This window comes from Pseudomonas reactans (genome assembly GCF_013385825.1).
Taxonomy (GTDB): Bacteria; Pseudomonadota; Gammaproteobacteria; order Pseudomonadales; family Pseudomonadaceae; genus Aquipseudomonas; species Aquipseudomonas reactans.
Genome location: NZ_JACAPG010000003.1, coordinates 1 through 56,318, shown reverse-complemented (window position 1 = coordinate 56,318; position 56,318 = coordinate 1). Strand labels below are relative to the sequence as shown.

General features: G+C 59.5%; 55 protein-coding genes (1 of these 55 running past the window's edge). 28 read left to right on the top strand and 27 right to left on the bottom strand.

The window, feature by feature from the left end:
- The 4 genes from HX868_RS03390 to HX868_RS03375 form a co-directional block, all read left to right on the top strand.
- Positions 1–1,248: the 3' portion of a deoxyguanosinetriphosphate triphosphohydrolase gene (locus tag HX868_RS03390; protein ID WP_016978472.1), read on the top strand. 84 nt of this gene lie to the left of the window's left edge; 1,248 of the gene's 1,332 nt are visible here — the last part of the coding sequence; its start codon lies beyond the left edge, outside the window; it ends in the stop codon at positions 1,246–1,248.
- A 148-nt stretch (positions 1,249–1,396) separates the two neighbouring features.
- The gene (locus tag HX868_RS03385) at positions 1,397–1,786 is read left to right on the top strand and encodes a response regulator (protein WP_177001918.1); all 390 of its coding nucleotides are present in this window, start codon (positions 1,397–1,399) and stop codon (positions 1,784–1,786) included.
- A 241-nt stretch (positions 1,787–2,027) separates the two neighbouring features.
- The gene (locus HX868_RS03380; RefSeq protein ID WP_016978470.1) at positions 2,028–2,651 is read left to right on the top strand and encodes a response regulator transcription factor; all 624 of its coding nucleotides are present in this window, start codon (positions 2,028–2,030) and stop codon (positions 2,649–2,651) included.
- Positions 2,652–2,659: 8 nt separating this feature from the next.
- Complete coding sequence (locus tag HX868_RS03375) at positions 2,660–6,295, top strand: transporter substrate-binding domain-containing protein (protein WP_177001917.1); 3,636 nt, start codon at positions 2,660–2,662, stop codon at positions 6,293–6,295.
- A 38-nt stretch (positions 6,296–6,333) separates the two neighbouring features.
- Here HX868_RS03375 and HX868_RS03370 read toward each other — a convergent pair whose 3' ends face one another.
- Positions 6,334–6,816, bottom strand: coding sequence for a GAF domain-containing protein (locus tag HX868_RS03370; protein ID WP_016978468.1), 483 nt, complete (start codon positions 6,814–6,816; stop codon positions 6,334–6,336).
- Positions 6,813–7,703, bottom strand: coding sequence for an ATP-binding protein (locus tag HX868_RS03365; RefSeq protein ID WP_016978467.1), 891 nt, complete (start codon positions 7,701–7,703; stop codon positions 6,813–6,815). The genes HX868_RS03370 and HX868_RS03365 overlap by 4 nt, the downstream gene beginning before the upstream one ends.
- Before the next feature lie 163 nt (positions 7,704–7,866).
- Between HX868_RS03365 and HX868_RS03360 the strand changes: the two genes are divergently transcribed.
- Complete coding sequence (locus HX868_RS03360) at positions 7,867–10,176, top strand: hybrid sensor histidine kinase/response regulator (protein ID WP_177001916.1); 2,310 nt, start codon at positions 7,867–7,869, stop codon at positions 10,174–10,176.
- On the opposite strand, the gene HX868_RS03355 is transcribed toward HX868_RS03360, so the two are convergent.
- The 3 genes from HX868_RS03355 to msrB form a co-directional block, all read right to left on the bottom strand.
- On the bottom strand, positions 10,130–10,609 hold the full coding sequence (locus HX868_RS03355) for a MarR family winged helix-turn-helix transcriptional regulator (RefSeq protein WP_177001915.1): 480 nt from the start codon (positions 10,607–10,609) through the stop codon (positions 10,130–10,132). The two genes, HX868_RS03360 and HX868_RS03355, sit on opposite strands and share 47 nt — an antisense overlap.
- Complete coding sequence (locus HX868_RS03350) at positions 10,606–11,091, bottom strand: glutathione peroxidase (RefSeq protein WP_016978464.1); 486 nt, start codon at positions 11,089–11,091, stop codon at positions 10,606–10,608. Before HX868_RS03350 ends, HX868_RS03355 begins: the two co-directional genes overlap by 4 nt.
- A 221-nt stretch (positions 11,092–11,312) precedes the next feature.
- Entirely contained in the window at positions 11,313–11,705 is a 393-nt protein-coding gene (msrB, locus tag HX868_RS03345) for a peptide-methionine (R)-S-oxide reductase MsrB (protein ID WP_177001914.1), read from the bottom strand.
- A 202-nt stretch (positions 11,706–11,907) separates the two neighbouring features.
- On the opposite strand from msrB, the gene HX868_RS03340 reads away from it, so the two are divergent.
- Together HX868_RS03340 and htpX are read left to right on the top strand one after the other, a co-directional pair.
- Positions 11,908–13,119 (top strand): pyridoxal phosphate-dependent aminotransferase, encoded by a 1,212-nt coding sequence (locus tag HX868_RS03340; protein ID WP_016978462.1) that lies wholly within the window; start codon positions 11,908–11,910, stop codon positions 13,117–13,119.
- A 304-nt stretch (positions 13,120–13,423) separates the two neighbouring features.
- Positions 13,424–14,311: a protease HtpX gene (gene htpX, locus HX868_RS03335; protein ID WP_016978461.1), complete on the top strand. Its 888-nt coding sequence runs from the start codon at positions 13,424–13,426 to the stop codon at positions 14,309–14,311.
- 56 nt (positions 14,312–14,367) lie between these two features.
- Here htpX and HX868_RS03330 read toward each other — a convergent pair whose 3' ends face one another.
- The gene (locus HX868_RS03330; protein WP_177001913.1) at positions 14,368–15,024 is read right to left on the bottom strand and encodes a thiopurine S-methyltransferase; all 657 of its coding nucleotides are present in this window, start codon (positions 15,022–15,024) and stop codon (positions 14,368–14,370) included.
- Positions 15,025–15,127: 103 nt separating this feature from the next.
- Between HX868_RS03330 and HX868_RS03325 the strand changes: the two genes are divergently transcribed.
- Positions 15,128–15,895: a DODA-type extradiol aromatic ring-opening family dioxygenase gene (locus HX868_RS03325; protein ID WP_177001912.1), complete on the top strand. Its 768-nt coding sequence runs from the start codon at positions 15,128–15,130 to the stop codon at positions 15,893–15,895.
- A gap of 84 nt (positions 15,896–15,979) precedes the next feature.
- Here HX868_RS03325 and HX868_RS03320 read toward each other — a convergent pair whose 3' ends face one another.
- Positions 15,980–17,653 (bottom strand): DEAD/DEAH box helicase, encoded by a 1,674-nt coding sequence (locus HX868_RS03320; protein ID WP_177001911.1) that lies wholly within the window; start codon positions 17,651–17,653, stop codon positions 15,980–15,982.
- A gap of 423 nt (positions 17,654–18,076) precedes the next feature.
- On the opposite strand from HX868_RS03320, the gene HX868_RS03315 reads away from it, so the two are divergent.
- Positions 18,077–18,868: a crotonase/enoyl-CoA hydratase family protein gene (locus tag HX868_RS03315; protein WP_016975389.1), complete on the top strand. Its 792-nt coding sequence runs from the start codon at positions 18,077–18,079 to the stop codon at positions 18,866–18,868.
- Position 18,869: 1 nt separating this feature from the next.
- Here HX868_RS03315 and HX868_RS03310 read toward each other — a convergent pair whose 3' ends face one another.
- The gene (locus tag HX868_RS03310) at positions 18,870–19,625 is read right to left on the bottom strand and encodes a spermidine synthase (RefSeq protein ID WP_038841936.1); all 756 of its coding nucleotides are present in this window, start codon (positions 19,623–19,625) and stop codon (positions 18,870–18,872) included.
- A 124-nt stretch (positions 19,626–19,749) separates the two neighbouring features.
- Here HX868_RS03310 and HX868_RS03305 point away from each other — a divergent pair, with 124 nt between their 5' ends.
- Positions 19,750–21,096, top strand: coding sequence for a class II 3-deoxy-7-phosphoheptulonate synthase (locus HX868_RS03305; protein WP_016975387.1), 1,347 nt, complete (start codon positions 19,750–19,752; stop codon positions 21,094–21,096).
- Here the strand turns inward: HX868_RS03305 and HX868_RS03300 are convergent.
- Positions 21,086–22,306: a winged helix-turn-helix domain-containing protein gene (locus HX868_RS03300; RefSeq protein ID WP_177001910.1), complete on the bottom strand. Its 1,221-nt coding sequence runs from the start codon at positions 22,304–22,306 to the stop codon at positions 21,086–21,088. The genes HX868_RS03305 and HX868_RS03300 overlap by 11 nt on opposite strands.
- 45 nt (positions 22,307–22,351) lie before the next feature.
- Positions 22,352–22,558, bottom strand: a complete 207-nt coding sequence (locus HX868_RS03295) for a DUF1127 domain-containing protein (protein WP_025999664.1) — start codon at positions 22,556–22,558, stop codon at positions 22,352–22,354.
- A gap of 70 nt (positions 22,559–22,628) precedes the next feature.
- Between HX868_RS03295 and HX868_RS03290 the strand changes: the two genes are divergently transcribed.
- On the top strand, positions 22,629–23,510 hold the full coding sequence (locus HX868_RS03290; protein WP_095015273.1) for a LysR family transcriptional regulator: 882 nt from the start codon (positions 22,629–22,631) through the stop codon (positions 23,508–23,510).
- On the opposite strand, the gene HX868_RS03285 is transcribed toward HX868_RS03290, so the two are convergent.
- Positions 23,500–24,249: a TSUP family transporter gene (locus HX868_RS03285; RefSeq protein ID WP_177001909.1), complete on the bottom strand. Its 750-nt coding sequence runs from the start codon at positions 24,247–24,249 to the stop codon at positions 23,500–23,502. The genes HX868_RS03290 and HX868_RS03285 overlap by 11 nt on opposite strands.
- Before the next feature lie 109 nt (positions 24,250–24,358).
- Between HX868_RS03285 and HX868_RS03280 the strand changes: the two genes are divergently transcribed.
- From HX868_RS03280 to HX868_RS03265, 4 genes are all read left to right on the top strand, one after another.
- Positions 24,359–25,309 carry a LysR family transcriptional regulator gene (locus tag HX868_RS03280; protein WP_177001908.1) on the top strand — a complete coding sequence of 317 codons (951 nt, stop codon included), beginning with the start codon at positions 24,359–24,361 and terminating at the stop codon, positions 25,307–25,309.
- An 80-nt stretch (positions 25,310–25,389) separates the two neighbouring features.
- A complete protein-coding gene (locus HX868_RS03275) occupies positions 25,390–25,842 on the top strand; it encodes a MarR family winged helix-turn-helix transcriptional regulator (protein WP_177001907.1) in 453 nt (150 codons plus the stop codon).
- Positions 25,843–26,050: 208 nt separating this feature from the next.
- On the top strand, positions 26,051–26,470 hold the full coding sequence (locus HX868_RS03270) for an organic hydroperoxide resistance protein (RefSeq protein ID WP_010211852.1): 420 nt from the start codon (positions 26,051–26,053) through the stop codon (positions 26,468–26,470).
- Between the two features lie 28 nt (positions 26,471–26,498).
- The gene (locus HX868_RS03265; protein WP_177001906.1) at positions 26,499–27,515 is read left to right on the top strand and encodes an alpha/beta hydrolase; all 1,017 of its coding nucleotides are present in this window, start codon (positions 26,499–26,501) and stop codon (positions 27,513–27,515) included.
- A gap of 64 nt (positions 27,516–27,579) precedes the next feature.
- Here HX868_RS03265 and HX868_RS03260 read toward each other — a convergent pair whose 3' ends face one another.
- A complete protein-coding gene (locus tag HX868_RS03260; RefSeq protein ID WP_003172723.1) occupies positions 27,580–28,152 on the bottom strand; it encodes an elongation factor P in 573 nt (190 codons plus the stop codon).
- A gap of 49 nt (positions 28,153–28,201) precedes the next feature.
- The gene (gene earP / locus HX868_RS03255) at positions 28,202–29,335 is read right to left on the bottom strand and encodes an elongation factor P maturation arginine rhamnosyltransferase EarP (RefSeq protein ID WP_177001905.1); all 1,134 of its coding nucleotides are present in this window, start codon (positions 29,333–29,335) and stop codon (positions 28,202–28,204) included.
- Positions 29,336–29,467: 132 nt separating this feature from the next.
- Here earP and HX868_RS03250 point away from each other — a divergent pair, with 132 nt between their 5' ends.
- Positions 29,468–29,836, top strand: a complete 369-nt coding sequence (locus tag HX868_RS03250) for a hypothetical protein (protein WP_025999662.1) — start codon at positions 29,468–29,470, stop codon at positions 29,834–29,836.
- Between the two features lie 6 nt (positions 29,837–29,842).
- Entirely contained in the window at positions 29,843–30,325 is a 483-nt protein-coding gene (locus HX868_RS03245) for a GreA/GreB family elongation factor (RefSeq protein ID WP_177001904.1), read from the top strand.
- Between the two features lie 121 nt (positions 30,326–30,446).
- On the opposite strand, the gene cysB is transcribed toward HX868_RS03245, so the two are convergent.
- The 5 genes from cysB to HX868_RS03220 form a co-directional block, all read right to left on the bottom strand.
- Positions 30,447–31,421, bottom strand: coding sequence for an HTH-type transcriptional regulator CysB (cysB, locus tag HX868_RS03240; protein WP_012722988.1), 975 nt, complete (start codon positions 31,419–31,421; stop codon positions 30,447–30,449).
- 103 nt (positions 31,422–31,524) lie between these two features.
- The gene (locus HX868_RS03235; RefSeq protein ID WP_058427971.1) at positions 31,525–32,025 is read right to left on the bottom strand and encodes a universal stress protein; all 501 of its coding nucleotides are present in this window, start codon (positions 32,023–32,025) and stop codon (positions 31,525–31,527) included.
- A gap of 71 nt (positions 32,026–32,096) precedes the next feature.
- Positions 32,097–33,002 (bottom strand): 5'-nucleotidase, encoded by a 906-nt coding sequence (locus tag HX868_RS03230; protein ID WP_016975374.1) that lies wholly within the window; start codon positions 33,000–33,002, stop codon positions 32,097–32,099.
- Between the two features lie 15 nt (positions 33,003–33,017).
- A complete protein-coding gene (locus HX868_RS03225; RefSeq protein ID WP_177001903.1) occupies positions 33,018–33,971 on the bottom strand; it encodes a putative 2-dehydropantoate 2-reductase in 954 nt (317 codons plus the stop codon).
- Complete coding sequence (locus HX868_RS03220) at positions 33,968–34,354, bottom strand: YbbN family protein (RefSeq protein ID WP_177001902.1); 387 nt, start codon at positions 34,352–34,354, stop codon at positions 33,968–33,970. The genes HX868_RS03225 and HX868_RS03220 overlap by 4 nt, the downstream gene beginning before the upstream one ends.
- On the opposite strand from HX868_RS03220, the gene HX868_RS03215 reads away from it, so the two are divergent.
- Positions 34,353–34,787, top strand: a complete 435-nt coding sequence (locus tag HX868_RS03215) for a PilZ domain-containing protein (protein WP_016975371.1) — start codon at positions 34,353–34,355, stop codon at positions 34,785–34,787. The genes HX868_RS03220 and HX868_RS03215 overlap by 2 nt on opposite strands.
- A gap of 131 nt (positions 34,788–34,918) precedes the next feature.
- Positions 34,919–35,995 carry a 3-deoxy-7-phosphoheptulonate synthase gene (locus tag HX868_RS03210; protein WP_016975370.1) on the top strand — a complete coding sequence of 359 codons (1,077 nt, stop codon included), beginning with the start codon at positions 34,919–34,921 and terminating at the stop codon, positions 35,993–35,995.
- Between the two features lie 66 nt (positions 35,996–36,061).
- Here the strand turns inward: HX868_RS03210 and HX868_RS03205 are convergent, their stop codons facing one another.
- Entirely contained in the window at positions 36,062–36,343 is a 282-nt protein-coding gene (locus tag HX868_RS03205; protein WP_003189869.1) for a GNAT family N-acetyltransferase, read from the bottom strand.
- Between the two features lie 613 nt (positions 36,344–36,956).
- On the opposite strand from HX868_RS03205, the gene oprI reads away from it, so the two are divergent.
- Positions 36,957–37,208, top strand: a complete 252-nt coding sequence (oprI, locus tag HX868_RS03200) for an outer membrane lipoprotei OprI (RefSeq protein ID WP_003172710.1) — start codon at positions 36,957–36,959, stop codon at positions 37,206–37,208.
- Between the two features lie 171 nt (positions 37,209–37,379).
- Here the strand turns inward: oprI and HX868_RS03195 are convergent, their stop codons facing one another.
- The 3 genes from HX868_RS03195 to HX868_RS03185 all read right to left on the bottom strand — a co-directional run bounded on the left by HX868_RS03195 (position 37,380) and on the right by HX868_RS03185 (position 39,376).
- On the bottom strand, positions 37,380–38,345 hold the full coding sequence (locus tag HX868_RS03195; RefSeq protein WP_177001901.1) for a L,D-transpeptidase family protein: 966 nt from the start codon (positions 38,343–38,345) through the stop codon (positions 37,380–37,382).
- Between the two features lie 73 nt (positions 38,346–38,418).
- On the bottom strand, positions 38,419–38,712 hold the full coding sequence (locus HX868_RS03190; protein WP_010211879.1) for a hypothetical protein: 294 nt from the start codon (positions 38,710–38,712) through the stop codon (positions 38,419–38,421).
- A 58-nt stretch (positions 38,713–38,770) separates the two neighbouring features.
- Positions 38,771–39,376 (bottom strand): arylesterase, encoded by a 606-nt coding sequence (locus HX868_RS03185; RefSeq protein ID WP_177001900.1) that lies wholly within the window; start codon positions 39,374–39,376, stop codon positions 38,771–38,773.
- A gap of 10 nt (positions 39,377–39,386) precedes the next feature.
- On the opposite strand from HX868_RS03185, the gene HX868_RS03180 reads away from it, so the two are divergent.
- A complete protein-coding gene (locus HX868_RS03180) occupies positions 39,387–40,070 on the top strand; it encodes an ABC transporter ATP-binding protein (protein ID WP_005786391.1) in 684 nt (227 codons plus the stop codon).
- Positions 40,070–42,580, top strand: coding sequence for an ABC transporter permease (locus HX868_RS03175; protein WP_177001899.1), 2,511 nt, complete (start codon positions 40,070–40,072; stop codon positions 42,578–42,580). The genes HX868_RS03180 and HX868_RS03175 overlap by 1 nt, the downstream gene beginning before the upstream one ends.
- Before the next feature lie 45 nt (positions 42,581–42,625).
- Here HX868_RS03175 and greB read toward each other — a convergent pair whose 3' ends face one another.
- Together greB and HX868_RS03165 are read right to left on the bottom strand one after the other, a co-directional pair.
- Positions 42,626–43,099: a transcription elongation factor GreB gene (gene greB / locus HX868_RS03170; RefSeq protein WP_025999661.1), complete on the bottom strand. Its 474-nt coding sequence runs from the start codon at positions 43,097–43,099 to the stop codon at positions 42,626–42,628.
- Between the two features lie 113 nt (positions 43,100–43,212).
- Complete coding sequence (locus HX868_RS03165; RefSeq protein ID WP_177001898.1) at positions 43,213–44,199, bottom strand: hypothetical protein; 987 nt, start codon at positions 44,197–44,199, stop codon at positions 43,213–43,215.
- Positions 44,200–44,418: 219 nt separating this feature from the next.
- Here HX868_RS03165 and HX868_RS03160 point away from each other — a divergent pair, with 219 nt between their 5' ends.
- The 3 genes from HX868_RS03160 to HX868_RS03150 are packed head-to-tail and all read left to right on the top strand — an operon-like array spanning position 44,419 to position 47,810.
- The gene (locus HX868_RS03160) at positions 44,419–45,345 is read left to right on the top strand and encodes an ABC transporter ATP-binding protein (protein WP_177001897.1); all 927 of its coding nucleotides are present in this window, start codon (positions 44,419–44,421) and stop codon (positions 45,343–45,345) included.
- Positions 45,342–46,067, top strand: coding sequence for an ABC-2 transporter permease (locus HX868_RS03155; protein ID WP_177001896.1), 726 nt, complete (start codon positions 45,342–45,344; stop codon positions 46,065–46,067). The genes HX868_RS03160 and HX868_RS03155 overlap by 4 nt, the downstream gene beginning before the upstream one ends.
- 15 nt (positions 46,068–46,082) lie before the next feature.
- The gene (locus HX868_RS03150; protein WP_177001895.1) at positions 46,083–47,810 is read left to right on the top strand and encodes a Gldg family protein; all 1,728 of its coding nucleotides are present in this window, start codon (positions 46,083–46,085) and stop codon (positions 47,808–47,810) included.
- A 4-nt stretch (positions 47,811–47,814) separates the two neighbouring features.
- Here HX868_RS03150 and HX868_RS03145 read toward each other — a convergent pair whose 3' ends face one another.
- The 3 genes from HX868_RS03145 to HX868_RS03135 all read right to left on the bottom strand — a co-directional run bounded on the left by HX868_RS03145 (position 47,815) and on the right by HX868_RS03135 (position 50,329).
- Positions 47,815–48,123, bottom strand: a complete 309-nt coding sequence (locus HX868_RS03145) for a hypothetical protein (RefSeq protein WP_016975361.1) — start codon at positions 48,121–48,123, stop codon at positions 47,815–47,817.
- Positions 48,124–48,369: 246 nt separating this feature from the next.
- Positions 48,370–48,804: a DoxX family protein gene (locus HX868_RS03140; protein ID WP_028615629.1), complete on the bottom strand. Its 435-nt coding sequence runs from the start codon at positions 48,802–48,804 to the stop codon at positions 48,370–48,372.
- A gap of 103 nt (positions 48,805–48,907) precedes the next feature.
- Positions 48,908–50,329, bottom strand: a complete 1,422-nt coding sequence (locus HX868_RS03135; RefSeq protein WP_177001894.1) for an MltF family protein — start codon at positions 50,327–50,329, stop codon at positions 48,908–48,910.
- Positions 50,330–50,566: 237 nt separating this feature from the next.
- On the opposite strand from HX868_RS03135, the gene HX868_RS03130 reads away from it, so the two are divergent.
- From HX868_RS03130 to HX868_RS03120, 3 genes are all read left to right on the top strand, one after another.
- A complete protein-coding gene (locus HX868_RS03130) occupies positions 50,567–51,373 on the top strand; it encodes a TatD family hydrolase (protein ID WP_177001893.1) in 807 nt (268 codons plus the stop codon).
- Between the two features lie 96 nt (positions 51,374–51,469).
- Positions 51,470–52,951: a methyl-accepting chemotaxis protein gene (locus HX868_RS03125; protein ID WP_177001892.1), complete on the top strand. Its 1,482-nt coding sequence runs from the start codon at positions 51,470–51,472 to the stop codon at positions 52,949–52,951.
- A 198-nt stretch (positions 52,952–53,149) separates the two neighbouring features.
- Positions 53,150–56,318 (top strand): DUF6531 domain-containing protein (locus HX868_RS03120; RefSeq protein ID WP_177001891.1); only part of this gene is annotated, 3,169 nt, incomplete at its 3' end.

Below are 56,318 nucleotides of genomic sequence, written 5' to 3'. Positions count from 1 at the left end.
AAAGACCATGACCGTATTATCTTCTCCGGCGCGTTTCGTCGCCTGGGCCGCAAGACCCAAGTGCACCCGGTCTCCAGCAACGACCATATTCACACGCGCCTGACCCATTCCCTGGAAGTGAGCTGCGTGGGTCGCTCCCTCGGCATGCGCGTCGGCGAAACCCTGCGCAGCGCCCTGCCCGACTGGTGCGACCCGAGCGACCTGGGCATGGTGGTGCAGTCGGCCTGCCTGGCCCATGACATCGGCAACCCACCGTTCGGACACTCCGGCGAAGACGCCATCCGCCACTGGTTTCAACAAGCCGCGGGACGCGGCTGGCTGGATGACATGAGCAGCGCCGAGCGCAATGACTTCCTCAACTTCGAAGGCAACGCCCAAGGCTTCCGAGTGCTCACCCAGCTTGAGTATCACCAGTTCGACGGCGGCACACGGTTGACTTACGCGACCCTGGGCACTTACCTGAAATACCCATGGACCGCCCGGCATGCGGACTCCCTGGGTTACAAAAAGCACAAGTTCGGCTGCTACCAGAGTGAGCTGCCAATCCTCGAGCAGATCGCCCACAAACTCGGCCTGCCGCAACTTGAAGAACAGCGTTGGGCCCGGCACCCGCTGGTGTACCTGATGGAGGCGGCGGATGACATCTGCTACGCCTTGATCGACCTGGAAGACGGCCTGGAAATGGAGTTGCTGGAGTACGCCGAGGTCGAGTCGCTGCTGCTCAATCTGGTGGGTGACGACCTGCCCCAGACCTATCGCCAACTCGGCGCCCAGGATTCCCGCAGGCGCAAGCTGGCGATCCTGCGTGGCAAGGCCATCGAACATTTGACCAACGCGGCAGCGAGCGCCTTCGTCGAGCAACAGGACGCCTTGCTCGCCGGCACACTGCCCGGCGATCTGGTTGAACATATGCACGGTCCGGCCAAGCGTTGTGTGTTGGATGCCAAGGACATGGCGCGCAAAAAAATCTTCCAGGACAAGCGCAAGACCCTGCATGAGATCGGCGCCTACACCACCCTGGAAATTCTCTTGAACGCATTCTGCGGCGCGGCACTGGAGCAGCATGGCGGACGCACGCCATCATTCAAGAACCGACGCATTCTCGATCTGCTGGGCAACAACGCGCCGAACCCCGAATGGCCGCTGCACGCATCGTTTCTGCGCATGATCGACTTCATCGCCGGCATGACCGACAGCTATGCCACCGAAATGGCGCGGGAAATGACCGGACGCTCGAGCCCTCAATAGCGGTTGATCATCCGCCTGCTCCCTGAAAGGAAGCGACCTACAAAGGGAACAGAGCGGCCTGATCGAATTCGTACAAGCATCCGATGAACAATCGCGCACGTTTTTACGTCTCGCCCAATCGCCATCTGACTCACCGTGTGCCCTACCTATGCTCAAGTCCAACCTTCGTCTCCTGGTGGTGGAGGATCACCCCTTTCAGCTCCTCGCCACCCAGTGCCTGCTCAACAACTTTGGTTTCGACCAATTGACGCTGGCTGAAAACGCAGGGCAAGCGATCCAACTAATGACGCAGTGCGCAGCCCCCTTCGACCTCATGCTGTGCGATCAATGCCTGCCCGACCTGCCTGGACTGGAGTTGATAGAAATAGCCAGCCGCCGGTGTTTTATAGCGGCTGCCATTTTACTCAGTGGTTTACCCGTGATCGAACTGGAGAATCTGAGCAAGCAGGCCCTTCAGCGTAACCTGCCGATGCTTGGTTACTTATCGAAACCGCTGAACCAGGACGAGCTCATGGCCTTCATCAATGTAGGAAATTAAACATTCCGTTTTAAGATAACTTACCGGAAATGGGTCAGACAGTATCAGGCATGGAGATTGCCCCTCACACAATCTGAAGTGCCGGCATGAATGCCCGCAAAGCCTTCGTAATGCGTGAGCCTTAGCCGTTTTTGTTGTAGGAACATTCCTGTTTTGCATCCCGCCCCCCGCTGCTTCGTCCTCTCCCCTCAACTTCTGAGCTAATGTGCCCGCTTTATTTGCACTTGCGTGGAATGTGATTATGAACACAGTTTTCATCATCGATGATCACCCTGTTATCAGGCTGGCCATTCGAATGCTGCTGGAACACGAAGGTTATAAAGTCGTTGGCGAGACCGACAACGGCTGCGATGCGATACAAATGGTTCGCGAATGCCTCCCGGACTTGATCATTCTCGACATCGGCATCCCAAAACTGGATGGGCTCGAAGTGTTATGCCGCTTCAACTCCATGAACACCTCGATGAAAACCCTTATCCTCACGGCGCAAACCCCCACCCTGTTCGCTACCCGCTGCATGCGCTCAGGGGCTGATGGTTATGTGTGCAAGGAAGGTGATCTGAGTGAACTGCTGAGTGCGATCCGCGCCGTATTATCCGGTTATAACTATTTTCCCAGCCAGGCCTTGAACACGTGTGGACCTGAAGCAAACTACGAAGAGCTGGAGCTGTTCAAAACAGTGAATGATCGCGAGTTAATGGTTTTGCAACTTTTTGCACAAGGCCGTACAAACAAGGAAATTGCCAAAGGCATGTTTTTAAGTAACAAAACTGTCAGCACTTATAAAAAGAGACTCATGCAAAAACTGAAAGCAAAGTCCTTGGTAGAACTTATCGAGCTGGCAAAACGAAACGCGCTGGTGTGAGAAAGCGGATGCCGAAGTGTATAAAGGACTATTTCATTATATTGAGCGCAGGCGTGTGCTTGAGCACCACCGTGCTCGCAGCTGCCACACAACCGGAGCACTACAATTTACTGAGCCGAGCAGGGAACGTCCAACTTGACACGCCACTGGACAACACTCAACGCCGGTGGCTGCTGAACAAACGTGAACTGATACTGGGTACGGCAGCCCCCGACTACCCGCCTTTCGATATCACGTCGAGCGGGCGCGACTATGAAGGCATCACTGCCGATTACGCTGGGGTCTTGGCCAAGGCACTGGCGTTGCCCGTCAGGGTGCAGCGCTACCCGACCAGGGAGGCGTCCATCCAGGCACTGGCGTCAGGTGAAATCGATCTGTTGGGTTCTTCCAACGGCTTTGAAGCCACACATCCATTGCTCACCCTTTCGGCGCCGTATGCCGTGGATCAGCCTGTTCTGGTAACACGCGAAGGGGAAACCCGCAGCCTGAGCGATGGCCTGGCCGGTCTTCGCTTGAGCTTGGTCTACCACTACCTGCCACCGGAGGAGGTACAAAAGCTGTACCCCAAGGCCATTACTCGTGCCTACCCCTCCTATCAGAATGCGCTGAACGCCGTCGCATTCGACCAGGCTGACGTGTTTCTTGGCGATACCATTTCCACTCATTACATGATCAACAAGGGCTACCTGAAAAACATCCATATGGCCAACTTCGGCAAACACGAAGCCTACGGGTTCAGTTTTGCCCTGCGCCAAGACCAACAGACCCTATTGAACATCGTGAACGCCGTGCTGGCAGCACTGCCCACCCATGAACGGGAAAACATCGCCAAACGCTGGAGTGCCGGCAGCGACATTCTGCTGACCGATCAGAAGCTGCAACTGACCCAACGCGAAGAGCGTTGGCTCAAAGCACACCCCGTGGTCAAGGTCATCGCCAACGAAACCTTTGCGCCGCTGACGTTCTTTGATGCCGATGGCAATTTCCGTGGCATCACCGCCGACCTCCTGGAACTGATACGCCTGCGTACAGGGCTGCGCTTCGAGATTCAACGCGGGCGTAACATCAACGCGATGATCGAACAAATCGACACCGGTAAAGCCGATATCATCGGCGCCATTGTGCCCAGCAACGAGCGAGAGACGGAGCTGAATTTCAGCCGCCCCTACCTGGAAAACTCCTACGTACTGCTGACGCGCAAAATGCCTGACGCCCCTTTAAACCTGGAGCAAATGGCCGGCAAACGCCTGGCGATCACCGAGGGCAACCCGCTGGAAGTCGTTCTTCGCAAGGACTTCCCACACATCCAACTGGTGGAAACCAGTGACACCTTCAAAGCGTCGGAATTGCTGGCCCAAGGGCAAGTCGAAGGTGCGGTGAACTCACTGGTGGTCGCCAACTACCTGCTTTCCTCACACATCTTCCAGGACAGATTACAGATCAGCACCAGCATCGGCACCCTGCCCGCCCTCTTCTCGCTGGCCACCTCACGCGACGCCACGGAATTGAGCTCGATACTCGACAAGGCGCTGCTCAGTATCGCTCCGGACGAACTCGGCGTGATCAACAGCCGCTGGCGAGGCTACACCGCCGCCTCCGACAGCTACTGGCGCGATTACCATGACTTGATTGCCAAGATCATCATCGGCACCGGGCTGCTGCTATTGATCTCGCTGGGCTGGAACGCCTACATGCGCCGCCAGATAAAACATCGCCGGATGGCCGAGCGCGCCCTCAACGATCAGTTCGAGTTCATGCGCGCGCTGGTCAATGAAACGCCTCATCCGATTTACGTGCGCGACCGCAAGGGCCTGCTGCAGACCTGTAACGACAGCTACCTGCAGGTATTCGATGTAAAGCGTGAGGATGTGATCGGGAAAAGTGCCCTGCAGATCAATACGGCACTGGAAACAGAAGCGTCGCAATACCACGCCGACTACCAGCGTGTGGTCGCGCAAGGCAACCCACTGATCCTGGATCGATCCCTGCACATTCGCGGAAAGAAACTGACGATTTATCACTGGATCCTCCCCTATCGCGACTCGACCGGCGAGGTCCAGGGCATCATCGGAGGCTGGATCGACATCAGCGAGCGGCGCCAACTGTTCGATGAGCTGCGCGCGGCCAAGGAGCGTGCCGACGAGGCCAACCGCGCCAAAAGTACCTTTCTTGCGACCATGAGCCACGAAATACGCACACCGATGAACGCCGTTATCGGCATGCTGGAACTGACCCTAAAGCGAGCGGATCAGGGCCATCTGGATCGCCCGGCCATCGAGGTCGCTTACCACTCGGCCAAGGACCTGCTGGAGCTGATCGGCGATATCCTCGACATCGCGCGCATCGAATCAGGCCGACTGAGCCTGGCCCCCGAGCGGGTAAACCTGAAGGATGTGATTGAGTCGGTGGTTCGCGTGTTCGACGGCCTGGCGCGCCAGAAGACGCTCAGTTTGCTGCTGGAGTTCAAACCTGGGCTTAACGACACCGACGTCCTGATCGACCCGCTGCGCTTCAAGCAAGTGCTGTCGAACCTGGTGAGCAATGCCATCAAATTCACTGAACGCGGCGAGGTGAAGGTCAAGGTGGACGTGCAACCTACCGACCTGCCGCAACAAGTCGAAATGAGGCTGGTGGTCGAGGACACGGGTATAGGCATCAGCCGGGAAGACCAATTGCGCTTGTTCGAACCCTTCTCCCAGGCCGACAACTCAGGGCACTTGGCCCGCAGCGGGGCGGGCCTGGGATTGGTGATCTGCCGCAGCCTGTGCGCAATGATGGGCGGGCAATTGAGCCTGAGCAGCGTCCCCATGGTGGGCACGCAGGTGCACGTAAGTCTTAAGATGCACAGCCTCCAGCCCGCGCAAGCCGTAGAAGAACTCAAGCCGGCGACACCCACACCTGCACCGGTGCTCAATGTGCTGGTGGTGGATGATCACCCCGCTAACCGTTTGCTGATGTGCCAGCAATTAGGTTACCTCGGCCACCAGTTCACCGCAGCCCAGCATGGTGCGGCCGGCTTCCAGGCTTGGCGCCAGGAACACTTCGACCTGGTCATTGCCGACTGCAACATGCCCATCATGAACGGCTATGAGTTAAGCCGCTCAATCCGTGAATATGAACAACGCGAGCAGTTAACCCCTTGCGTCATACTGGGTTTCACGGCCAACGCCCAACCGGAAGAGAAACGGCGCTGCACTGAAGCGGGAATGAACGACTGCCGGTTCAAACCCATCAGCCTTACGGTACTGGAGCGGCAGCTGGCGCAGGTCGGTCCGCAACCCACCGGTACACTTCTGGATCTGAGCAGCCTGGACGCACTGACGGGAGGCGACCCGCAACTGAGCCGGCGCCTGCTGGAGGAGTTGTTGAGCAGCAGCGTCCATGACCGCCAGGAAATAGTTGCTCTGGTGGCTCGACAGGCGCCACTCCAGGACATCATCGAGCAGGCGCATAAGATCAAGGGCGCCGCGCGCATTGTGCAAGCCAGCCTGCTGGCCACTCAGTGCGAGGCGCTGGAACAGGCCTGTGCCCGAGGCGAGGAACTGCCACTGATCGAAACCGGCATCAAGGCTCTGGAAAAATGCATGCTTGAACTGGAAAGGCAGCTGCGAATGCAACTGGACAGCTTGCAGACAGAGCAATAGGCAGGAGCGAGCCTGCCTGCTCGCCCCTGATGGAACCCTCAGCAGTCGGTCAAACGCAGGAAAATCGCCGCCAACTGTTCAATACCCGCCTGATCCTCAGGGGTAAAACGCGCCAGCGACGGGCTGTCGAGGTCAAGGACGCCAATCAGTTTGCCGTCCTTGACCAGAGGCACCACCAGCTCGCTGTTGGACGCGCTGTCACAGGCGATATGCCCTGGGAACTCATGTACATCCTCCACGCGCTGGGTCTGCCGCGAGGCGGCCGCCGCACCGCACACTCCACGGCCAAACGGAATGCGCACACAGGCGATCTGGCCCTGGAACGGGCCCAGCACCAGCTCTTCGTTACGGTTGAGGTAGAAGCCGGCCCAGTTCAAGTCATCCAACTGGTTGAACAGGAACGCAGAGAATTGCGCACTGTTGGCAATGAAATCCCGCTCATCGGCGAGCAGCGACTCCAACTGCGCGCAGAGCATGGCATAGCCATCCAGGCCCGTACCGGCGCTTTGTAGGTCGATCATGATTGACGCTCCAGCAATTTGAGGCCCACCCAGTAACGGGCGAATTGGTACGCGCAGCGACCGTTGCGGTTACCGCGACCGGTGGCCCAGCGTACGGCAAGGATGTCGAGGGCTTCATCGCGCTGCCATTGCAAACCGGCTTTGCTTGCCAGTTCGCCGATCCAGTGCTCCACCACATCGAGGAAATGCTCCTGGGTAAACGGATAGAACGACAGCCACAAACCAAACCGGTCGGACAAGGCAATCTTGTCCTCCACCGCTTCGCTTGGGTGCAACTCGCCATCCACGCGCTTCCAGTTGTCGTTGTCGCTCTGGTTTTCCGGCACCAGGTGACGACGGTTGGAGGTTGCATACAGCAGCACGTTTTCCGGGGCCTGTTCGAGAGAGCCGTCCAGCACGCTTTTAAGCACGCGATAATCGCCTTCACCGGCCTCGAACGACAGGTCGTCGCAGAACAGAATAAACCGCTGCGGCAGTTTGACCAGTTGCTCGACCACACGCGGCAGGTCGGCCAAATGGTCTCGCTCGATTTCAATCAGCCGCAAGCCGGCTTTGGCATGCTGGGCCAGCAAGGCGCGGACCATAGAGGATTTGCCGGTGCCGCGCGAACCCCACAGCAATGCATGGTTGGCAGGCAGGCCGTCGATGAATTGCTGGGTATTGCGCGCCAGCGTTTCACGTTGCTTGTCCACACCAATCAGGTCGGACAGGCGCATGTCCAAGCTCACATCCAGCGGCAACAGGAAACCCGTGCGGCCTTCACGCTGCCAGCGGGCAGCCAGGCATTGGTTCCAATCGATGGCTTGGCGGGGTGCGGGTAACAAGGGCTCCAGGCGGGCGAGCACTGCATCGGCCCGTTCCAGAAAGGCATTCAATCGAGAATCCACAATTATTCCTCTGGCAAGTTCTTGCAAAAGATGGCGTATTGGCAACTCTGCGGCAGACCGCACGAGGCTGCGTAAAAAACGATTCATGCCGGGTAAGCCAGAGCCTGTGGATGTTCAGCTATGCTTGCCGGGCGAAGGGAAACGTGAAGTGGTTCAACACTCGATGGATATCAAGTTCGCCCACCGCTTGTCTTATAAACAAGCCAGATTGACTGTGCTGGTCGGTTTCGTCTTGGGAACCTTGCTCAGCCTGATCCAAATCGGCATTGATTATGCCAGCGAAGACGCATCCATCAACCGTGAAATTCGCTCGCTGATCGAAATCAGCCACAACCCCGCGTCACGTATCGCCTACAACATCGACGCCGAACTGGCCCAGGAACTGACCCTGGGCCTGCTGCACTCCCCCGCCATCATTCATGCCCAGTTGATCGACAACAATGGCGTGGTGCTGGCCGATGTCGACCGCCCGCGTAAAGAAAGCACTTACCGCCCCGTCAGCGATTTCCTGTTCGGCGCCAACCGTCAGTTTGAGGATCGGTTGTTCCTCAGCCACATGCCCAACGAGTCCCTCGGTGTGCTGCGCCTGGACGTGGACACCTATGCCTTTGGCAGCCGCTTCCTGCGCCGTGCCGAGATCACCCTGCTCAACGGCTTCGTCCGCAGCCTGTTACTGACCGGCATCTTGTTGGGCTTGTTCTACGTGATGCTGACCCAGCCGCTGGTGCGCATCATCCGCGAGCTGAGCAACCGCCGGCATGCACGCCTGGATTGCCCGCCAGGCCACGAGCACGATGAAATCGGCGTGCTGGTGAACGTTGCCAACCAACAGTTTGAAAACATGGAGACAGAGATTCAGCAACGCCGCCACGCTGAAGATCGGTTGACCGAATACTTGGGACAACTGGAAGACATCGTGTCCGCACGCACCCTGGAGCTCAAGACCAGCAACCAGCGGCTGAGCAAGTCCAACGATGAGCTGGAAGCGGCGAAGATGCATGCACTGGGCATGGCCCAGGCGCGGGCAGCGTTCCTCGCCAACATGAGCCACGAAATCCGCACGCCGCTCAACGGCCTGCTAGGGATGATCGCACTGTCACTCGACAGCCCACTCAACGCCGAACAACGTCAGCAACTGTCCATTGCCCATGACTCGGGCAAGGTGTTGGTGGAGTTGCTCAACGATATCCTCGACCTGTCCAAGTTCGACGCTGGCCAGTTGGAGTTGGAGCGCATCCCGTTCGACCTGGGTTCGTTGGTGGAAGACACCGCCAACCTGTTGTCGCAGAACGCCGCGCCGAGCGTCGAACTGACTTGCCTGATCGACCCGCAGTTTCCCGCCCAGGTACTGGGCGACCCGACCCGCGTACGGCAGATCGTCAGCAATCTGCTGTCCAACGCCTTGAAGTTCACGCGCTTCGGCCGGGTCGATGTTCGCCTCAGCGCGCGGGAGGGCCAGGTACGCATCGAGGTCTGTGATACCGGCATCGGCATTGCGCAAGAAGCCCAGGTGAAGATCTTCCAGCCCTTCACCCAGGCCGGCGCCGGCATCACTCGCCAGTTCGGCGGTACGGGTCTGGGTCTGGCACTCACGCACAACCTGTGTGAAGCGATGAAGGGCCGGCTGAGCATCAGCTCGGAGGTGGGTTTTGGTAGCCAGTTCTGCGCCGACCTGCCTCTGCCGATCCATTTGCCCGCAGTGCAACCGGCACCACTGAGGGGTGAAGTGATCGCTATAACCAGTGCCGGCAGCGGCCTGACCGAATTGCTGACCACCCTGCTGCCTCACTGGGGGCTGACTCCGCATTGCTACCCGCGTGATGAAGACTTAAGCGGGCACATGCCTGACCTGCTGATCACCGACTGCCCGGAATGCCTGTTTCGCCTGCGCCCCACCCTCAGCGCGCCGATCCTGCTGGTGACCGCCTATGGCAACTTCATGCCCAGCGAAGAAGTCGCCGCACTCGCGCCGCTGCAACAGCAGGCGCGCCCGCTGAGCCGCAATGCGCTGTATCAGATACTGCAACGTACCTTGCGCAGCGACGCGCAACTGATCCTCGACCCGATCCAGATGGAAGCCGCGCCCCTGGCGCACCGCGCGCGCATCCTGCTGGTGGAGGACAACCCGGTCAATCAACTGGTGGCCAAGGGTATGCTCGGCAAACTGGGGTGTGAAGTGGTCGTGGCCGCCCATGGTGGCGAGGCGCTGAAGTTTCTTGAGGAACAACGCTTCGACCTGGTGTTGATGGACTGCAACATGCCGGTGATGGACGGCTACGAAGCCAGCCGACAGATCCGTCGCAGCGGGCGCTGGCCGGACCTGCCGATCGTTGCCTTGACCGCCAACGCGCTGTCCGAAGAGCGCGAGCGTTGCCGGGCCGCGGGCATGAATGACTACCTGGCCAAGCCGTTCCGTCGTGAGGAACTCAGTGGTTTGCTGGAGCTGTGGGTGCCGAAGACGACAAATCTCTGATCTGCCCAAGCAGCTGGTCCAAGCCCTCACGCAGCGCGTCAGCCTGGTTCAGGTCGATGCCGCTGTCGCACAGCAGCCGGGTCTTGAGGGCATGGGTCTGGTCACGCAACTGCACACCGGTTTCGCTCAGGCTCAGGTGCACTTCGCGCTCATCCTTGGCGCTGCGCTGGCGCCTGACCAGACTGAGTTGCTCAAGGCGTTTGAGCAGCGGCGTCAACGTGCCCGAATCCAGCATCAAGCGCTCACCCAATGCCTTGACCGTGGGTTGCGTCGGCGCTGTGGCGTGCCACTCCCACAACACCAGCATCACCAAGTATTGCGGGTAGGTCAGGCCCAGTTGATCGAGCATCGGCTTGTACGCGCGGGTCACCGCCCTGGAAGCGGCGTAGAGCTTGAAACACAGTTGATTGTCCAGCGCCAGGGAGACCGTCATTTGAGCAGGGCTTCGATCTCTTGGGTCAGGTCCTGCGGCTTGGTCGTTGGCGCGAAGCGCTTGACCACCAAGCCGTCACGACCGATGAGGAATTTGGTGAAGTTCCACTTGATACCCTTGGATCCGAGCAGGCCCGGTGCCTGTTTTTTCAGTTGCACGAACAACGGATGGGCGTCGCTGCCGTTCACGTCGATCTTCTTGAACAGCGGGAAGCTGACACCGAAGTTCAGCTCGCAAAACTCGGAAATCGCGCCTTCGTTACCGGGCTCCTGCTTGCCGAACTGGTTGCAGGGGAAGCCCAACACCACCAATCCTTGATCCTTGTACTGCTGCCAGAGCTGTTCCAGGCCCTTGTATTGTGGGGTGAAGCCACACTTGCTGGCAGTGTTGACCACCAGGATGGCCTTGCCGGCGAAATCGGCCAAGGTCTTTTGCTCACCCTTGATGGTGGTGCAAGGGATGCTCAGCAGGTTGTTGCTCATGGCAGTGTCTCGATAAGAAGAAAAGAAGATTAAACATAGTAAGCAATTCAATTGTATGCAACTTAATTGACGGAACTGATGCCGTGATATCAACGCTATCCCTGTAGGAGCGAGCTTGCTCGCGAAGAACGTAATGACACCGTGTTCCCCCGGAATGCCCGCGTAATCGTTGACGATTTTCGCGAGCAAGCTCGCTCCTACAGGGTGCAACGCCGTTCAATTCAGCGGGGAACGAGGTCCAGGCACACCGAGTTGATGCAATAACGCAGGCCGGTCGGCGGCGGGCCGTCCGGGAATACGTGCCCCAGGTGGGCATCGCATTTGGCGCAGGTCACTTCGGTGCGGACCATGCCGTGGCTGGCGTCACGGATCTCGATCATCGCGTTGCCGGCGATCGGCGCGTAGAAGCTCGGCCAACCGCAGCCGGAGTCGAACTTGGTCGTGGAGTCGAACAACGGCTCGTTGCAGCAAATGCAGTGGTACACACCGTCGGTCTTGGTGGCGTTGTACTTGCCGCTGAAAGGTCGCTCGGTGCCCTTGAGGCGGCACACGTTGTATTGCTCCGGATCGAGCATCGCCTTCCATTCTTCAACGGTTTTCTGCAACTTTTCCATCGATACACCTCGGCAACTGAAAAAGCCTGATCTGTGTCTTTTCCATGGATCAGGCGGCACGTATGATTGCGCCTCTTCAAAACGCCAGTCTGGCACCCGCGCTACCGGCATTCAAACGTATTTATGGGTGCGGGCCCCGCAGGATTCGCAGTACGGTAGTGTCCCCACCGTCTGGATCGTTCATTTTCAGGATCACATCGCCATGCAGGTCAGCAAATCGAACAAGCTCGCCAACGTCTGCTACGACATTCGCGGCCCAGTGCTCAAGCACGCCAAACGCCTGGAAGAGGAAGGCCATCGCATCCTCAAGCTGAACATCGGCAACCCGGCGCCCTTTGGTTTCGAAGCGCCGGACGAAATCCTCCAGGACGTGATCCGCAACCTGCCCACCGCCCAGGGCTACAGCGACTCCAAAGGCCTGTTCAGCGCGCGCAAGGCGGTGATGCAGTACTACCAGCAGAAGCAGGTCGAAGGTGTCGGCATCGAAGACATCTACCTGGGCAATGGCGTGTCCGAGTTGATCGTGATGTCCATGCAGGCCCTGCTCAACAATGGCGACGAAGTGCTGGTGCCGGCGCCGGATTACCCGTTGTGGACCGCCGCCGTGACCCTGGCCGGCGGCCACCCGGTGCACTACCTGTGTGACGAAGGCGCGGACTGGTTCCCGGACCTGGCCGACATCAAGGCCAAGATCACACCGAACACCAAGGCCCTGGTGATCATCAACCCGAACAACCCGACCGGCGCGGTGTATTCCAAGGAAGTCCTGCTGGGCATGCTCGAACTGGCGCGCCAGCACAACCTGGTGGTGTTCTCCGACGAGATCTACGACAAGATCCTCTACGACGACGCCGTGCACGTGTGCACCGCCTCACTGGCGCCAGACCTGCTGTGCCTGACCTTCAACGGCCTGTCCAAGTCCTACCGCGTGGCCGGCTTCCGCTCCGGCTGGATCGCCATCTCCGGTCCCAAGCACAACGCCCAGAGCTATATCGAAGGCATCGACATGCTGGCCAACATGCGCCTGTGTGCCAACGTGCCGAGCCAGCACGCGATCCAGACCGCCCTGGGCGGCTACCAGAGCATCAATGACCTGGTCCTGCCTCAAGGCCGCTTGCTGGAACAGCGCAACCGCACCTGGGAACTGCTCAATGCCATCCCGGGCGTGAGCTGCGTGAAACCCATGGGCGCGCTGTACGCCTTCCCGCGGATCGACCCGAAAGTGTGCCCGATCCTCAACGACGAGAAGTTCGTACTCGACCTGCTGCTGTCGGAAAAACTGCTGGTGGTGCAAGGCACCGCGTTCAACTGGCCGTGGCCGGATCACTTCCGTGTGGTGACGTTGCCGCGTGTGGATGACCTGGACATGGCCATCGGTCGCATCGGCAACTTCCTCAAGTCCTATCGCCAGTAACGCGAACGACGCTGTACGGCCGACAATTGGTCGTACAGCGAGTATCTGGCAACACTTCTCTGGCTTTCCCCCGTACAGGCATTTCGCCGTCACTGAAAAAGCCAGCAACCCCCTGTATTCACGGGACAGCGAGGCACCGGCGAACCGATTCAGCCCTGTTTCCCCTATCGGAAATGCCCTTCAAGACTCTACATTCAGGCTGTAGGACACAGTTTGAAATAGTCGCTCGGTTGAATCACCCCATGCCGCACCTTATATACCCCGCAGTACGCGACATATTAAGCATGAGGAGAATTCTACAACCATGATGCGCATCCTGCTGTTCTTGGCCACTAACCTTGCGGTCGTGCTGATTGCCAGCATCACCTTGAGCCTTTTCGGCTTCAATGGGTTCATGGCGGCCAACGGGGTTGACCTGAACCTCAATCAGCTGCTGGTTTTCTGTGCGGTCTTTGGTTTTGCCGGCTCGCTGTTCTCGCTGTTCATCTCCAAGTGGATGGCGAAGATGAGCACCAGCACCCAGGTGATCACCCAACCCCGTACCCGGCATGAGCAATGGTTGCTGCAGACCGTCGAGGAGCTATCCCGCCAAGCCGGTATCAAAATGCCTGAAGTCGGGATCTTCCCGGCTTATGAAGCCAACGCCTTTGCCACCGGCTGGAACAAGAACGACGCACTCGTTGCGGTGAGCCAGGGCATGCTGGAACGCTTCTCGTACGATGAAGTGAAGGCCGTGCTGGCCCACGAGATCGGCCACGTGGCCAACGGTGACATGGTCACCCTGGCGCTGGTACAAGGCGTGGTGAACACCTTCGTGATGTTCTTCGCGCGGATCATCGGCAACTTTGTCGACAAAGTGATCTTCAAGAACGAGGGCGGCCGCGGCATTGCCTACTTCGTGGCGACCATCTTCGCCGAGTTGGTGCTGGGCTTCCTGGCCAGTGCAATCACTATGTGGTTCTCTCGCAAGAGAGAGTTCCGTGCAGATGAAGCCGGTGCCCGCCTGGCCGGTACCGGGGCAATGATTGCAGCGCTGCAACACCTGCGCTCCGAGCAGGGCCTGCCGGTGCACATGCCGGACAGCCTGACCGCCTTTGGCATCAACGGTGGCATCAAGCAGGGCATGGCTCGCCTGTTCATGAGCCACCCGCCGCTGGAAGAGCGTATCGACGCACTGCGTCGCATGGGCTGATATCCCGCAAGGCAAAAAAAGGGGCGATTGGATCGCCCCTTTTTTGCGGACACAATTTAGGCCTTGGTCAGCCGATAAACCCGCTCATCGAGCCGCGTGACACCCTCCTGCACAAACTTCCAACTCTCCCCCAGAACATCCTGCTCTTGCAGCGTTTCCAAGGTCCAGTTCGGACCGAACAGCACCCTCACCTCATCATCCGTCACTGCAAACGGTGGCCCGGCTTTTTGCGTCTGGTCGTAATCAAGGGTGATCAGCAGCCCCTGGCACCCCGACGGCAGCAAGCGGCTCAAATGCTCGGCGTACTGCGCACGCATCAGCGGTGGCAAGGCGATCAACGCGGCGCGGTCGTACAACGCGACGCACCCCACCAAGGCTTCGGCATCCAGGGCGAAGAAGTCGCCGCACCACACTTCGATCAGATCAGCCTGGTACACCGTAAAGGCACCTCGCCGAGTGATACGTGGCACAAGGTTCTGCTCGTTGAAAAACGCCTCGACAGCCTGCTCCGACAGCTCCACGCCCATAACCCGTAACCCATGGCTGGCCAGCCACATCAGGTCCAGGCTCTTGCCGCACAAGGGCACGAGCACCTTGGAGCCCTCAGCAACCGCCAATAGCCGCCAATGTCGTTGCAGGTAAGGGTTGACCTCAGGCAAATGAAAGCCGATCTGATTGCGCGCCCAGCGCTCCTGCCAAAACTTAGGCTCCATAGATCCTCCATAAAATTCGATCAAATGGCGCTAAAACTTATATTAGATTTAGATCAATGATCTGATTGAAGATGGGCCCATGTTAACGCTCAGGACCCTACTTATGTTTCCCAGCCTGTTTATCTCCCACGGCTCGCCCATGCTTGCCCTGCAACCCGGTGCCAGCGGCCCGGCCCTCCAGCGACTCGCTGCCGAGATGCCACGCCCGAAGGCAATCGTGGTGGTGTCGGCGCATTGGGAAAGCCATGAACTCCTGGTCAGCGGCAGCGCCGCGCCTGAAACCTGGCACGACTTCGGCGGCTTCCCCCCCGAACTGTTTGCCGTGCAATACCCGGCACCGGGTGACCCGCAACTGGCCGCTGAAATTGTTGAGTTGTTGAAGGCCGACGGCTTGAATGCACGCACCGATGACCGTCGCCCCTTCGACCATGGCACCTGGGTGCCGCTGTCGCTGATGTACCCGGCGGCGGACATCCCGGTGGTGCAGGTGTCTCTGCCCAGCCGTATGGGCCCTGCCCTTCAGACCCGTGTCGGGCATGCCCTTGCCAGCCTGCGCGAGCACGACGTGCTGCTGATCGGCTCGGGCAGCATCACTCACAACCTGGGCGAGCTGGACTGGCGTGCGGGACCTGAGAGCATCGAGCCTTGGGCGCGAGACTTCCGGGACTGGGTCGTCGATAAGCTGGCGGCCGACGATGAAGCGGCGCTGCACGACTACCGCCGCCAGGCGCCGAATGCTGTGCGCAGCCATCCAAGTGATGAGCATCTATTGCCACTGTACTTTGCCCGTGGCGCCGGCGGCGATTTCAGTGTGGCGCACCAGGGCTTCACCCTGGGCGCGCTGGGCATGGATATCTACCGTTTCGGCTAACCCAGACACCTCAACCCGCAGCCAAAAAAAATCCCCGAACCAGTCGGGGATTTTTCATGTGCGATCAATCAGCCCAAGGGCGGATCAATCTTCGCGGTAGCGACGCAGCTTCAGCTGCTTACCGGCAACGCGAGTGTCTTTCAGCTTGGCCAGCAGTTTTTCCAGACCGTCTTCCGGCAGCTCCACCAGGGAGAAGCTGTCACGGACCTGGATGCGACCGATGGCTTCACGTGCCAGGCCACCCTCGTTGAGGATAGCGCCCAGCAGGTTCTTGGCAGCGATACCATCACGCGCGCCCAGCGCGGTACGGCAACGAGCACGGCCTTCAGCCAATGGCACCGGGGCACGACGCTCACGATCACCACGGTCTGGACGGTCGCCAGTACGCTCTGGACGATCACCGCGTGGCGCGCTGTTCGGCACTAGTGGACGTTCTTTCTCGATGGCGGCCAGGGTCAGGGCTTGACCGTTGGTCGCCTTGCGCAGCAGGGCTGCAGCCAGGGCACGCGGGGTGCAACCGATATCGGCGGTCAGGCGGTCCAGCAGGTCGCCGTGGGTCGACTCAGCGTCAGCCACCAGAGGCGACAAGCTGTTGGTCAGTTTCTTGATGCGCGCATCGAGAACGGCCTGGGCATCCGGCAGGCGGACTTCGGCCACTTTCTGACCGGTTACACGCTCGATCACTTGCAGCATGCGGCGCTCACGTGGAGTCACCAGCAGCAGTGCACGACCTTCGCGACCGGCACGGCCGGTACGGCCGATACGGTGAACGTAGGACTCTGGATCGTACGGCATGTCAACGTTGAACACGTGGGTGATACGTGGAACGTCAAGGCCACGGGCAGCGACGTCGGTCGCCACAACGATGTCCAGACGGCCATCCTTGAGGGAGTCGATCACGCGCTCACGTTGGTTCTGGGCGATGTCACCGTTCAGCGCAGCGGCTTTGTAGCCTTTGCCTTCCAGGGCACTGGCCAGGTCCAGGGTCGCTTGCTTGGTGCGCACGAACATGATCAGGGCGTCGAAGTCTTCGACTTCCAGCAGGCTCAATACAGCCGAGGTCTTCTGGTCAGCGTGAACCAACAGGTGAGCCTGTTCGATCGCGGTAACGGTCTGAGTCTTGGTCTGGATCTTGACGTGCTCCGGGTCACGCAGGTGACGCTCGGCGATGGCACGGATCGACTGTGGCAGGGTGGCCGAGAACAGTACGGTCTGACGGGTCGGTGGCAGTGCCTTGAAGATGACTTCCAGGTCATCCATGAAGCCCAGCTTCAACATTTCGTCGGCTTCGTCCAGAACCAGGTGGTTCACGGTCGACAGGACTTTCTCGTCACGACGCAGGTGGTCGCACAGACGGCCCGGGGTGGCAACAACGATCTGTGCGCCATTACGGATTGCTTTGAGTTGTGGGCCCATAGGCGCGCCGCCGTAAACGGCCACAACGGTTACGCCTGGCATTTGCTTGGCGTAGGTTTCAAAAGCGGTTGCTACTTGCAGCGCCAACTCACGGGTTGGCGCCAGGATCAGGGCTTGCGGTTCGCGCTTGGCAGGATCGATGCACTGCAGGATAGGCAAAGCGAACGCGGCAGTTTTGCCGGTACCGGTTTGCGCCTGGCCAATCATGTCCTTGCCGGCCATGATGATCGGGATCGATTGCTGCTGAATCGCCGAAGGCTCTTCGTAGCCGGTCGCTGCGACGGCTGCAAGAATATTCGGGTTCAGATTAAAAGCGGCGAAGCCGCCGGTTTCCTGGGTCATGGGTCTGCCTCTAAGTGCATCCGCAAAGACCCATGCTCCAAAGCTGCGCATGCCGTGTTGAGACTCAAGAGTCGCCCTGGCTGCTTTGTCGGCGGGGATTTGCGAAAACGAATGAATGAAAAAGATTCGTCAAGGGAGAGTCCGCTGTGCGGACGTGCAGCCGAAGCTGACTTCGGGGAATTGCGCTACCTAAACGCGGCCCGGTTAAAGGCCGGCGCGCACTATACCGGAAATAGCTGAAAAAGGGAGCTTTTTTTATCGGAAACCACCGATAAACCGCGCTGCATCACAGTCTTTGCAGATAACGCCGGCAAGGTCTATTTTTCAAAGGCCCGGCCCTGTTGGTCATAATGCTTAAACGGTTCACCTGACCTTTCGGCCCCTTTGGTCCGAAACCCTTCCCCGCGCCCGAGGGCACACCCGATGAATCAAGCCAGCAGCAGCCGCGTCAGCCGTGAACTCCAGGGTCATGTCTTGCTTTTAGGCCTGGACCGAGTGGCCAAACGCAACGCGTTCGACCTGGAGCTGCTCAATGAGCTGAGCCTGGCGTATGGCGAATTTGATCGAAATACCGACGCGCGGGTCGCCGTAGTGTTTGCCCATGGCGATCACTTCACCGCCGGGCTCGACCTGGCGAATGTCAGCGGTGTGATGGCCGGTGGCTGGCAGCCGCCGTTGGGCGGTTGCGATCCCTGGGGCGTATTTGCCGGCCCACGCGTGAGCAAACCGGTGATCGTCGCGGCCCAGGGTTACTGCCTGACCATCGGGATAGAGCTGATGCTGGCCGCCGATATCAACCTCTGCGCCAGCAATACGCGCTTTGCGCAGATGGAAGTACAGCGTGGGATCTTTCCGTTTGGCGGCGCGACGCTGCGCTTTCATCAGATTGCCGGCTGGGGCAACGCGATGCGCTGGCTGCTGACCGGCGATGAATTCGACGCCCATGACGCCCTGCGCCTGGGCCTGGTGCAGGAAGTGATGGCCAGCGAAGACCTGCTGCCCCGTGCCGTCGAACTGGCCAACCGTATCGCCCGCCAAGCGCCGCTGGGCGTTCAAGCCACGTTGATGTCGGCGCGGTTGGCGCGGATGGAAGGCGAAACCGTGGCGGCAGCGGCGTTGCCGCCGATGGTGGATAAACTGCTCAACAGCGAGGATGCCAAGGAGGGCGTGCGGGCGATGATCGAGAAGCGGCCCGGCGTATTCAAAGGCATCTAGCTCAGGTCGCCGGGCGGATCGCCTTGATCAGCGGCTGCAACGAATAACCCAATCGCGGTGCCAGGGCTTCGGCGCGAGCGGACAATGCCTGCAGGTCCAGCTCCTGATCCAGCTCCGAAGGCACCAGCAAGATCACATTGCCCTCCTTCACCGGCAGTTCCCAATAATGCCGGTGATACAAACCACGCAACAAAGCAGCGCCCAGCGGTTTGCCATCATCGGTGGCCCACTGGTTGATCACCAGCCAGCCGCCGGGATTGAGCTTCTTCTGGCAGTTTTCCAGGAACGTCCAGGCCAAGTGCCCGACGCCAGGGCCGACATCCGTATACAGGTCGACGAAGATCAGGTCGGCCGGCTCTGCGGTCTCCAGCAATTGCAGGGCATCGCCGATGCGGATGTACAGGCGCGGGTCATCGTCCAGCCCCAGGTATTCGATGGCCAGGCGCGGCACGTCCGGGCGCAGCTCGATGGCTTCCACGTCTTCCAGCGGCAGGAACTTGAGACACGCCTGAGTCAAGGTGCCCGCGCCCAAGCCCAGGAACAGCGCGCTTTCCGGTTGTTCATGGCACAACGCGCCGATCAGCATGGCACGGGTGTAGTCGTACTCCAGCCAGCTCGGGTCAGCGGTGAACACACAGCTTTGCTCGATGGCATCGCCGAACTCGAGAAAACGGTAATCGGCCACTTCGAGCACGCGGATCATGCCGAAGTCATCATGGACTTCAGCCAGCAGGCGCTCGACACGCTCCTCGGTCATCACTACTCCTAAAGGGTTTACCGCACGGCAAAGGCGCGATTGTCGGCCAACCGGCGGCAACAGGTCACGCACTAATTGCTGATAACATTGGCGCCCCACCGTCAATCAGCCAATCGAGTTCATGATGAGCCAACCCTGGAGCCCCGACAGCTGGCGCGCCCTGCCGATCCAGCAACAACCCCAGTACCCGGACGCTGCGCACTTGTTGCAAGTGGAGCAGAACCTGGCCAGCTACCCGCCACTGGTGTTTGCCGGGGAAGCCCGCGAGTTGCGTCGTCAGTTTGCCGAAGTGACCCAGGGCCGCGCGTTCCTGCTGCAAGGCGGCGATTGCGCCGAGAGCTTCGCCGAGTTCTCTGCGGCGAAGATCCGCGACACCTTCAAGGTGCTGCTGCAGATGGCGATCGTGATGACCTTTGCCGCCGGCTGCCCGGTGGTGAAAGTCGGGCGCATGGCGGGTCAGTTCGCCAAACCGCGTTCGGCCAACGATGAAACCATCGACGGCATCACCCTGCCCGCCTACCGTGGCGATATCGTCAACGGTATCGGTTTCGACGAAAAAAGCCGCGTGCCGGACCCGGACCGCCTGCTGCAGTCCTATCACCAGTCCACCGCCACCCTCAACCTGCTGCGCGCCTTTGCACAGGGCGGTTTTGCCGACCTGCACCAGGTGCACAAGTGGAACCTGGATTTCATCGCCAACTCAGCGCTGGCCGAGAAGTACAGCCAACTGGCCGACCGTATTGACGAAACCCTGGCCTTCATGCGCGCCTGCGGCATGGACAGCTCGCCGCAACTGCGCGAAACCAGCTTCTTCACCGCCCACGAAGCGCTGCTGCTCAACTACGAACAAGCCTTCGTGCGCCGCGACAGCCTGACCAACGATTACTACGATTGCTCCGCGCACATGCTGTGGATTGGCGACCGCACCCGCCAGCTGGATGGCGCCCACGTCGAATTCCTGCGTGGCGTGAACAACCCGATCGGGGTCAAGGTCGGCCCGAGCATGAACCCGGATGACCTGATCCGCCTGATCGACATCCTCAACCCGGACAACGACCCCGGCCGCCTCAACCTGATCGCGCGCATGGGCGCCGGCAAGGTCGGTGATCACCTGCCAGGCCTGATTCGCGCCGTGCAGCGCGAAGGCAAGCAGGTGCTGTGGAGTTCCGACCCGATGCACGGCAACACCATCAAGGCCAGCAGTGGCTACAAGACCCGCGACTTTGCGCAGATCCTGGGTGAAGTGAAGGATTTCTTCCAGGTGCATCAGGCCGAGGGCACTTATGCCGGCGGGATTCATATCGAGATGACCGGGCAGAACGTCACCGAATGCATCGGCGGCGCGCGACCGATCACCGAGGATGGCTTGTCGGATCGGTATCACACCCACTGCGACCCACGGATGAATGCCGATCAGTCGCTGGAATTGGCGTTTCTGATTGCCGAGACCCTGAAACAGGTCAAGCGCTGAACAACATAGCCGCCCTCAACCGGTCGGCACTTGGCCGCTGGCAATTGAGCTGGACCTGTTCCAGTCCAAGCCAGCCGGCCATTTGCAACAGGTTCGACGCCAGCGCCGCCATCCCCTCATCATCCAAGCCCGGTTCCTCCTCATGCACCGCGTGCACCGCGAGGCGCCCATTGGCGCGTTCGGCGCGCAGGTCCACACGCGCAGCAATTCGTTCATTGTGCAAAAACGGCAGCACGTAATAGCCATACACCCGTTTGTCTTGCGGGGTGTAGATCTCCAGCCGGTAGCGGAAATCAAACAGACGCTCAGTCCGGCTGCGCTCCCAGACCAACGAATCGAACGGCGACAGCAACGCACTGGCCGGTACTTTGCGCGGCACTTTCGGATCGGGCAGGCAGTAAGCCAGCTGTTTCCAGCCTTGCACTTGGCAAACCCACAGTTGACCGTCCTCCACCAGTTCGGCAAGACGAATGCGGCTGTCGGCCGGATCGAGGCGGAAGTAGTCGCGCAGGTCTTTTTCGGTGCCCACGCCCAACGCGGTGGCGCTGTGCAGCAACAAACCACGCTGGGCTGGGGCTTCAGTCACAGCGGTTTGAAGGATATCGCCGGGGATGACCCGCTCCGGCAAATCATAGAGCCGCTCAAAACCGCGTCGGCCGGCAACCGTGACCAAGCCGGCGGCAAACAACCATTCAAGCGCGTGTTTTTCATCGCTCCAGTCCCACCACGGACCGGCGCGCTCCTCACGGGTCGACAAACTGCCAGCCCCCAATGCGCCTTGCTGCTCGACCGTCTGCAACACCCGCTGAATGGTGGCTTGCTGCTCACGGCCAAAACGCGCCATCTGCGAATAGATGCCCTGCCCCTGCTGCGCCCGCTGCATACGCCAGCGCATCAACGGGTACAACGCCATCGGCAGCAAAGAGGCTTCATGCCCCCAATACTCAAACAGCGAACGCCGTCGCCCCTGACTCCAGGCGGCCTGTTCAAGCATCAACGGGGAGTAGTTGCCCAGACGGGAAAACAACGGCAGGTAATGGGAACGCACCACGGCATTGACCGAATCAATCTGCAACACACCCAAGCGCTCGATCATGCGATTGAGGTGTGCAGCCTTGATCAATGCCGGCGCCTGGCGCCCGGAAAAACCCTGGGCCGCCAGCGCCATGCGTCGTGCTTGCTTGAGTGAAAAAGACAGGTTGGCGGGCATGGGGTTCTCCGTGGGGGCTCGCCGACTACCCTACTGCATCCGCGATCATTTTCGCAGCGGATCCTGCCAGAAATGCAGGTGGCGCTCGTGCTCGACATCACCGCGAGTGACACCGATATCCTTGAGCGCATCATCACTCAAGGTCGCCAGCATCTGGCGCTCCTCATGCAGCGCCTGCCACCGGGCAATCTTGTGAAACAACCCGGCAAACGGACGTTTCGCCATCAACACAAAACCTCTTTGACCTTTCATCTTCTCGCCCTCCAGTGGGGATGGCGCAAGTGTGTGCCTGGGCTTAAGATCAATCCAACGAATGTTTCTTATGCAATACATCTCAGAGATTGATCTATTGTCCAGCTTCCCGAGCATCGACACCGAAGTGCTGCGCACCTTCGTCGCCATCGCCGACCAGGGCGGTTTCACCCGCGCTGGCGAACTCGTAAACCGCACCCAGTCGGCGGTGAGCATGCAGATGAAGCGCCTGGAGGAAGACGTATTGCAGCGCAAGCTGTTCGAGCGCGATGGCCGGCAGGTTCGGCTGACGCCTGAGGGCCAAGTGTTGCTGGGTTATGCGCGGCGCATCCTGAAGCTGCACAGTGAGGTGTTCAACACCCTGCGTGAGCCGCATATGGTGGGCCTGGTGCGCATCGGCACGCCGGATGACTACGTGATGCGGTTCCTCCCTGGGATTCTCAAGCAGTTCTCCAAGGCATACCCGCTGATCCAGATCGAGATGCACTGCGAGGCGTCAACGGTACTGATGCAGCGGCGGGATTTGGCACTGACCGTTGTCAGCCGCGAGCCTGGCAATGAGATCGGTGAACTGTTGCGCACGGAGCGCATGGTGTGGGCGGCAGCGCCGTGCTTCTGCAGCGACGAGCACGACTCGCTGCCCCTGGCGATGTCCGGCACTGACTGCCTGTACACCCAGTGGGCCCGTTCAGCATTGGACGCGGCCGGACGCGATTACCGCCTGGCCTATCACAGCTCCAACGTGTCGGCGATCCAGGCCGTGGTCAATGCGGGCCTGGCGGTGATGGTCAGCATGGAAAGCCTGGTGACCGATGACCTGCGCATACTCGGCCGCGACGAGGGTTTCCCGCCCTTGCCGTCAATGAATCTGCATTTGCTGCGCAACACGCGGATGAATTCGCCCATCACCGATTGCCTGGCGGACTACATCATCGAAGGTTTCAGACTTTAAAGGTCAGCATCACCGCGCACACCACCAGGAAGCCGCAGAACAGCCCGCGCAGTACGCGCTCTGGCAGGGCATGGGCGACTTTCACGCCCCAACTGATACTGAGCAGACCACCGACGGCCAAGGGCACGCCGATCATCCAATCCACTTCCTGATGCCAAGCGTAGGTCACCAGTGTCACGCCGGTACTCGGCAATGCCAGGGCCAGGGACAGGCCTTGGGCAATCACTTGGGTGGTGCCGAACACACTGGTTAGCACGGGCGTAGCAACCACTGCACCGCCGACGCCGAACAAACCGCCCATGGAGCCGGAGGCAGCGCCGAGCACCCCGAGCCACGGCCAGGAGTAACGCATCTGCGCCGTCGGCGGTGCGTTGCGGGTGAACATGCGCACCAGGTTGTAGGCCGAGAGTGTCAGCAGGAAGGCAATAAAGCCGATGCGCATTGCGCCCGCGTCCAGGCCGACCGCCCAGATCGATCCGAGCCAGGCAAAACTGAACCCCATCACACCCAATGGCAGCGCATGGCGCAGTTCGATACGGTTGCGCTGGTGATAGCGCCACAGCGCCAGCATCACGTTGGGCACCACCATGACCAGCGCCGTGCCTTGGGCCAACTGTTGATCGAGACCGAATAACACGCCCAGCACCGGGATCGCGATCAGCCCGCCGCCAATACCAAACAGGCCGCCCACCGTGCCGAGGGCCGCGCCCAATACCAGGTACATCGCTAAATCCAACACCGCTTGTTACTCCGCAATCCCAAGCCTTGCATGCTACGCAGTCGACGCTGGCACGGAAACGCACAGCAACGCACAATGGTTGTGCCAATCTCGCATAAGCGATCTTTCGATGAACCCGAATACCCTGACTGATCAACTGAGCCTGTTTCTCGACGTGCTGGAAACCGGCAGTTTTTCCGCTGCTGCACGCCGTCATCCGTTGACGCCCTCTGCCGTGGCGCGGCGTATCGACAGCCTGGAAAGCTCGGTGGGCAGCCGCTTGTTCCAGCGCAGTACTCACGCGGTGGTGGCGACCCCGGCGGGTTTGGCCTTTGCCGAGCGGGCGCGGCGGATCGTCAGCGAGTTGCAGTTGGCACGTGCCGAGGCGGTGTCTTTGAGCCATGCGCCGGAGGGCCTGATTCGGGTGGATGCGCCAGCGGCCTTCGGTCGACGACACCTGGCGCCGGTGATTGCCGACTTCCTGAACGTCTACCCCGGGTTGGATGTGCACCTGCATCTGATCGACAGCTTTGTGGACATGCAAGGCGCACACCTGGGCAAGGTTGATCTGGTGCTGCGTGCCGGGCATCTCGTCGACACACGGCTGATCGCCACACCCCTGGCGAGCATCGTGCGTGTCGCCTGTGCCAGCCCGGCCTATCTGAAAAGCCGTGGCACGCCCAACCACCCTCGGGAGCTGAGCGAACACGACGGGTTGGACTGGGACGGCCTGGCGCCTACATTCGCCTGGCGCTTTGAAATGGATGGACGCCGCGCCACATACCGCCCGCGTCGCATCCGCATGAGTGCCAACAACGCCGAAGCCTTGCTGTCCGGCGCCCTGGCCGGACTGGGCATTGCCCACCTGCCCACGTGGCTGGCCAGTGAATACCTGGTGCGCGGCGAACTGCTGCCGCTGTTTTGCGAAAATGGCCTGCCCAGCCCGGAAACCACCGGGATCTATGCGCTGCGCCTGGAACAGCAACCCAACGCACGCAGCCGCTTGTTGTTGGAATACCTCAAAACCCGTTTCAGCCCGGTGCCACCCTGGGACCTGGCCTTGCAAAGTGGCTTGGTCTGACCGCTTGGACAGAATTATCTGGCGCATTAAAGATTTGCCCGCTAGATTCCAGCCCAGATACGTTTTCCGGAGGCACCGTCATGAGCAAAAACCCCGATCCTTGCGAATCACTGATGCTGGACAACCAGCTGTGTTTCGCCCTGCACTCCACCTCGCTACTGATGACCAAGGTCTACAAGCCACTGCTGCAAGCGCTGGGCCTGACCTACCCGCAGTACCTGGCCATGATGGTGCTGTGGGAAGAGGATGGTTTGACCGTCGGCGAAATCAGCAGTCGGCTGCTGACCGATCCGGGTTCGCTGACACCGCTGCTCAAGCGCCTGGAAGCTGAAGGCCTGCTCAGCCGTACCCGCAGCCGCGAAGATGAACGCGTGGTGGTCGTGGAGTTGACCGATGCCGGCCGCGCCCTGCAGGACAGGGCCATGGGCATACCCCAGTGCATCCTCGGCGCCAGCGGCCTGGAGCTGGAGCAATTGCGCAAGTTGCAGGGCGACCTGATTGCCTTGCGCACCAACCTGCAAGGTAGCGTTTAGTCCCCTTCCCTTGTAGGAGCCGGCTTGCCGGCGATTGCGGTACATCTGATACAACGCAATCGCCGGCAAGCCAGCTCCTACAGGTCACCGCCTAAAGCTGAAAAAATTTTAAAATTTATCTTGCGCGCAAAACATTAGCGCTATACATTCGCCTCACCAACTACTTAGCGCGCAAACATTTAGCGCTAATAACCCTGAGGAAAACGCCATGCAAACGCTCTATACCGCAGTAGCTACCGCCACCGGCGGCCGTGATGGTCGTGCTGTTTCCAACGACAACATTCTCGACGTCAAACTCTCCACCCCCAAAGAATTGGGCGGTGCCGGTGGCCAGGCCACCAACCCTGAACAACTGTTTGCTGCCGGCTACTCGGCCTGCTTCATCGGCGCCCTGAAATTCGTCGCCAGCCAGACCAAACGTAAAATCCCGGATGACGCATCGATCACTGCCCACGTCGGCATTGGCCAGATCCCCGGTGGTTTCGGTCTGGATATCGACCTGCACATCAGCCTGCCCGGCCTGGCTCAAGACGACGCGCAAAGCCTGGTCGACGCCGCTCACCAAGTCTGCCCGTACTCCAACGCCACCCGTGGCAACGTCGATGTACGCCTGCACGTGACTGTCTAAATGACCTCGGCCGCCCCTGGAGAACGCAATGAACACAATTGGTAAAGCACTCACCGGCACCCTGCTCGCCCTGTCCGTCACCCACGCCTTTGCGGCGCCAAGTGACGTTGAACACAACACCCAGGCGTTTCTGGATGTGTTGAACGCCGGCACCGGCAAACCGATGGAACAACTGACGCCCAAGGATGCCCGTGCTGTTCTGACCGGCGCCCAGGCCGGTGTGAAGCTGACCTTGCCAGCCGCAGAGGTGAGCCAGAAGACCATCCAGGTCGATGGCAAGCCGCTGGACCTGACCATCGTGCGTCCGGCCGGGGTCAAGGGCACATTGCCGGTGTTCATGTTCTTCCACGGTGGCGGCTGGGTGCTGGGGGATTACCCAACGCATGAACGCCTGGTGCGGGACCTGGTCGTGGGTTCGGGGGCGGTAGCGGTGTTCGTCAATTACACGCCTTCGCCGGAAGCGCATTATCCGGTGGCGATCAACCAGGCCTACGGCGCCACAAAATGGGTGGCCGAGCATGGCCAAGAGATCAACGTCGATGGCAAGCGCCTGGCGGTCGCGGGCAACAGTGTCGGCGGCAATATGGCGGCGGTCGTCAGCCTGATGGCCAAGGACAAGGGCACCCCGGCCATCAAGTTCCAAGTGCTGTTATGGCCGGTGACCGACGCCAACTTCGACACCGGTTCCTACAACCAATATGCCGAAGGGCACTTCCTTACCCGCAACATGATGAAGTGGTTCTGGGACAACTACACCACCGACGCCAAGCAGCGCGCCGAGATCTACGCCTCGCCGCTGCGGGCCAGCACCGATCAGTTGAAAGGCTTGCCGCCCGCACTGATCCAGACCGCCGGCGCCGACGTGCTACGTGATGAGGGCGAAGCCTATGCCCGCAAGCTGGACGCCGCCGGTGTACCGGTGACCGCCGTGCGCTACAACGGCATGATCCACGACTACGGTTTGCTCAACGTAGTCAGCCAGGTCCCGGCGGTGCGTTCGGCACTGCTCCAGGCCTCGGATGAATTGAAGCAACGCTTGAAGTAAAAAGTGACGCCCATGAAAAAGCCCGACTCAAGGTCGGGCTTTTTTCGTATCGGCAGGGCCAGAATTACTTCTTGGCGCGACCTTTGTACGAACCACCTTCGCGGGTGTCGATCTCGATCAGGTCGTCGATTTCGATGAAATCGGCGACTTGCAGTTCGGTACCGTTGCTCAGCTTGGCAGGCTTCATCACCTTGCCCGAAGTGTCACCGCGAGCGGAACCTTCGGTGTAGGCCACTTTACGCACGATGGTGGTCGGCAGCTCTACGGAAACCAGGCGCTCTTCGAAGAAAATAGCTTCGCAGACGTCTTCCATGCCTTCTTCGATGAACGGCAGAACGGCTTCGATATCTTCAGCGTTCAGCTCGTACATGGTGTAGTCGGTGGTATCCATGAACGTGTAGGTGTCGCCGCTGATGAAGGACAGGGTCGCTTCTTTACGGTCGAGGATCACGTCGTCCAGTTTGTCATCGGCGCTGTAGACGATCTCGGTCTTGTAACCGGTCAGCAGGTTCTTCAGCTTGGTCTTCATGATTGCGCTGTTACGACCAGACTTGGTGAACTCAGCTTTCTGAACCAGCCAAGGGTCGTTTTCGAGACGGATCACTGTACCGGGTTTCAGTTCTTTACCAGTTTTCATTGCATATATCCGAAATTTGGATGGGATTTACAAAATTCAAGGTGGCGTATCATATCCAACTTTCATAAAACTGCACCAGCGCCGTCGCAAGATCGGCCTGCAAGCCTTGTTCCAGACACCATGTTTCGGCATGCAGATTCACTTCAGGCCAGTGTTCCAGCAGCATTTTCCACGGTTGGGCCATGTCGGCCTCGGTGTTCCAGGCTTGCCAGAGCCCGATTACGGCAGCCCTGGCCGCCGGTGATAAGTTGGCGGTGTACAGCGCCAGGAAGGCATCGAGCTTGTCGAGATGGATGTCTTCATCCTGTCGGTAGATGTGCCACAACAGCGGACGCCCGGCCCATTGGGCACGCACGAACGAGTCTTCGCCGCGCACGGCATTGAAGTCGCAGCACCACAGCAAGTGGTCGTATTGTTCCTGGCGTACGAAGGCGATGACTTGCACCGTCAGCGATCCGCGCTGCTGGATATCCCCTGCGACCAGCGGGTCCACACCAAGCCAGCGCTGCACATCGCCCAGGATACGTCCCTCAGGAACCAACAGATGAGTGGCACGCCCGTCCGTCGATAACACGTCCAGCCAGCTGGCCAGCCCGGCGTTTTCGTAGGCGAACAGTGAGATTAGCCGTGCGTCGGCTGCGGGAACTATGCCCAAGGCTTGCAGGAAGTCCCGCTGTGCACCGGCATCCTGCTGAAACGCCCTACGCTGCTCCAACAATCCCGCCTCACGCAACAGGCCGCCGGTGCCGGGTCGGAACCCAGGAAAGAAAAAGTACTTCTGCACGCCTTTGAATTTCACCGACGGCAGGCGATGACAGCCCACCACCCACTCTTCGGCACTCAGGTAATCCAGGTTCATCCACAACGGCACACGTTCGCGCTCGGCCATGGCTTCCATATAGTCGGGCGGCAACTGACAGGCAAACGCGGCAATCACTACCTCCGCCGCCGGCACACTCACCCACGCGGCCGGCCAATGGCGCACTTCGACACCTTCTTGCCATTGCAGGTCTTGCCGCACATCGATTGCCGGGCACATGCGCTCGAATGCCCGCAAGTCATCGACCCACAAGCGTACATCGCAGCGGTGCTCCGCCACCAACTGCCGGGCAAGGCGCCAGGTGACGCCGATGTCGCCGTAGTTATCGACGACGCTACAAAAAATATCCCAGCGGGCTTTCATTCCGGGCTCCAGCGCTCAAAGGCTCGATTGTCCGCATAAATGCGCGGATGCAGAAGGCTTGATCGCGATTATTCTGCACAGTGGCTGTGCGACAATCGCCGCCACGCCGTTTATGCCTGCCAGGAGGGCATCATGTCTGATCGTCCGTTGTCGCTGTTCAAGCTCAGTGCTTCCATCGCGTTTGGCGTGTGGTTGGGGTTTATCGCCCTCGCGCTAACGGCTTGGCTGGCTTCACGCTACCTGTTCCCGCAGAGCGTGGCGCCGGTGGCCCAGGCGGTGCAGCAGTTGGGCAAACCTGCGACGGTGACACCTGAACCACCAAACCGCATGTTCGAGCAGTACCAGCAGAACCTGCAGAAGCAGGAACAGCAGCAAACCCTGGACCAGGCCCGCAACAATGCGCGCAACCTGTCCAACCCCAAATGCCAGTTCTGGCTGCAACAGGACCAGAACGCGCCCAACGAAAAGACCCGGGCGAATGTCCTGCAATTCTGTGATTGATGACTCATGAATAAACACGCCGTCCACCAGCTTGTATTAGAGAAGCTCACCCTCGATCTCGACATTGCCCAACGCGCAGCGCAGACCGCTTACGAAACCGCGACCCACGAAGAAAACATCGCGGAGAACAAATACGACACCCTGGGGTTGGAGGCTTCCTACCTGGCGGCGGGGCAAGCCAAACGCGTGGAGGAGATCAAGCAGGCGTTGGTGTTGTGCCAGAACATGCAGCTGCGGGCCTACGATGATCAACGCGGTATAGAAATTGGCGCGCTACTGGGCCTGGAAGACGAGAACAGTCGCCAGCAATGGCTGTTTTTGGCGCCAGATGCTGCAGGTTTGAAAGTGGATGTGGTCGGGCAACCGGTCACCGTCATCACCCCGCGCTCGCCGCTGGGCAAAAGCCTGATGGGCAAGTTCGAAGGCGATGAGGTGGAGATTCTGGTGGCGGGTGCTCGGCAGCACTTCACGGTTACCGACGCCAAATAACCTGTAGGAGCGAGCTTGCTCGCGAAGAACGCAAGCACGCCGCGTGAATCCTGGCCCCCTGCGTTATCGTTGACGATTTTCGCGAGCAAGCTCGCTCCTACAGTGGATCGCATTCATTCACTTAATGGACGGGCAGCTCAACGCCATCAAACAACTCTTCCAGTTCCTGCTTGTTGTGGCACTGGATCGCCTTGGCCATGACTTCACGGGTCAGGTGCGGCGCGAACTTCTCGATGAAATCGCACATGAAGCCACGCAGGAAGGTGCCACGACGGAAACCGATCTTGGTCACGCTGGACTCGAACAGTTCGCTGGCATCCAACACCACCAAGTCTTTGTCGAGGGCCGTGTCGACCGCCATCTTGGCGACGATACCCACGCCCAAGCCCAGGCGAACGTAAGTCTTGATCACGTCGGCGTCGGCTGCGGTGAATACCACTTTCGGCGTAAGGCCGCGGTGACTGAACGCTTCGTCGAGCTTGGAACGGCCGGTGAAACCGAATACGTAAGTCACGATCGGGTATTCCGCCAGGGCTTCCAGGGTCAACTTCGGCAGCTTGGCCAACGGATGACCTTGAGGCACGACCACGCAACGGTTCCAGCGATAGCACGGCATCATCACCAGGTCGCCGAACAGCTCCAAGGCCTCGGTGGCGATGGCGAAATCGACAGTGCCATCAGCGGCCATCTCGGCGATCTGCATCGGCGAACCCTGGTGCATGTGCAGCGCCACGTCCGGGTACTGCTTGATGAAGTCGCGAATCACCGGCGGCAAGGCATAACGCGCCTGGGTGTGGGTGGTAGCGATGGACAGGGTGCCTTTCTTCTCGTTGGAGAATTCCTGGGCGATCTGCTTGATACTTTCGACTTTGCGCAGGATCTCACCGGCGGTGGTGATGATGCGCTCACCGGCCGGCGTGACGCGGGTCAGGTGCTTGCCGCTGCGCGCGAAGACTTCGACGCCCAGCTCGTCTTCGAGCAGGCGGATCTGCTTGCTGATACCGGGTTGCGAGGTGTAGAGGCTTTGAGCGGTAGCGGAAACGTTGAGGTCGTGGTGCGCCACTTCCCAGATGTAGCGCAGTTGTTGAAGCTTCATATGTGTCCCTCAAAGCAGATAGACGCCACGGGTATCAGCGACGGTATATAACTATATTAAAGGTTCGATGGATAAATCTAGAACTTTTTATCGTTTTCACCCATCACACGTCATCACTGCGGCGACGCTGCAACGAAGGCACCAGATAAACCGGCACCGTAGACAGCTGCAGCACCCGGGCAGCGGTGCGCCCCAACGGAGTAGCCGCTGCGGTTGCATGGCTATGACTGCCGACGATCAACAGGTCCACGGAAAGTTTGCGCAGTTGGTCGAGAATCACCTCGCACGGGTCCCCCTGGATCACCCGTACCGAGCGAATCAACTTCAGGTCTTGCTCGCCGTCCCCCAACTCCTCGCGAAAACTGTCCAGCACCCGTTGCTCGATCGTCGCCATTACCGTGGTCAGCCCCTGGCTCTGCCATTCACTCAGGGCCTTCTCATCAAGGTAGCTCTGTAACACCGATTCGGCGAACAGCCCGATGGGCTCGACCACGTGAATCACATACAGGTCCGCCTTGAACGTTCGGGCCAGCGCCAGCGCATGTTGCATCACATAAGGCGCGTACAGACCGAGGTCTGTGGCGTACAGCATCGAACGGATCATAGAACCCCCTGGAACTGCCAGGATGGCGGAGATGAAATCAGCTTAGCAGTGCCCAGGCGACTTGGATTGACTTAGATCTTCACCTCGTTACTGATGCCATGGGGCACATGCCCGGTGGCGACGAATTCCATGGCCTTCTCGCAATGCCCGGCCTGGTCATCGAAAAACACATCGGCGGCAAACGCTTCCAGGAACGCCGATTTTTCCAGGCCACCGAGGAACAACGATTCGTCCAGACGAATATCCCACTCGCGCAAAGTACGAATCACACGCTCATGGGACGGCGCCGAGCGGGCGGTGACCAGGGCGGTACGGATCGGGCAGGCCTCGTCCGGAAACTCGCGCTGCAACAGGTTGAGCGCCGCCAGGAAACCCTTGAAAGGGCCTCCATGCAAAGGCTGGCGCGCCGACTCCCGCTCATTGGCCTGGAATGCTTCCAGTCCGCCAGCCTGATAGACGCGTTCGGACTCATCGGAAAACAACACCGCGTCGCCGTCGAAGGCAATGCGCAGTTCTTCGCTGGAAGCGCGGTTCGGGCCGCCGGACAGAATCGTCGCCGCCGCAAACCCGGCATCGAGGGCACTGCGCACATCTTCAGCATGGGTCGACAGAAACAGATGGCAACCAAACGCGGCCAGATAAGGATAAGGACTACGCCCGCCTACGAAAGCGGCGCGGGAAATGTCCAGGCCGTAATGCTGGATTGAATTGAACACGCGCAGGCCGGTGTCCGCACTGTTGCGCGACACCAGCACTACTTCGACCCGGGCACGGCCGAGGCTGGCATTCAGGCTGAGCAGCTTCTTGACCAGCGGGAAGGCGTCACCGGGCTCGAGGATTTCCTCCTCGTGTTCGATCTGGTACTGGCGATAGGTCTCGACCCCTTCGGCCAGGTAGACCTTGTGGCTGTCACTCAAGTCGAAGAGTGCCCTTGATGAAATCGCCAGCACCAGTTTGTCGCCCAATCCCTTTGCCATAGTGTGCCCCCTAACTCAGCGGTTATGTCGATCAATGAAACTCAAGGCCTGGTACAGCGCCTGCATCCGCGGCAACTCGCAACCGGCAGCCTTGGCGGCAGCGAGTGGCCGTGCGTAGATCGCCGCCAGCTCCAGCGGGCGTTTATGCACGTGGTCGTGGTACATGCTCGGCAGGTAGTCGTCCATGGTTTCGGTCATGGTGAACATCTGCTCGGCGTAACTCTTGGGGATTTCATGACCGCAGGCGTGAGCGCCCTGCACCACTTCGGCCATCAGCGCCTGGATCAGCTCGCGGCTGGATTCGTCAGCCATCATCGCCGTGGTGCCCGTACCGAGTAACACGGAGAGGCCGTTGTAGGGCACGTTCCACACCAGTTTGTGCCAACGGGCCTGATGCACATTGGCCATGGCCTGGGACTCGATACCGGCCGCGTGAAACAGCGCGGCGCCCGCTTCGACAATCGCCTTTTGCGCGCCCTCGTCATTGGCCGCCGTGCCACTGTGATAACCCAGGTTGACCCGGCCCAACGCCTGATGCTCGATCACGCCGGGGGCAGAACGGTGCACACCGATGTAGCACAGGCCTCCAAGCAGGTGCAGGGACGCTGGCAGGTGTTCACGCAGACTGTCTTCGACATCAAGGCCGTTTTGCAGCAGCACCACCTTGGCATCCGGGGCGGCAACTTGGGCGATGGTCGGGGCCAGGTCGACGTTACCGGTCGATTTGGTGCCCACCAGCAACCAATCACACGGCGGCATATCGGCGGCGCGCGCATACGCCTGCACCGGGTGCAGGTTCAAGGGGCCATGCACCGTGCTATTCAGTTGCAGGCCGTGCTCGCTGACCGCCGCGTATTCACTGCGCAACAGGAAGTGCACATCGAAACCGGCACGCGCCAGCATCAATCCATAAAAACCACCGATGGCGCCGGTGCCGATGATGCCAATGCGGGGTGCTTGTGCGGTCATGGCAGATCCTCTGGAGTGCGGGTAAGCGCTTGATGGATGGAGTCGTTTAGGTCAACACGTGTAAGGCGCGTCTGTAATTGCCCGAGAAACTGACCCTCGCACACCACGAACAACGCCGGCAAATGAAAGATCTGGTAGCGTTCGACCGCGCCACCGTTGTGCCCGGCATCCACCCAGCACACGCGGTCCACTGGCAGCGACCAGCCGGGTAACTGCTGGCGTGCCCAACGGCAACTGGAACAGCCACTGCTTGTAAACACGACCAGAGAAATACCTGGCAATCCCAGCAATTGCTGGTCAATATCCAGGTCGGTCAATTCCAGTTCCTTCACTATACTGCTGCCACCGCCGTCAATTGGACGGTGCTCGGAGTCCGTGTACATGGGTCGTTTTTTACCTCACCCTGATGATGTCGCTGTCGAGTTAATCCAACGCCCCTCTCCTGCCATCCCCCGCCAACGCCTACACACTGCCGGCCTGGGTGGTATCGCCTGCCATTGGCCACGTGCCTGGCGCGAAGGCACGGCGGTTGATCTGCACATCCCGTCCCTGGGCGCCAGCGCGCGTTACCCGGGCTATGTGGCGTGGTGCCGCAAGGTGGAAAACGGCTACCGCGTCGGTGTCGCATTTACCGATGAACATGCGTTGTTCGGTGCACGAATGGGTGAGCAAGCATGCCGGATAGAGCGCTACTGCCGCCAGCACGAAGATGCCGAACCCACTCCCCAGCAACTCGAAGCCCTGGCCCGCGAGTGGGTATCGCGCCATGCCAGTGAGTTCTCTCATGAGGCCTTTGTGGCGCCAGCGCTGGATTAAAGCGGGCTTTGCCCATTGTCGCGGGCCTGTGTTACGCGCTAAGGTTCCTCCCCCCTGCATTCAAATCATGCTGTGCTCCGCCGCACGGGGATGGCTGGCGGCCGGCACCCGTGACCCTGACGAGTAACACGATGGCTGATTTACCGATCAATGACCTAAACGTCGAATCCAACGAGACCCTGATCACGCCCGATCAGCTCAAGCGCGAAATTCCTTTGAGCGATGCTGCCCTGCAGACCGTCACTAAGGGCCGCGAAGTCATCCGTGACATTCTCGACGGCACCGACCACCGCCTGTTCGTCGTCATCGGGCCTTGCTCGATCCACGACCTGAAGGCTGCCCACGAGTACGCCGAGCGCCTCAAAGTGCTGGCGGCGGAAGTGTCCGACACCCTGTACCTGGTGATGCGCGTCTATTTTGAAAAACCGCGTACCACTGTGGGCTGGAAAGGCTTGATCAACGACCCGTACCTGGACGACTCGTTCAAGATCCAGGACGGTCTGCATATCGGTCGTCAGTTGCTGCTGGACCTGGCCGAGATGGGCCTGCCCACCGCCACCGAAGCCCTCGACCCGATCTCCCCGCAGTACCTGCAGGACCTGATCAGTTGGTCGGCCATCGGCGCACGTACCACCGAATCCCAGACTCACCGCGAAATGGCGTCCGGCCTGTCCTCGGCCGTAGGCTTCAAGAACGGCACCGACGGCGGCCTGACCGTGGCGATCAACGCGCTGCAATCGGTCTCCAGCCCGCACCGTTTCCTGGGGATCAACCAGGAAGGTGGCGTGTCCATCGTCACCACCAAGGGCAACGCCTACGGTCACGTGGTGCTGCGCGGTGGCAACGGCAAGCCCAACTATGATTCGGTCAGCGTTGCGCTGTGCGAACAGGCACTGAACAAGGCCAAGATCAAGCCGAACATCATGGTCGATTGCAGCCACGCCAACTCCAACAAGGACCCGGCCCTGCAGCCGCTGGTGATGGAGAACGTCGCCAACCAGATCCTCGAAGGCAACCAGTCGATCATCGGCCTGATGGTCGAGAGCCACCTGAACTGGGGCTGTCAGGCGATTCCAAAAGACCTGGCCGACTTGCAGTACGGCGTGTCGATCACCGATGCCTGCATCGACTGGGCCGCTACTGAAAACACGCTGCGCAGCATGCATGCCAAGCTCAAGGACGTTCTGCCTAAACGCAAACGCACCTGAGTCTGTATCGAGCGCAAACAAAAACGCCGGGCTAAACCCGGCGTTTTTCATGGTGTTGTTTACGGTTTACAGCTTCGCAGCATGGCGCTGATGGCGCTCCATGTAGCGTTCGACATAGGAGCAGGACGGGATCACCGTGTAGCCAGCCTCTTCGGCGAACTTCAAGGCTTCCTCGGTCAGTGCCGCCGCAATCCCCCGGCCCCGCAGTGCGTTAGGCACGAAGGTCCGATAGATATCCAGGGTCTGTTTGCCGAGGTCCATATAGGTCAGATAGGCACGATGACCGTCCACATTGGTCTCGAACTGATGACCAGCCTGGTCATGGTGGATGGACAACGCCTCGCTCATCACTACTCCTCGCGGGTCTTGGTTTCTGACCCCTACCTTACCGATGTTTTTCCGGCGAAGGAACATCTACGCCACCCCGTGCCGGTTTCGACATCGAGAAAACCCTGAGCGCTTACAACCAGCCCGTAGGGAATAGTAGGCACCAATCCTGAAATTGCTCAAGGCGCGCTCGTCATCCCCTGCTGCTGGTGGATATAGAAAGGGCTCCGATCAACCTGGGATCGAAAGCCTGAACATTGCCGGCAGTTGAACCTTAAGACGAACAGGCGCTCTTAAAGTCACCTCTACATGCGTAAAAGATGCTGGGCAACGCAAAGCCAGGCTGAACGAAAGTGTCAGCGTGGATATATAAATTTTCATCTGTTTACAAGGCTTAACACATGCGGGCCGGCCCTTTCAGCCTGGATCCAATTTTTGCCTGTTTGAAAAAAATTGGACGGTTTTTATACAAACCTCCAAAAGATTAGCCAAAATAGATTCGGCGCGAGAATTTTTTTTGCTTCTTGCGCTACGTCAGTTTACTTACTACAAGTAATGGGTAGTATGTACGCCGGCTATTAGCTCACTCTGGGCTAACTAGCCATCTAATAGAAAGTCCTTGAAGGGGAACACGATGAACAACGTTCTGAAATTCTCTGCTCTGGCTCTGGCCGCAGTTCTGGCTACCGGTTGCAGCAGCGTCTCCAAAGAAACCGAAGCTCGTCTGACTGCAACTGAAGACGCAGCAGCTCGCTCCCAGGCCCGTGCAGACGAAGCCTACCGTAAAGCTGATGAAGCTCTGGCTGCTGCTCAAAAAGCACAACAGACTGCTGACGAAGCTAACGAGCGCGCTCTGCGTATGCTTGAAAAAGCTAGCCGCAAGTAATAATCCTTCGGGGTTGTTATCAAGCCGATCCATTTATGGGTCGGCTTTTTTATTGCCTGAATTTCCTACGATCTTTTGTAGGAGCGGGCTTGCCCGCGAAGGTCCTCAACCATGGCGCGCAAGCCCTGGACTAACGCGGTGATCTCAAGTTTTTCGCGAGCAAGCTCGCTCCTACAAGGGATCGATCGGCGCACTGGCGGCCACCGAGGCTGCGCCAGGCACGCCGATTTCCGTCGGCAAGCCGTCCTCCGCCGCTACCACGTCACGCACCTGGTCCCAGTTCACGCGCAATTGGTTGGCCAAGTCTTCACGCTTGAGCAAAGCGTTGATGACGGCGGTGTGTTTGTCGACCACCGACGGCGTACCGTCATCATTCAACGGCGTATGGGCTTCAAGGTAGACCTTGCCACCACTGCGACCGAACTTGTAGGCGTCGTTGATGATGCGCACCGACGTCCCCACCGGCACCATGCCCGCCATCTCCAGCACGTTGTTGTTGAACATGCGGAAGCAGCCGTGGCTTGTACGCGTGCCGATACCAAATTTCATGTTGGAACCGTGGATCAGGTAACCCGGCGTACCGAGGGTGAACTTGAACGGGCCCAGCGGGTTGTCCGGACCGGCCGGCACCACGTTGGGCAGCGGGTCGCCATTGGCGGCGTGCTCGGCCTTGATCGACGCAGGCGGCGTCCAGGTCGGGTTGGGGGTCTTGGCAATGATGCTAGTGTGGGCGATCGGCGAACCCCAGCCTTCACGACCGATCCCCAACGGGAACGTGTAGACCACGTTCTGGCCCTTGGGGAAGTAATAGAGTCGGTATTCCGCCAGGTTGATCACAATACCTTCGCGCGGGCCCGGCGGCAGGATGAAGCGCGTCGGCAACACAATCTCGGTGCCCGCGCCCGGCAACCAGGCATCTACGCCCGGGTTGGCCGCGACCATCTCCGAGTAACCCAGGTCATAAGTGGTTCCCAAGTCAGCAAAGGTGTCTTCGTACTTGGCCTTGATCACCTGGACCTGGCCGACGATGTCTTCACCTGGTGGTGGCAAGGGCAACTGCAGGGCTGACGCAGAACCGGCCGCGCAGAGCGCAGCGAGAGACAGGCAGCAGGTGACGACGGAAAGGCGCGACAACATCCGGTAAATCCTTCGCAGAACGACGGGGAGGTAAACATCGATTGTATACGTGAAGCGCGCTTCTAGCTGCCCCCTACAACTCGAAACGCAGCTCCGGCCAGATCGGCGGCGTGCCGCGCTTCTGGGATTCCAGGATCGCACGGCACAAAGGGCACAGGCGCTGGTCCTGGAAGATCGAACGATCGACCCGCGACCAACGCGGTTGCGCAGGCAATAATGTGCCGCACAGGGTGCGATCAATGGAGCCGCCCAGTTCCAGTTGACGCGCCACCAGATGCACCCGCACTTCCTGGCAGGCGAACAGATCCAGCTGCTCGTCCGGCTCGATCAGTTGGTAGTTAAACAGGGACCAGGCAGGACGCGACATCAGGGGCTCCAAATCGGGGGGGCGCCACCTTAGCCGAAAGCCTGCCGGTAGAAAAGCGTCATAGCAGCGGTTTTAGCGTCGGCCAGACATTTTCCAGCAACTTGCCCTGAGCGCCGACCGCCGGGTGCAGTTGATCGGCCTGCATCAGCTCCGGGTGCCCGCCCACACCGTCGAGGAAAAACGGCACCAGCGGGACGTTTTTTTCCTTGGCCAGCACACCATAGACTTCGGCAAATGCAGTGGTGTATCGCGGGCCATAATTGGGTGGCAACTGCATCCCCAACAACAACACCTTGGCCCCGCCGGCCTTGGACTGGTCAATCATCGACGCAAGATTTTGTTGCAATTGCGCAGGCGGCTGCCCACGCAGGCCATCGTTACCGCCCAGCTCGATCACCACCACGTCCGGCTTATGCTCTGCAAGCGCCGTCGGCAGCCGCGCCAGGCCTCCGGCACTGGTGTCGCCACTGATGGAGGCATTGACCACTTTATCGTCGAAACCTTCCTGCTTGAGCCGTTGCTGCAGCAGGGCAACCCACCCTTTGCTGGTATCCAGGCCGAAACCGGCACTGATACTATCGCCAACGATCAGGACTGTACCCGCCGCTGCGTTCTGGGCCATGCACATCAAGGCCAGGCCAGCACTCAAAAACCACATTCGCATCGGATTCTCCATGGGCGCAAGCATTCTCACCGCGCGGAACCTTAGCAAAGTGGTTCCCAGCGCGGAAGGTGAACTGACTATCCTGCACGAACTGAGCCTGGAACTGAACAAGGGCGATAGCCTGGCTATCGTCGGCAGTTCCGGTTCCGGCAAATCCACCCTCCTCGGCCTGCTGGCCGGCCTCGACCTGCCCAGCAGCGGCGAAGTCACCCTCGCCGGGCAAGCCCTCAGCACCCTCGACGAAGACCAACGCGCACGTATCCGTGCCGAGCACGTGGGCTTCGTATTTCAGTCGTTCCAACTGCTCGACAGCCTCAACGCCCTGGAAAACGTCATGCTGCCGCTGGAGCTGGACGGCCGCAAAGACGCCCGTGAGCGCGCCCGGCACCTGCTGGAACGTGTCGGCCTGGGCCAACGCCTGACTCACTCGCCACGCCAACTCTCCGGTGGCGAGCAACAACGGGTAGCCATTGCCCGCGCCTTTGCTGCGGAGCCGGACGTGCTGTTTGCCGATGAACCCACCGGCAACCTCGACAGCCACACCGGCGAGCGCATCAGCGACCTGCTGTTCGAACTCAACAAAGAGAGCGGCACGACCCTGGTGCTGGTCACCCACGACGAGCGCCTGGCCCATCGTTGCCGACGCCTGATCCGCCTTGAAGCCGGCCTGATGGTCGCGCCCCTGGAGCCTTGATGGCACGTTTGCCGCTATTGCGCCTGTTCAGCCTTGCCATGCGCCAACTGCTGCGCGACGCCCGCGCCGGCGAATTGCGCGTGTTGTTCTTCGCCTTGCTGGTGGCCGTGGCCGCCAGCACCGCCATCGGCTATTTCGGTGCGCGCCTCAATGGTGCGATGCTGTTGCGCGCCACCGAGTTCCTCGGCGCCGACCTGGTACTTGAAGGCAGCTCGCCGGCCCGCCCCGAGCAAATCCAGTCAGGCACCGAGCTGGGCCTGGATCATGCCCGGGTCGTGGAGTTTTCCAGCGTCATTGCCACCGATAACGGCATCCAGCTTTCCAGCATCAAGGCGGTCAATGAGCAGTACCCGCTACGCGGAGAACTCAAAAGCGCGGCGGCACCCTTTGGTGATGAAACCCCAGGCGGCGGACCGAAACCCGGTGAAGCCTGGGTGGAAGCACGATTGCTGACGGCGCTGGACCTCAAGGTCGGCGACAGCATTGACGTGGGCATGAAGACGCTGCGCCTGGCCCGCGTGCTGACCTACGAGCCGGACCGCGCCGGCAATTTCTACAGCCTTACCCCCAGGGTAATGATCAACCTGGCGGACCTGGATGCCACCGGCGTCGTGCAACCCGGCAGCCGCGTCAGTTTCCGCGAGTTGTGGCGTGGGCCGCAGGGCAGTACCGCGCTGCAAACCTATCGTGATCTGATCAAGCCAGGCCTCGCCGCCAACCAGCGCCTGCAAGACTCACGGGATGGCAACCAGCAGATCGGCGGCGCCCTCGGCAAGGCCGAGCGCTATCTGAACATGGCCAGTCTGGTGGCCGTCCTCTTGGCCGGTGTGGCCGTGGCGCTGTCGGCCAATCGCTTCGCCACCCGACGCTTCGACGCGAGTGCCTTGCTGCGCTGCCTGGGATTGTCGCGACGTGAAGCCATGTTGCTGTTCAGCCTGCAATTGACTGTACTGGGGTTGCTGGCCAGCCTTGCCGGCGCTCTGCTCGGCTGGCTGGCACAATTCGGCCTGTTCTACTTCCTCCACGACCTGCTGCCATCGGACGTGCCACCCGGCGGACTGTTACCAGCCATTGCCGGGATCGGCACCGGGCTGGTCGCACTTGCCGGCTTCGCCCTGCCGCCCCTGGCTGCACTGGGTCGCGTGCCACCGCTGCGGGTGTTGCGTCGCGACCTGCTGCCGATCCCTTCCAGTACCTGGTTGGTCTATGGCGCAGCACTGTTCGCATTGGGCCTGATCATGTGGCGCCTTAGCCTCGACCTGGTGCTGACCTTCGCCCTGCTCGGCGGCGGCGTGGTCGCGGCATTGGTTCTCGGCGGCCTGCTCCTGCTGCTGTTGCAAAGCCTGCGCCGCCTGCTGGCCCGCGCCTCCCTGCCGTGGCGACTGGGCCTGGGCCAACTGTTGCGTCATCCACTGGCGGCGGCCGGTCAATCCCTGGCATTCGGTTTGATCCTGCTCTCCATGGGTTTGATCGCCCTGCTGCGTGGCGAGCTGCTCGACACCTGGCAAAACCAACTGCCCAAGGATGCCCCCAACTATTTCGCCTTGAATATCCTGCCGGCCGACAAGGACGCGTTCGGCGCCCGCCTTCTGGAACTGCAGGCACAGTCCGCGCCGTTGTATCCGGTGGTGCCAGGTCGCTTGATCAGTATCAATGGCGAGCCCGTGCAGGAAATCGTCAGCAAGGACTCCAGTGGCGATCGCGCGGTGCAACGCGACCTGAGCCTGACCTGGGCTGCCGACCTGCCACCGGGCAACGCCCTGACCGCCGGTGCATGGTGGTCACAGCAACCTACCGATGAAATCCCCGGCGTATCGGTCGAGGCCAAGGTTGCGGAAAGCCTCAAGCTCAAGCTCGATGATCACCTGGTGTTTACGGTAGGTGGGGAGAACCGTGAAGCGCGGGTGACCAGCCTGCGGACCATCAACTGGGATAACTTCCAGCCCAACTTCTTCATGATTTTCCAACCGGGTACCTTGAAGGATTTGCCGGCCACCTACCTGACCAGCTTCTACCTGGCGCCTGGGCATGACCAGCAGATCGTCGACCTGTCCCGCGCTTTCCCGGCGGTGACCATCCTGCAAGTCGAGGCACTCTTGGAGCAGTTGCGCAGCATCCTCGCCCAAGTGACCCTGGCGGTGGAATACGTACTGCTGTTTGTCTTGGCGGCGGGGATGGCGGTGTTGTTCTCCGGCCTCCAAGCCACCCTCGATGAGCGTATCCGCCAAGGGGCCCTGCTACGTGCACTGGGCGCGGAACGCAAGCTGCTGGTCAAGGCCAGGCGTATCGAGTTCGGTTTGCTGGGTGCCGTGAGTGGCCTGCTTGCAGCGCTCGGGACCGAGTTGGTGACCTTTGTGCTGTACCGCTATGCGTTTGACCTGGCCTGGCAGCCTCATCCGTGGCTGTTGCTGCTGCCGGTGATAGGTGCCGTATTGATCGGCGGTGCGGGTGTATTCGGCACTCGCCGCGCACTCAACGCCAGCCCGTTGACCGTGTTGCGTGAAGGCTGAAACGCAGTCGGCCCATGTTCATCACTGAACACGGGCCGACTTCACTCACTTCACATAGTCGATGCCGGTGATCCACCAGCACACTTCTCCACCCGGGGTCTGCACGATGGCCTCATCGTCTACTTCCTTGCGCAACAACGCACGGGCCATGGGTGAATCGATGGAGATGTAGTCCATCCGATCATAAATCTCGTCATAGCCGACAATGCGAAAACGCTTGGTCTCACCCGCCTCGTTTTCGATGTCCACCCAAGCGCCGAAGAACACCTTGCCCTCCTGCTCAGGCATGTACTCCACCACACGCATGTCTTCCAGGCGCTTGCGCAGGTAACGCACGCGACGGTCGATCTCACGCAGCAGCTTCTTGTTGTACTGGTAATCGGCGTTTTCGCTGCGATCTCCCAGCGAGGCCGCCCAGGTCACTTTGCGCGTAGTGTCCGGGCGCTTTTCGCGCCACAGGTAATCCAACTCCTTTTTCAGCGCTTCATGACCTTCTTTGGTAATCAGCTTGGTACTCAAACGCTTGCATCCCGAGGCAATGTCCATAGGTGCCGATGTGCCTGTGCTTAGAGCCCAGGCGTCGGCTGGCTGGCGTTGATGATAAATGAACCGGCGAAAGTAGCCAGGCCAGTCTAGCCATCCAACGCCTGATCCAGCTCAAGCAGCACGCCACGCAGACTCTGTCGCAAGCTCGATACCTGCGACGTTATCACCTTCAGGGCTTCGGTCCTCTGGCTGACCGCAAGTGAATGATCATGCAATTGAGTGGTACGTTGCTCCAGTTCTCCAACCTTCTCATCCAATTGTTTCTGCTCCTGCTGCAATCGCGCTTGCCATTGCTCAAGTGCCGATTCCCGCTCAATGGCCGCAAGTTTTTGCTGGGTCAACTCTTGGGCCACACGGGCAAGGTTGGTCAACGTACTGTCCACTTCGAGCAGCGTGCTGTGGTCGTCGGGAGCAGGCCGTATCAGTGGTGCAGGCACACCGGGAGGCGGCGGGATGACCGGTGCGGTTTGCGCCATCATCAAGGGGGCTTCGAGAGGTGGCTTGCGACTCTCCTCAACGGGCTGCTCATGCACAAGTGTCCGGACGGGTTCGGAAGGGTTGATCGTTTTAGGAGACGAACTCAATTGGGACGAGAAACGAATGGACGGCACAATCACCGAAGCGCTCTCGATCGCTGGGAGCGTGGGTGCAGACATGCCCAGAGTGATCACCTTCATCACCAACGCCTTTTTGATGATCACCGAATGATGGTCCTCGGGCCTTGCAGGCGGCAGCTTGCAGCCTTTCAAATCGACAAAGTGATAGGGCGCCTGGGTTTCGGTACCTCCCCCCGCCTTCATGCCCGAAGCCGCCAACGTCAGAATTTGCTTGAACACGTGCAAGGCCAACTGCAGGTCTTCCTTAGACTCCACCCCGCCCAGAAAATATCGATCAACTTTCTTACGTAACGCGGCGATATAAACCCTGGAACTTTCCGGTTCCACTTCCTCATCCAGACTGTAAACAAGAAAGTTGGAGGCTGTCTGGCCTACAGCAAAACCACAGAGCAGTGCGCCGTTAACGGGAGTATCTTGCCCGTTGCGCTCAAGAACAAGGGTACGTAGCAGCATCATGGCATCAACGCCTCATTGTGCAGGGTAGAAAGTTTATCTAAACAACCAATAAACATTCAAAAATTGGACATTCTGAAACCTAACACATTGTTTCAGCGGCTTGCCCAACTCGCACGTAGGACTTCTCTTATTAATAATTATCGGCGTTCCCTAAAACGACCATTACCCGTACCCTTTTTTCACGCCCCCTACGTCACGCCAAACTTATTCGGTAAAAAAATGATCGAAATAAGCAATCTGACAAAACACGCGGGTAGCACAACTGTACTCAGCGACCTTTCATTCAGTGCTCATCAACCAGAATGCCTAGGCCTATTCGGACAGGATCCGATGGCCAAAACAACTCTGTTCAATGCAATAGCGGGTTCAACACAGCCGTCCAGTGGCTATATAAGCATCCAAGGTTTCGACACACAGACCCATGCACTTAAAGCGAGACAACTCGTCGGCTATCAATTGTCTGGGGACCTCGGCCATCCAACGATGTCCGTCAAAACGTTCCTTGGTTTCATTGCTGCCGTGCGCGGCTTCCACGGCGCCGAAAAACGCGCGCGGCTGGAAAAAGCGGTCGCACGGCTGGATCTGTTTCAAGTGCTCAACGCGCCCCTCGACGCCCTTTCCATCGGCTGGAAACGTAAAGTCGCCATTGCCCAGGCCGTCCTGCACGACCCTGCGGTGTTACTGCTGGATGAGCCAACTGAAGGACTCGCACCTGATCAAAAGCATACATTCAGGGCGCTTATCCAATCATTGACGCAAGAAATGACAGTCATCATCGCCTCTCGTCACTGCGATGAGCTCTCTGAGTTGTGTACCCGTGCATTGGTCATCGCAAGCGGTCGCCTGGTCACCGATACCCCACTGCCCGAGTTGCAACGCGACTCGCGCCATTTCCAGGCGGTCACTCTCGCTGCGGATACCCCGCTGGACCTACTGGCACTGGCCGTACTGCCCGGGGTGGCTGGCATTGAGGAACATCGCCATGCACCCGGTACGGTAACTGTTCTCGCCATGCCAGGGCATACCATCTACCCCCATATCAACATGCTGATTGCCAGTCGCCGCTGGAAGATCAACTCGCTGAGCCTGGAACCAGGTCGCCTGAATGATGTGGTCCACCATCTGAGCCAGGAGGCGCCTCTTTGAAATTTTTGCCTGTCATTTTCGAGCGTCAACTCGCCAGCTACGCCAGTGCCCCCGGTACTTACCTGAATATTGCGGTCTTCCTAATACTTTCAGTGACGCTGGGGGGGTATATAAGCCCGTGGCTGGAACAAAACGGCAGTGACCTGCAGGTATTCGTCCAGTTCCATCCCTGGCTCTATTTACTCTTCATTCCCGCCTTGACCACACGATTATGGTGGGATGAGTCCAATGCCGTTTTTTTCGACCTGATGAAGACCCTGCCCCTCACGACCTTTGAATGGGTTGTCGGAAAATTCCTCGCCGCCTGGCTCGTAGCAGGCACTGCCCTGCTCCTGATGTTTCCTCTCGTCATCGTGACCAACTACTTGGGCCGTGCGGATAACAGCGTTATTGCTTCGCAACTTTTCGCAAGTTGGCTGCTGGCAGGAAGTTATCTGTCAGTCGGTTGTTTTATATGCGCACTGGTACGTCAGCGCACTGTAATATTCTTACTGACCCTGGGCTTACTTCTTACAGCCAGCGGACTTTCCTCCCTCTTGGACGCACTTGAACAGCAAGCCCCTATTGGATTGATCGACAACCTCGCTTCACTCAGCCCTGCTTTGCGATTCAGCAGTATCGATCATGGAAAGCTCACACTGCGTGACACGCTTTACTTCATCAGCATGATCTTCGCTTTTCTCGCTGCGACGACAGCCACCCTCAACTATAAATACAGCTGAGAAGGGAAATCCTTAATGCGGTCCTCGCTGCGCACCGGCATGACACTCATCGTTACCTTACTACTTTTCCTAGCGTTCAATCTGGTTTGGATAGGTAAACTTCCTGATCTACGGTGGGATCTTTCTGAGCAAAAATCTCACACGTTAACGCCCACCGCACGACAGCTACTCGCTAGGTTGGAAGACCCGGTGGATTTGTATTACTTCAACTCCAACAACGATCCTAAAAGAAGCTATGCCGTGCAGCGCTACAGCAAGCATATTGAAGACCTGCTCAAGGAGTACGAAGAAACCGCCAATGGCATGATCAATCTGCACCTTGTTGAACCAGCCCCTTTTTCGGAGGATGCCTACAAAGCCCGACTATCTGGCCTTCAGGACAATGCCGGGTTTCTCGGGCTTATCGGTACCCGCGCCGGTCACGGTGTACGAAGAATTGCCGCCTTCAGCCTCGACCAAAAACCGTTGCTTGAGTATGAAATCAGTCATCTGCTCTACAAGTTGCAACAGCCGAAGCGGCCAGTCGTTGCGCTGCTGTCAGGGCTGGCGATGAGCGAGTCTGCGGGTCGTCTGTTGCAGGATTTGCGGCAAGAATTCGATTTGGTCAATCTGGAATCGACTGTCGCGTCAATTCCTGCCCCCATCCAAACACTGATGGTCGTGCACCCTCAGGAGGTGTCTGAACGGACCCTGTATGGCATTGAACAATTTGTCTTGAGAGGCGGCCGATTGATGGTGTTTATCGACCCCTTGAGTGAACAGCGCCCGAACCGTCCCGGCAACACGCGGCTGAACGAACTACTTGCCGCATGGGGTATCCAGATGCCTGCGGACAAAGTGGTAGTCGACAACCTCTACACGCCACGGGAGACACTGGGTAAGCCCAATCAGGTCAGGCTGAACCTGCCCCGGCAGGCGATGAACACACATGACATCAGTGCATGGAACCTCAATAGGGTCACGGTATCGAGCACGGGTGCTCTCTTCCGACTGGGCAAGAGCCGTACGACCTTCAGCCCGCTCCTGCAAAGTTCCGAACAATCAGTCCTGTTGGACGCCAATAGCCTCAAAAGCACCACCACGATGGACTCAATAATTGAAGAGGCGTCGAATCAGGAACGGCGTCATGTCATTGCTGCGCGTATCGAGGGGCCGAGCTATTCGGTGTTTCCTGATGGTATCCAGGGGCAGCCGCCTGGCTTGCGCAAAGCTGCACAGATTCATGTCGTGGTCGTTGCTGACACGGACATGCTCATGGATACGGTCAACAGCGCGGCACCGGACGGCAACGCGCTGTTTGTCCTGAATACATTGGACAACCTGTCCGCCCCCGACACACTGGCCGCCATACGCCCGCGCGAGGCGCAGGAAAGATCACCCAATGCGCTGGAAGGCATGCGCGAAGTCGCGAAACAGGCCTATCGCCTGAAGGCCGGCGAACTGGAGCGGCGCCTGCAGCGCACGGAACAGGAATGGCAACGACTTAGCCCATGGACAACCGCCCTCGGCACCCAGGCTGTGGACACTAGCACCCGGTTGCAGGCACTCAACAAGGAGCGACTGCGCTTGCCCATGGAGCTGCACACGCTGGAGCACGAAGCTTATGCGCAGGTACGTCGAATGGAGCTGACTATAAAACTGGTCGTGACCTTTGCGATACCACTGACGTTATGCCTGATCGCCTGGTTGGTCTTTCTGGGCCAACGCCGTCGCCGGCTGAAAGCCGGCAGCATCATTCACTGAACGCTCAACGACGGGCGATCAGCCCTTGCCGGGCAATGCGGGTCAACTGACGGATGACCTCATCGGCGTCGCCAGCACTGGGCGCCTGGATAACCGCAAGGTCAAAACTGTTGCTGGCGAACCGCGCAAGGGAATCGCCATCTTCGACAAACTGGATCAGGAACGCGGAGGGTCTGCCCGTACGACGCGGCCAGCCGTCCAGGTAGCGCAACAGCGTCGGCTGGTGTTTGCCGCCCAGCAGAATTTTAGGATTGCGTTGAGTGAGGTCCGCGGTGATCGGGGCCAGGCGTATCAGGGGGCGTAGTGCATTCATCGTGTCGTGTCTCTGCCTCAAAAGTCTGCGGGCAGGTGAGAGGCAACACCGAACCAGCGCTTTAGCGGAATTTCGAAGCATGGAACATGCTTCTGTCGGGACCGATAACGATCACCCATGGCGCCCCGCAATTAGCTGTTTAAATCGGCGCATGAGCGGCATCCTAGAGAAGCCGGTGGGGCGGTGTCAAGAATCCCGATCAGCAAAAAGCCCGCACAGGGCGGGCCTCTTGAAGGTTTACGAGGATCAGTTGGCGATGGCGCGATCCGCAGACAGCTTGCCGGCGCCTTCCAGCAGTACCGCCAGCGAGCCACCGAGCAAGGCCAGGGCGAACTCATAACCGTTGTTGGCCATGAACAGACCGTTATGGATGTGCACCGAGAAGATCGCCACCAGCGACAGGATGGTCAGGCCCAGTGCCGCAGGACGAGCCAGCAGGCCGATGATCAATGCCAGGCCAGCAAAGAACTCGGTGCCGCCCGACAGCAACGCCATCAGCGTACCCGGCGCCAGGCCGATGCTTTCCATCCACTGGGCAGTGCCCGCCAGGCCGTAGCCACCAAACCAGCCGAACAGTTTTTGCGAACCGTGGGCGGCGAAGATGATGCCGACAACAATGCGCAGAATGGTCAGGCCGTAACCGGCGCGGGTGGACAGGATGCTTTTGATCAGTGGGCTCATGGTGATAATCCTTTTCAAAGTAGGGGTTGGTTGGCCGCTATATTAATCAGTTTAAACAATGATAAAAGCCGAAAAAATGCCTGATTAATATCGATAAAATCGATTACTTCCGTGAGGCGATTTTCGGCGCTGGCGGCTCCAGGGACTCCCGCTCCCGATCGAACGCCAAATAGTACTTGTTGACGCTATTAACATAGCTGACGCCGCCCATCCCTACCTGCTCCATGGCAATGCGTTCAACCTGGAAGAACCACTGATTGGGATTCAGCCCCCGGCGCTTGGCTTCAGTGCGCATGCCCTGCACCCGCTCCGGCCCCATGTTGTAGGCCGCCAATACAAAGGCCATTCGCTCACGCTCGTTGAGCTTGGGGCTGGCGAAGAACTTGCGACGGATCATCGCCAGGTAGCGCGCCCCCGCCTGCACGTTACTGTCGAGGCTCTCAATATTGTTGACTCCCACACGCTGCGCTGCCGAGGGCGTGATCTGCATCAGGCCGGTGGGCCCCCCACTGTTGCGGGCGCCAGGATCAAGCGCCGACTCTTTGAAAGCGAGTGCCGCCAGGTTCAGCCAATCCATGCCCTGCTCGCGGGCGTGCTTTTGCAACACCGGGCGCAGTTTTTCCAGGCGCTGACGGTCGACGCGCGCCAACGGATTGCGCACTTGATAGAGGCGCCGGTAGATCCGCTGGAACGCCACATCCTGGTCTGAGGGGGTTCGGTAGGTCTTGAGAAATCGATCAATGCTTGCCCGCAGCATCGAGGCATCCTGGCGCACAAACCAGTATTCGTCGCCCGGTTCGCTGATCGCCACCTGCTTGTCGAAGCGCAACTTGGGCAGGATCTTCGACCAGCGTTCGGCAATCGGTTTTTCAACAATAGTCAGGTGAAAAATACCCGCCTGGACCATCTCCAGCACATCTTCCACGGCCAGGGTCGGGTCCACCCATTCCACCTTGATGGGTGGCTGTTTGTGCAGGGCCAGCTTCTGGTTGACCTGGCTGATGGCATCCGCCGCCGCACTGCCGGTGGTCAGCGCCAGGGTGCGGCCCGACAGTTGCTCCAACTTGGTAAACCGTCGCTCTCCCTTCACCCCCACCAACCACAACGGTACATCGCTGACAATCGGGTCGCTGGTGCTGATCTTGTGCGCAGCCTTCACATCGAGCAATTCACCCGGCGCCACCAAGTCGCCTTCGCCACGGGCCAGCGCACCGAGCAGCTGGTCCTTGGCTTTGGGGATGATCTTGAAGTTGATTTCCTGGCCATCACGGGCGTGGCCATTGAGGTATTGCTCGAAGGCGCGCAGGCGGTGGTATTCGACACCAATAGCCTGGCCCTGGACCTCGCCGGAACTGTTTCGGCTCTGGTTGACCAATACACGCAGGGTGCGGCTGGAGCGAATTTCCGCCAGGTCGCGGACCTTACCGGGCTTGGTCACTTCCAGCGGCCCATCCAGACGCGCGACCGCCGCCATGGGCAGCAGCAACGTCAGGCACAACATAAGCAACGCCGAGGGTCGGATCATCCGCTCTCCGGAAAAGAATACTGGCCAACGCCCTCGCGAAAAACGAGGCGGTGGGAGTCAGAAACAGAGCGCTTGATGCGCAGGCTTTGCGCGCAACGGTGGCAGGACGAACGGCGGCTGGCCGACCACAATGTCACTTGCGACGTTCAAAGACAGCTATAACTCGTTGTAGTTCTTCGTTTTTCTTATAAATCTACAGCTCTGATATGCTTTCCGGCCGCAGGCGGAGATAGCACCATGCAACTCATTGATATCGGCGTCAACCTGACCAACCCTAGTTTCGACGAGAAGCACCAGGCTGTACTCGACCGCGCCTATGCCGCCGGTGTACAGCAATTGGTGCTCACCGGCACCAGCATCGAGGGCAGCGAACAAGCCCTGCAATTGTGCGAAAAACTCGATCAAAGCGGCCAGCGGCTGTTCAGCACCGCCGGCATCCACCCCCACTCCGCCAGCGACTGGAACGGCGACAGCGCCCAGCGTTTGCGCGCTTTGCTCAGCGAAAGCCGCGTGCGTGCGGTGGGTGAATGCGGGCTGGATTTCAACCGGGACTTTTCCCCGCGCCCGCAGCAAGAAAAAGTCCTCGAAGAACACCTGGCCCTGGCCGTCGAGCTCAAATTGCCGGTGTTTCTCCACGAACGTGACGCCAACCAGCGCCTGCTGGAAATTCTCAAGGACTACCGCGACCACCTCACCGCCGCCGTGGTGCATTGCTTCACCGGTGAACAGGCGGCGTTGTTCAGCTACCTCGACCTCGACTTGCACATCGGCATCACCGGCTGGATTTGCGACGAACGCCGTGGGACACACCTGCATCCACTGGTCAGGGAAATCCCCCGTGACCGTCTGATGCTGGAGAGCGACGCCCCCTATCTGCTGCCGCGCACCCTGCGCCCCAAGCCGAAAAATGGCCGGAATGAGCCGGCGTATCTGCCGGAAGTCCTGCGCGAAGTCGCCCTGCACCGCAACGAAAGCATGGAAGACCTCGCCCGTAACAGCACGGCATGCGCCCGCCGCTTCTTTGGGCTGCCTGAAGTGGATTGATGCGGCGCATTGACCCACGTCAAAACCGTCTCCCTGAATAGCGGCACAATAATGGCACCTTGCCAATGCTGTTTCCGCTATCAGAGAAAACCTTCCATGGGTGCCTGGCTTAGCAATATCTCGCTGAAATACAAATTCTGGGCCGTCAACGCGGTCGCCTTCATTACTACTCTGCTGCTGGTGCTGTATGCCGTGCAGCTTGAACAACAGGCGCGCAGCACAGCCTCCCTCGCCTCTGCGCAAGCACAAGCGCGGCTGCTTGGCGCCTGGCCGGCTGGGGAAGCACTGCCCAAGGGCGAGCACTGGCTGACGTTCAAACGCGGCCAAGTCCCACAACTGGCCGACCAGGATCTGTCAGCCCTGGGCAGCGACACGGGCTGGATCGAGCTCAATCACATGCCTGTGTTCGGCGAGAACCCACTGATGGGCGCCGAAGTCGTCGCCCGTCCTGATGGTCAATACGTCGCCGTCCTTGCCTACGCGCCCAGCCTGAGCCAGGTGTTCGAAGAGCGCTTCGCCAACTATGCGGTAGCGGTCATGATCCTGATGCTGGCGATGCTCGGTGCCTCGCAATTGCTGATCCGCTTCCTGCTCAGCCAACTCAACACCCTCAAGGACGTAATGCTGCACGTAGAGAAAACCGGCGACCTGTCGGCCCGCGTGCCCTTGGCGTGCAAGGACGAAGTCGGCCAGATGGCCAGCGCGTTCAACGCGATGCAGGCCGGCTACCAGAGAGTGGTCAGCACCGTAGCGCGTACTGCCCAACAGCTGGACGACGGCGCCGCGCGCCTCGCCAGCAGCATGAACGAGGTGCAACACGGCATGCTCGGCCAGCAAAGCGAAACCGACCAGGCCGCTACCGCCATCAACGAAATGACTGCAACGGTTTATCACATTGCCCAGCACGCAGGCGCCACTCGGGACCTGTCCCAGACCGCCGACACCCTCGCCGGCAGCGGCCAGGAAGTGGTCACCCGCGTGCAACGTTCGATCGCCGGCCTGTCTACAGGCGTGCAACAAACCGCCGAAATGATTCAGAAGCTCGCCGAAGACAGCCAGAAAATCAACGGCGTGGTCAGCGTGATCCACAGCATCGCCGAGCAAACCAACCTGCTCGCCCTCAACGCCGCCATCGAGGCCGCCCGCGCCGGGGAAATGGGCCGTGGCTTTGCCGTGGTCGCCGACGAAGTGCGCAACCTGGCCAAGCGCGTGCAAAGTTCCACCGACGAAATCACCCGCATGGTCTCGGCCCTGCAAGCCGGCACCCGCGACGCGGTGGACTTCATGCAGGAAAGCTCGTTCAAGGCCGACGACTGCGTGCAGCAAGCCCAGGAAGCGGGCGCCGCCCTCGCCGAAATCACCGGTGCCGTGGCGCAGATGCGCGAAAGCAACACCCAGATCGCTGTCGCCGCCGAACAGCAAAGCCACGTGGCCGAAGAAATGAACCGCGCGGTCGTCAGCATTCGCGACGTAACCGAGAACACCGTGCAGCAAACCGTGGACTCCGCGACCACCAGCAATGAACTGGCCACCCTGGCCGGGGAGTTGAGCAAAGCGATAGGGCAGTTGAAGCTGTAGGACTGTTCCCCCTGTAATCCACCGCCTACAACATAGCCTCGGTTTGCCCTAAGTTTTGGCGAAACTTCCTAGCCCTCCCGGCGAATAACGCCGACTTCTTTTCCCAACCAACCTCTCCAAAGTCTCTCGCCTGACCAATCAGCGCGAGGGACCGCCGATGCACCTTTCTATCAGTGCCCCACTCAATGGGGCCGTTTCATGATTCCGGTTATTGCGCAGTTCGTCCTCTCCCCCATGGATGCCGAAAGGCCGGACGTGGAAACCGTCCTGCGTGATTTCCGAACGTGCCTGAACGCATTTGACGAGTGGGCCGAAAGCTTCTGGAGCGGCTCGGCTCTGGACGTGGAGCAGGTGTTCAAGGTCGGCCAGGAAGTTTCCCTCGTCGCTCCCGCATCCTCCAAAAAGCCCAATCGCACGGTAGCTGTTTGCAAGGCCCAGGGCTCGTTGACCCTGGTGCATCTGTTTGAAAGCACTCGGTTTGTGCCCATCGGCAATACGCCGGTGATGCTGCAAGCCATCGGGTCGGACGGCACGCCATTCGGTGACCCTATCCGTCGAACCATCGACGCCAGCGGCATTCTTGAAGTCAGCGATTGCATCCGCGACCAGCGTTACCAGATCACTTTTTACCCCAACGTTTCCAAGGCACACGTCAAAGCGCTGTACGCGTCTTATCAGTCGGTGATCGCCGGGCTGGAACAGCGCTTGCGTGATGAATGGACGAAGACCTTCAAACCGCGATGGAAGGACTTCGCCAACGCCACGCCGTTCGAGCGCAGTGCGATGCAAGGCGTGGCGTTGGCGGGCGGGATTGGCAAGGCGCTCTACAACCTCTGGGATAACGTCACACAGTTGTACGACCTGTTGGCGGACCTCAAGGCCAATAGCGAGAAGTTGCTGAAGTACATCACCCAGGTCGAGCTGGACGAGCTACTGAAACTGGGCAAGGACGCCATCGCCCATGGCCTGCTGGTGCTCAGCGATGAGCCGCTGCTGTTCATCTATCTGTCGGCAATGGTCGCCTGGATACGCATGCTACCGCCGCCGGATATGTATGAACTGGTGGGCGAGATTACCGGCGAGATTCTGATCAATCTGTTTTTGATCTGGGCGACCCGGGGCATGGGCGTGCAGGTTCGGCTGGGTATGCAGGTGTTGGGGCATATCAAGTCGGGTCGGGTGCGTAAGTGGCTTGAGATGTTGGCCGATCAGTTGGTCGGGCCTCGGTTGGACGCGCATGTCGACGCGGCCAAACCGATGTTGCTGGGTAGCCCGGCGACGCCGATTCGGACGATTCCGGATGTGCCGTTGATGGCTGGGGATCAGGTGGTTTCCAACGCGGTGCCGGTGGTGCGGGACAAGGTTGGGCAGCGGACGGTGTTGGTGCGCCAGGAACATGTGGATGATGTGCCTGCTGTTGGGAAGAATCCGGCTGGGGATGCGGCGGCGTCGTCGGACAAGACGGCCACCAACGGCTGCCCGGTGTCGATGGTCACGGGTGAGGAACTGCTGACCCTCACCGATGGTGCGCTGGACGGGGCTCTGCCGTTTGAGTGGACGCGGTTGTATCGCACCAGCGCGGTGGAAGTGGATTGCGGGCTGGGGTTTGGCTGGAGTCACTCGCTGGCGCATCGGCTGAGTGTTTCCGGGGATTCGGTGGTGTGGACCGATCATGAGAATCGCTCGACTACCCTGCCCTTGCCCACGGTTTCTCGGCCTGCGATCACCAACAGTCTGGCGGAAGCGGCGATCTACTTGGGGTCATTGCCTGATGAGTTGGTGCTGGCTCAGTCGTCACGTTTCTACCACTTCCGCGACGGTGTGCTGACGGCGATCAGCGATGCGTATGACAACCGGCTGCGCATTTCTCGCAATTACCTGGGGCAGATTGAGCGGCTGGATAACGGCGTGGGACGTTCGCTGTTTTTGCGCTACGCATCGGGCCGCATTGTGGCGGTGGACTACCAGATTGAGCGGGCGGTGGACGACGGCCCGTTTGTTTGGGTGACAGAGCAGAACGTTGTTTCCTACGCCTATGACGCGGCGGGTCGGCTGGTTTCTGCGACCAATGCGGTAGGCGAAAGCGAGGTTTATCGGTACGACCAACAACACGTCATTCTTGAGCGTGGCTTGGCCGGTGGCGCAAGTTTCTTTTGGGAGTGGGAAAGGTCTGGTAAGGCGGCGCGATGTGTCCGCCATTGGGCCAGTTTCTCGCAGATGGGCACTCGGTATGCCTGGGACGATAACGGCCAGGTCACGGTGTTTAATGCCGATGGCAGTCAGGAAGTCTATGTGCATGACCAGCGGGCGCGGCTGGTGCAGCGGGTGGATCCTGACGGGGCCGAACATTTCAAATCCTACGATGACAAGGGAAGGCTGACGGTTGAGCAGGATCCGTTGGGGGCGATCACGGCCTACCAGTACGACGAAGCCGGGCGTTTGGTGGCGTTGTTTCCGGGGAATGATGAGCCAACATCCTACGAGCATGACAATGGGTTCGTACGGGTTGTGCGGCGTGGTGAAGCGGTTTGGAAATATGAGCGTAATGACCAAGGCGATGTTACGCGTAGGACCGGTCCTGACGGTAATTCGACTGAGTACAGCTACAACAAACGCGGGCAACTGACGCAGGTTTGGCTGCCGGATCACAGCTGTCATCGGCTGGTTTGGAATGAGCGGGGGCAATTGCTTGAAGAGCAGTTGCCGAATGGCGGAATCAAGCGCTATCGCTATGACGATCTCGGGCGAAAAATCAGCCAGGAAGACGAGCACGGCGCGCTCACGCAATTTGAGTGGAACCACGCTGGGCGATTAGTCCAAATCGTCTTGCCGAGCGGTGATACGCGTAAATATACCTACAACGCTTACGGAAAAATCACCTCCGAACGCGATGAACTCGGCCACGTCACCCGCTACGAATACGCCGACGGCCTGCACCTGATCAGCCGGCGCATCAACGCCGATGGCACTCAGGTCAAATACCGTTACGACAACGTCAGGTTGCTGCTGACCGAAATCGAAAATGAGGTGGGCGAAACCTACCGACTCCAGTATCACGCCAATGGCCTGATCCAACAGGAAACCGGGTTTGACGGTCGGCGCACGGCTTACGTCTACGACCTCAACGGCAACCTGCAGGAAAAGACCGAACACGGCGATGACGGCAGTCAGCTGGTTACCCGCTACGAGCGCGACTATGCCGGACGCCTCGTAAGAAAAACCCTGCCTGATGGCAACCTGGTCGATTACGCCTACGACCGTCAAGGCAATCTCCTAAGCGTCGAGGATGGCCATTGGGCCCTGGCCTACGAGTACGACACACAAAACCGCCTCACCGCCGAACACCAAGGCTGGGGCACGCTGCGCT

Excerpts from the sequence above, each read along its gene's own strand:
- HX868_RS03385 (WP_177001918.1), top strand. The coding sequence starts at position 1,397 with ATGCTCAAGTCCAACCTTCGTCTCCTGGTGGTGGAGGATCACCCCTTT.
- HX868_RS03380 (WP_016978470.1), top strand. The coding sequence starts at position 2,028 with ATGAACACAGTTTTCATCATCGATGATCACCCTGTTATCAGGCTGGCC.
- HX868_RS03375 (WP_177001917.1), top strand. The coding sequence starts at position 2,660 with ATGCCGAAGTGTATAAAGGACTATTTCATTATATTGAGCGCAGGCGTG.
- HX868_RS03370 (WP_016978468.1), bottom strand. The coding sequence starts at position 6,816 with ATGATCGACCTACAAAGCGCCGGTACGGGCCTGGATGGCTATGCCATG.
- HX868_RS03360 (WP_177001916.1), top strand. The coding sequence starts at position 7,867 with ATGGATATCAAGTTCGCCCACCGCTTGTCTTATAAACAAGCCAGATTG.
- HX868_RS03355 (WP_177001915.1), bottom strand. The coding sequence starts at position 10,609 with ATGACGGTCTCCCTGGCGCTGGACAATCAACTGTGTTTCAAGCTCTAC.
- HX868_RS03350 (WP_016978464.1), bottom strand. The coding sequence starts at position 11,091 with ATGAGCAACAACCTGCTGAGCATCCCTTGCACCACCATCAAGGGTGAG.
- msrB (WP_177001914.1), bottom strand. The coding sequence starts at position 11,705 with ATGGAAAAGTTGCAGAAAACCGTTGAAGAATGGAAGGCGATGCTCGAT.
- HX868_RS03340 (WP_016978462.1), top strand. The coding sequence starts at position 11,908 with ATGCAGGTCAGCAAATCGAACAAGCTCGCCAACGTCTGCTACGACATT.
- htpX (WP_016978461.1), top strand. The coding sequence starts at position 13,424 with ATGATGCGCATCCTGCTGTTCTTGGCCACTAACCTTGCGGTCGTGCTG.
- HX868_RS03330 (WP_177001913.1), bottom strand. The coding sequence starts at position 15,024 with ATGGAGCCTAAGTTTTGGCAGGAGCGCTGGGCGCGCAATCAGATCGGC.
- HX868_RS03325 (WP_177001912.1), top strand. The coding sequence starts at position 15,128 with ATGTTTCCCAGCCTGTTTATCTCCCACGGCTCGCCCATGCTTGCCCTG.
- HX868_RS03320 (WP_177001911.1), bottom strand. The coding sequence starts at position 17,653 with ATGACCCAGGAAACCGGCGGCTTCGCCGCTTTTAATCTGAACCCGAAT.
- HX868_RS03315 (WP_016975389.1), top strand. The coding sequence starts at position 18,077 with ATGAATCAAGCCAGCAGCAGCCGCGTCAGCCGTGAACTCCAGGGTCAT.
- HX868_RS03310 (WP_038841936.1), bottom strand. The coding sequence starts at position 19,625 with ATGACCGAGGAGCGTGTCGAGCGCCTGCTGGCTGAAGTCCATGATGAC.
- HX868_RS03305 (WP_016975387.1), top strand. The coding sequence starts at position 19,750 with ATGAGCCAACCCTGGAGCCCCGACAGCTGGCGCGCCCTGCCGATCCAG.
- HX868_RS03300 (WP_177001910.1), bottom strand. The coding sequence starts at position 22,306 with ATGCCCGCCAACCTGTCTTTTTCACTCAAGCAAGCACGACGCATGGCG.
- HX868_RS03295 (WP_025999664.1), bottom strand. The coding sequence starts at position 22,558 with ATGAAAGGTCAAAGAGGTTTTGTGTTGATGGCGAAACGTCCGTTTGCC.
- HX868_RS03290 (WP_095015273.1), top strand. The coding sequence starts at position 22,629 with ATGCAATACATCTCAGAGATTGATCTATTGTCCAGCTTCCCGAGCATC.
- HX868_RS03280 (WP_177001908.1), top strand. The coding sequence starts at position 24,359 with ATGAACCCGAATACCCTGACTGATCAACTGAGCCTGTTTCTCGACGTG.
- HX868_RS03275 (WP_177001907.1), top strand. The coding sequence starts at position 25,390 with ATGAGCAAAAACCCCGATCCTTGCGAATCACTGATGCTGGACAACCAG.
- HX868_RS03270 (WP_010211852.1), top strand. The coding sequence starts at position 26,051 with ATGCAAACGCTCTATACCGCAGTAGCTACCGCCACCGGCGGCCGTGAT.
- HX868_RS03265 (WP_177001906.1), top strand. The coding sequence starts at position 26,499 with ATGAACACAATTGGTAAAGCACTCACCGGCACCCTGCTCGCCCTGTCC.
- HX868_RS03260 (WP_003172723.1), bottom strand. The coding sequence starts at position 28,152 with ATGAAAACTGGTAAAGAACTGAAACCCGGTACAGTGATCCGTCTCGAA.
- earP (WP_177001905.1), bottom strand. The coding sequence starts at position 29,335 with ATGAAAGCCCGCTGGGATATTTTTTGTAGCGTCGTCGATAACTACGGC.
- HX868_RS03250 (WP_025999662.1), top strand. The coding sequence starts at position 29,468 with ATGTCTGATCGTCCGTTGTCGCTGTTCAAGCTCAGTGCTTCCATCGCG.
- HX868_RS03245 (WP_177001904.1), top strand. The coding sequence starts at position 29,843 with ATGAATAAACACGCCGTCCACCAGCTTGTATTAGAGAAGCTCACCCTC.
- cysB (WP_012722988.1), bottom strand. The coding sequence starts at position 31,421 with ATGAAGCTTCAACAACTGCGCTACATCTGGGAAGTGGCGCACCACGAC.
- HX868_RS03235 (WP_058427971.1), bottom strand. The coding sequence starts at position 32,025 with ATGATCCGTTCGATGCTGTACGCCACAGACCTCGGTCTGTACGCGCCT.
- HX868_RS03230 (WP_016975374.1), bottom strand. The coding sequence starts at position 33,002 with ATGGCAAAGGGATTGGGCGACAAACTGGTGCTGGCGATTTCATCAAGG.
- HX868_RS03225 (WP_177001903.1), bottom strand. The coding sequence starts at position 33,971 with ATGACCGCACAAGCACCCCGCATTGGCATCATCGGCACCGGCGCCATC.
- HX868_RS03215 (WP_016975371.1), top strand. The coding sequence starts at position 34,353 with ATGGGTCGTTTTTTACCTCACCCTGATGATGTCGCTGTCGAGTTAATC.
- HX868_RS03220 (WP_177001902.1), bottom strand. The coding sequence starts at position 34,354 with ATGTACACGGACTCCGAGCACCGTCCAATTGACGGCGGTGGCAGCAGT.
- HX868_RS03210 (WP_016975370.1), top strand. The coding sequence starts at position 34,919 with ATGGCTGATTTACCGATCAATGACCTAAACGTCGAATCCAACGAGACC.
- HX868_RS03205 (WP_003189869.1), bottom strand. The coding sequence starts at position 36,343 with ATGAGCGAGGCGTTGTCCATCCACCATGACCAGGCTGGTCATCAGTTC.
- oprI (WP_003172710.1), top strand. The coding sequence starts at position 36,957 with ATGAACAACGTTCTGAAATTCTCTGCTCTGGCTCTGGCCGCAGTTCTG.
- HX868_RS03195 (WP_177001901.1), bottom strand. The coding sequence starts at position 38,345 with ATGTTGTCGCGCCTTTCCGTCGTCACCTGCTGCCTGTCTCTCGCTGCG.
- HX868_RS03190 (WP_010211879.1), bottom strand. The coding sequence starts at position 38,712 with ATGTCGCGTCCTGCCTGGTCCCTGTTTAACTACCAACTGATCGAGCCG.
- HX868_RS03185 (WP_177001900.1), bottom strand. The coding sequence starts at position 39,376 with ATGCGAATGTGGTTTTTGAGTGCTGGCCTGGCCTTGATGTGCATGGCC.
- HX868_RS03180 (WP_005786391.1), top strand. The coding sequence starts at position 39,387 with ATGGGCGCAAGCATTCTCACCGCGCGGAACCTTAGCAAAGTGGTTCCC.
- HX868_RS03175 (WP_177001899.1), top strand. The coding sequence starts at position 40,070 with ATGGCACGTTTGCCGCTATTGCGCCTGTTCAGCCTTGCCATGCGCCAA.
- HX868_RS03165 (WP_177001898.1), bottom strand. The coding sequence starts at position 44,199 with ATGATGCTGCTACGTACCCTTGTTCTTGAGCGCAACGGGCAAGATACT.
- HX868_RS03160 (WP_177001897.1), top strand. The coding sequence starts at position 44,419 with ATGATCGAAATAAGCAATCTGACAAAACACGCGGGTAGCACAACTGTA.
- HX868_RS03150 (WP_177001895.1), top strand. The coding sequence starts at position 46,083 with ATGCGGTCCTCGCTGCGCACCGGCATGACACTCATCGTTACCTTACTA.
- HX868_RS03145 (WP_016975361.1), bottom strand. The coding sequence starts at position 48,123 with ATGAATGCACTACGCCCCCTGATACGCCTGGCCCCGATCACCGCGGAC.
- HX868_RS03140 (WP_028615629.1), bottom strand. The coding sequence starts at position 48,804 with ATGAGCCCACTGATCAAAAGCATCCTGTCCACCCGCGCCGGTTACGGC.
- HX868_RS03135 (WP_177001894.1), bottom strand. The coding sequence starts at position 50,329 with ATGATCCGACCCTCGGCGTTGCTTATGTTGTGCCTGACGTTGCTGCTG.
- HX868_RS03130 (WP_177001893.1), top strand. The coding sequence starts at position 50,567 with ATGCAACTCATTGATATCGGCGTCAACCTGACCAACCCTAGTTTCGAC.
- HX868_RS03125 (WP_177001892.1), top strand. The coding sequence starts at position 51,470 with ATGGGTGCCTGGCTTAGCAATATCTCGCTGAAATACAAATTCTGGGCC.